Origin of the sequence: Mucilaginibacter flavidus (genome assembly GCF_024055575.1) — a bacterium.
Classification (GTDB): Bacteria; Bacteroidota; Bacteroidia; order Sphingobacteriales; family Sphingobacteriaceae; genus Mucilaginibacter; species Mucilaginibacter flavidus.
Genome location: NZ_JAMXOE010000001.1, coordinates 749727 through 806477, shown reverse-complemented (window position 1 = coordinate 806477; position 56751 = coordinate 749727). Strand labels below are relative to the sequence as shown.

The 56751-nt window shown below is 42.9% G+C and carries 61 protein-coding genes (2 of these 61 running past the window's edge); 34 read left to right on the top strand and 27 right to left on the bottom strand.

Annotation, left to right across the window (positions count from 1 at the left end; genetic code table 11):
• The 21 genes from rpmC to rplQ all read left to right on the top strand — a co-directional run.
• Positions 1-128, top strand: the 3' portion of a protein-coding gene (gene rpmC / locus NAF19_RS03605) for a 50S ribosomal protein L29 (protein ID WP_252788403.1). Its footprint begins 76 nt before the window's first position; only the last 128 of its 204 coding nucleotides appear in the window; the start codon falls outside the window, past its left edge; its stop codon occupies positions 126-128.
• Positions 129-145: 17 nt separating this feature from the next.
• Entirely contained in the window at positions 146-400 is a 255-nt protein-coding gene (rpsQ, locus tag NAF19_RS03600) for a 30S ribosomal protein S17 (RefSeq protein WP_129876199.1), read from the top strand.
• A gap of 1 nt (position 401) precedes the next feature.
• The gene (rplN, locus tag NAF19_RS03595) at positions 402-770 is read left to right on the top strand and encodes a 50S ribosomal protein L14 (protein WP_073405786.1); all 369 of its coding nucleotides are present in this window, start codon (positions 402-404) and stop codon (positions 768-770) included.
• 2 nt (positions 771-772) lie between these two features.
• Positions 773-1117 (top strand): 50S ribosomal protein L24, encoded by a 345-nt coding sequence (rplX, locus tag NAF19_RS03590; protein WP_252788402.1) that lies wholly within the window; start codon positions 773-775, stop codon positions 1115-1117.
• Positions 1117-1686, top strand: a complete 570-nt coding sequence (rplE, locus tag NAF19_RS03585) for a 50S ribosomal protein L5 (protein ID WP_252788400.1) — start codon at positions 1117-1119, stop codon at positions 1684-1686. Before rplX ends, rplE begins: the two co-directional genes overlap by 1 nt.
• The gene (gene rpsN, locus NAF19_RS03580; RefSeq protein WP_252788399.1) at positions 1679-1948 is read left to right on the top strand and encodes a 30S ribosomal protein S14; all 270 of its coding nucleotides are present in this window, start codon (positions 1679-1681) and stop codon (positions 1946-1948) included. Before rplE ends, rpsN begins: the two co-directional genes overlap by 8 nt.
• A gap of 172 nt (positions 1949-2120) precedes the next feature.
• Positions 2121-2519, top strand: a complete 399-nt coding sequence (gene rpsH / locus NAF19_RS03575) for a 30S ribosomal protein S8 (RefSeq protein ID WP_252788398.1) — start codon at positions 2121-2123, stop codon at positions 2517-2519.
• A gap of 17 nt (positions 2520-2536) precedes the next feature.
• Positions 2537-3094, top strand: coding sequence for a 50S ribosomal protein L6 (gene rplF / locus NAF19_RS03570; RefSeq protein ID WP_252788396.1), 558 nt, complete (start codon positions 2537-2539; stop codon positions 3092-3094).
• A 5-nt stretch (positions 3095-3099) separates the two neighbouring features.
• Positions 3100-3459, top strand: coding sequence for a 50S ribosomal protein L18 (rplR, locus tag NAF19_RS03565; protein ID WP_252788395.1), 360 nt, complete (start codon positions 3100-3102; stop codon positions 3457-3459).
• A 12-nt stretch (positions 3460-3471) separates the two neighbouring features.
• The gene (gene rpsE, locus NAF19_RS03560; RefSeq protein WP_094572244.1) at positions 3472-3990 is read left to right on the top strand and encodes a 30S ribosomal protein S5; all 519 of its coding nucleotides are present in this window, start codon (positions 3472-3474) and stop codon (positions 3988-3990) included.
• 6 nt (positions 3991-3996) lie between these two features.
• Positions 3997-4176: a 50S ribosomal protein L30 gene (rpmD, locus tag NAF19_RS03555; protein ID WP_073405778.1), complete on the top strand. Its 180-nt coding sequence runs from the start codon at positions 3997-3999 to the stop codon at positions 4174-4176.
• Positions 4177-4180: 4 nt separating this feature from the next.
• Positions 4181-4627 carry a 50S ribosomal protein L15 gene (gene rplO, locus NAF19_RS03550; RefSeq protein ID WP_252788393.1) on the top strand — a complete coding sequence of 149 codons (447 nt, stop codon included), beginning with the start codon at positions 4181-4183 and terminating at the stop codon, positions 4625-4627.
• 7 nt (positions 4628-4634) lie between these two features.
• Positions 4635-5978 carry a preprotein translocase subunit SecY gene (gene secY, locus NAF19_RS03545; protein WP_252788391.1) on the top strand — a complete coding sequence of 448 codons (1344 nt, stop codon included), beginning with the start codon at positions 4635-4637 and terminating at the stop codon, positions 5976-5978.
• Between the two features lie 7 nt (positions 5979-5985).
• Positions 5986-6777, top strand: a complete 792-nt coding sequence (gene map, locus NAF19_RS03540) for a type I methionyl aminopeptidase (RefSeq protein WP_252788390.1) — start codon at positions 5986-5988, stop codon at positions 6775-6777.
• A gap of 63 nt (positions 6778-6840) precedes the next feature.
• Entirely contained in the window at positions 6841-7059 is a 219-nt protein-coding gene (gene infA / locus NAF19_RS03535; RefSeq protein WP_022833270.1) for a translation initiation factor IF-1, read from the top strand.
• An 8-nt stretch (positions 7060-7067) separates the two neighbouring features.
• Positions 7068-7184, top strand: a complete 117-nt coding sequence (gene rpmJ, locus NAF19_RS03530; RefSeq protein ID WP_082855993.1) for a 50S ribosomal protein L36 — start codon at positions 7068-7070, stop codon at positions 7182-7184.
• Between the two features lie 88 nt (positions 7185-7272).
• A complete protein-coding gene (gene rpsM / locus NAF19_RS03525) occupies positions 7273-7650 on the top strand; it encodes a 30S ribosomal protein S13 (protein ID WP_252788389.1) in 378 nt (125 codons plus the stop codon).
• Between the two features lie 131 nt (positions 7651-7781).
• Entirely contained in the window at positions 7782-8171 is a 390-nt protein-coding gene (rpsK, locus tag NAF19_RS03520; protein ID WP_252788388.1) for a 30S ribosomal protein S11, read from the top strand.
• A 67-nt stretch (positions 8172-8238) separates the two neighbouring features.
• The gene (gene rpsD / locus NAF19_RS03515) at positions 8239-8847 is read left to right on the top strand and encodes a 30S ribosomal protein S4 (protein WP_252788386.1); all 609 of its coding nucleotides are present in this window, start codon (positions 8239-8241) and stop codon (positions 8845-8847) included.
• A gap of 94 nt (positions 8848-8941) precedes the next feature.
• The gene (locus NAF19_RS03510) at positions 8942-9934 is read left to right on the top strand and encodes a DNA-directed RNA polymerase subunit alpha (RefSeq protein ID WP_252788384.1); all 993 of its coding nucleotides are present in this window, start codon (positions 8942-8944) and stop codon (positions 9932-9934) included.
• Positions 9935-10131: 197 nt separating this feature from the next.
• Positions 10132-10746, top strand: coding sequence for a 50S ribosomal protein L17 (gene rplQ, locus NAF19_RS03505; protein ID WP_252788383.1), 615 nt, complete (start codon positions 10132-10134; stop codon positions 10744-10746).
• 106 nt (positions 10747-10852) lie between these two features.
• Here rplQ and NAF19_RS03500 read toward each other — a convergent pair whose 3' ends face one another.
• Both NAF19_RS03500 and NAF19_RS03495 read right to left on the bottom strand, forming a co-directional pair.
• Positions 10853-11110, bottom strand: coding sequence for a Txe/YoeB family addiction module toxin (locus NAF19_RS03500; protein ID WP_252788382.1), 258 nt, complete (start codon positions 11108-11110; stop codon positions 10853-10855).
• Positions 11101-11325, bottom strand: coding sequence for a DUF2683 family protein (locus tag NAF19_RS03495; RefSeq protein WP_252788381.1), 225 nt, complete (start codon positions 11323-11325; stop codon positions 11101-11103). Before NAF19_RS03495 ends, NAF19_RS03500 begins: the two co-directional genes overlap by 10 nt.
• A 53-nt stretch (positions 11326-11378) precedes the next feature.
• On the opposite strand from NAF19_RS03495, the gene NAF19_RS03490 reads away from it, so the two are divergent.
• Entirely contained in the window at positions 11379-11537 is a 159-nt protein-coding gene (locus NAF19_RS03490) for a type II toxin-antitoxin system HicB family antitoxin (RefSeq protein WP_252788380.1), read from the top strand.
• Positions 11538-11596: 59 nt separating this feature from the next.
• On the opposite strand, the gene NAF19_RS03485 is transcribed toward NAF19_RS03490, so the two are convergent.
• A complete protein-coding gene (locus tag NAF19_RS03485; RefSeq protein WP_252788379.1) occupies positions 11597-12139 on the bottom strand; it encodes a GNAT family N-acetyltransferase in 543 nt (180 codons plus the stop codon).
• 924 nt (positions 12140-13063) lie between these two features.
• On the opposite strand from NAF19_RS03485, the gene dnaK reads away from it, so the two are divergent.
• On the top strand, positions 13064-15028 hold the full coding sequence (gene dnaK, locus NAF19_RS03480; protein WP_370362842.1) for a molecular chaperone DnaK: 1965 nt from the start codon (positions 13064-13066) through the stop codon (positions 15026-15028).
• A 110-nt stretch (positions 15029-15138) separates the two neighbouring features.
• Here the strand turns inward: dnaK and NAF19_RS03475 are convergent, their stop codons facing one another.
• The 3 genes from NAF19_RS03475 to NAF19_RS03465 form a co-directional block, all read right to left on the bottom strand.
• Positions 15139-17421 carry a glycoside hydrolase family 31 protein gene (locus NAF19_RS03475; protein WP_252788377.1) on the bottom strand — a complete coding sequence of 761 codons (2283 nt, stop codon included), beginning with the start codon at positions 17419-17421 and terminating at the stop codon, positions 15139-15141.
• A gap of 124 nt (positions 17422-17545) precedes the next feature.
• Complete coding sequence (locus NAF19_RS03470) at positions 17546-18448, bottom strand: nucleotidyltransferase family protein (protein WP_252788376.1); 903 nt, start codon at positions 18446-18448, stop codon at positions 17546-17548.
• Positions 18449-18551: 103 nt separating this feature from the next.
• Entirely contained in the window at positions 18552-19676 is a 1125-nt protein-coding gene (locus tag NAF19_RS03465; RefSeq protein WP_252788375.1) for a M42 family metallopeptidase, read from the bottom strand.
• Positions 19677-19984: 308 nt separating this feature from the next.
• Between NAF19_RS03465 and NAF19_RS03460 the strand changes: the two genes are divergently transcribed.
• The gene (locus tag NAF19_RS03460) at positions 19985-20887 is read left to right on the top strand and encodes a DUF6340 family protein (protein ID WP_252788374.1); all 903 of its coding nucleotides are present in this window, start codon (positions 19985-19987) and stop codon (positions 20885-20887) included.
• A 290-nt stretch (positions 20888-21177) separates the two neighbouring features.
• On the opposite strand, the gene NAF19_RS03455 is transcribed toward NAF19_RS03460, so the two are convergent.
• From NAF19_RS03455 to NAF19_RS03425, 7 genes are all read right to left on the bottom strand, one after another.
• Entirely contained in the window at positions 21178-22281 is a 1104-nt protein-coding gene (locus tag NAF19_RS03455; protein ID WP_252788373.1) for a PAS domain-containing sensor histidine kinase, read from the bottom strand.
• A gap of 415 nt (positions 22282-22696) precedes the next feature.
• Positions 22697-23341, bottom strand: coding sequence for a hypothetical protein (locus NAF19_RS03450; RefSeq protein ID WP_252788372.1), 645 nt, complete (start codon positions 23339-23341; stop codon positions 22697-22699).
• Positions 23342-23648: 307 nt separating this feature from the next.
• Positions 23649-25934: a S9 family peptidase gene (locus NAF19_RS03445; protein WP_252788370.1), complete on the bottom strand. Its 2286-nt coding sequence runs from the start codon at positions 25932-25934 to the stop codon at positions 23649-23651.
• A gap of 134 nt (positions 25935-26068) precedes the next feature.
• Entirely contained in the window at positions 26069-27103 is a 1035-nt protein-coding gene (locus NAF19_RS03440; protein WP_252788369.1) for an alpha/beta fold hydrolase, read from the bottom strand.
• A 450-nt stretch (positions 27104-27553) separates the two neighbouring features.
• A complete protein-coding gene (locus tag NAF19_RS03435; protein WP_252788367.1) occupies positions 27554-28138 on the bottom strand; it encodes a dihydrofolate reductase family protein in 585 nt (194 codons plus the stop codon).
• Positions 28139-28566: 428 nt separating this feature from the next.
• Entirely contained in the window at positions 28567-29061 is a 495-nt protein-coding gene (locus tag NAF19_RS03430) for an SRPBCC domain-containing protein (protein WP_252788366.1), read from the bottom strand.
• 11 nt (positions 29062-29072) lie between these two features.
• The gene (locus tag NAF19_RS03425; RefSeq protein ID WP_252788365.1) at positions 29073-29384 is read right to left on the bottom strand and encodes an ArsR/SmtB family transcription factor; all 312 of its coding nucleotides are present in this window, start codon (positions 29382-29384) and stop codon (positions 29073-29075) included.
• A gap of 174 nt (positions 29385-29558) precedes the next feature.
• Between NAF19_RS03425 and NAF19_RS03420 the strand changes: the two genes are divergently transcribed.
• Positions 29559-30464 (top strand): DUF6340 family protein, encoded by a 906-nt coding sequence (locus NAF19_RS03420; RefSeq protein ID WP_252788364.1) that lies wholly within the window; start codon positions 29559-29561, stop codon positions 30462-30464.
• Here the strand turns inward: NAF19_RS03420 and NAF19_RS03415 are convergent.
• Positions 30436-30867, bottom strand: coding sequence for a GNAT family N-acetyltransferase (locus NAF19_RS03415; protein WP_252788363.1), 432 nt, complete (start codon positions 30865-30867; stop codon positions 30436-30438). The two genes, NAF19_RS03420 and NAF19_RS03415, sit on opposite strands and share 29 nt — an antisense overlap.
• Before the next feature lie 485 nt (positions 30868-31352).
• Positions 31353-32894, bottom strand: coding sequence for an acyl-CoA carboxylase subunit beta (locus tag NAF19_RS03410; RefSeq protein WP_252788362.1), 1542 nt, complete (start codon positions 32892-32894; stop codon positions 31353-31355).
• A 153-nt stretch (positions 32895-33047) separates the two neighbouring features.
• Here NAF19_RS03410 and NAF19_RS03405 point away from each other — a divergent pair, with 153 nt between their 5' ends.
• The gene (locus NAF19_RS03405; protein ID WP_252788360.1) at positions 33048-34283 is read left to right on the top strand and encodes a cation:proton antiporter; all 1236 of its coding nucleotides are present in this window, start codon (positions 33048-33050) and stop codon (positions 34281-34283) included.
• A gap of 129 nt (positions 34284-34412) precedes the next feature.
• On the opposite strand, the gene NAF19_RS03400 is transcribed toward NAF19_RS03405, so the two are convergent.
• The 3 genes from NAF19_RS03400 to NAF19_RS03390 all read right to left on the bottom strand — a co-directional run bounded on the left by NAF19_RS03400 (position 34413) and on the right by NAF19_RS03390 (position 37283).
• Positions 34413-35588, bottom strand: a complete 1176-nt coding sequence (locus NAF19_RS03400; RefSeq protein ID WP_252788359.1) for an MFS transporter — start codon at positions 35586-35588, stop codon at positions 34413-34415.
• 410 nt (positions 35589-35998) lie between these two features.
• Positions 35999-36496, bottom strand: coding sequence for a hypothetical protein (locus NAF19_RS03395; RefSeq protein ID WP_252788358.1), 498 nt, complete (start codon positions 36494-36496; stop codon positions 35999-36001).
• Between the two features lie 79 nt (positions 36497-36575).
• Entirely contained in the window at positions 36576-37283 is a 708-nt protein-coding gene (locus tag NAF19_RS03390) for a DsbA family oxidoreductase (RefSeq protein WP_252788354.1), read from the bottom strand.
• A gap of 86 nt (positions 37284-37369) precedes the next feature.
• Between NAF19_RS03390 and budA the strand changes: the two genes are divergently transcribed.
• A complete protein-coding gene (budA, locus tag NAF19_RS03385) occupies positions 37370-38173 on the top strand; it encodes an acetolactate decarboxylase (protein ID WP_252788353.1) in 804 nt (267 codons plus the stop codon).
• Between the two features lie 219 nt (positions 38174-38392).
• Here the strand turns inward: budA and NAF19_RS03380 are convergent, their stop codons facing one another.
• The 3 genes from NAF19_RS03380 to NAF19_RS03370 form a co-directional block, all read right to left on the bottom strand.
• Positions 38393-39586 carry a threonine aldolase family protein gene (locus NAF19_RS03380; RefSeq protein WP_252788352.1) on the bottom strand — a complete coding sequence of 398 codons (1194 nt, stop codon included), beginning with the start codon at positions 39584-39586 and terminating at the stop codon, positions 38393-38395.
• A gap of 150 nt (positions 39587-39736) precedes the next feature.
• On the bottom strand, positions 39737-41824 hold the full coding sequence (locus tag NAF19_RS03375) for a M16 family metallopeptidase (RefSeq protein WP_252788351.1): 2088 nt from the start codon (positions 41822-41824) through the stop codon (positions 39737-39739).
• 21 nt (positions 41825-41845) lie between these two features.
• Positions 41846-43177, bottom strand: a complete 1332-nt coding sequence (locus NAF19_RS03370; RefSeq protein ID WP_252788350.1) for a M16 family metallopeptidase — start codon at positions 43175-43177, stop codon at positions 41846-41848.
• A gap of 243 nt (positions 43178-43420) precedes the next feature.
• Between NAF19_RS03370 and NAF19_RS03365 the strand changes: the two genes are divergently transcribed.
• Positions 43421-44323, top strand: coding sequence for a hypothetical protein (locus tag NAF19_RS03365; RefSeq protein WP_252788349.1), 903 nt, complete (start codon positions 43421-43423; stop codon positions 44321-44323).
• A 101-nt stretch (positions 44324-44424) separates the two neighbouring features.
• Here NAF19_RS03365 and NAF19_RS03360 read toward each other — a convergent pair whose 3' ends face one another.
• Positions 44425-45303: an AraC family transcriptional regulator gene (locus tag NAF19_RS03360; protein ID WP_252788347.1), complete on the bottom strand. Its 879-nt coding sequence runs from the start codon at positions 45301-45303 to the stop codon at positions 44425-44427.
• Between the two features lie 183 nt (positions 45304-45486).
• Here NAF19_RS03360 and NAF19_RS03355 point away from each other — a divergent pair, with 183 nt between their 5' ends.
• The 3 genes from NAF19_RS03355 to NAF19_RS03345 all read left to right on the top strand — a co-directional run bounded on the left by NAF19_RS03355 (position 45487) and on the right by NAF19_RS03345 (position 47012).
• A complete protein-coding gene (locus NAF19_RS03355) occupies positions 45487-45753 on the top strand; it encodes a hypothetical protein (protein ID WP_252788346.1) in 267 nt (88 codons plus the stop codon).
• A gap of 388 nt (positions 45754-46141) precedes the next feature.
• Positions 46142-46474 (top strand): hypothetical protein, encoded by a 333-nt coding sequence (locus NAF19_RS03350; RefSeq protein ID WP_252788345.1) that lies wholly within the window; start codon positions 46142-46144, stop codon positions 46472-46474.
• Between the two features lies 1 nt (position 46475).
• A complete protein-coding gene (locus tag NAF19_RS03345) occupies positions 46476-47012 on the top strand; it encodes an O-acetyl-ADP-ribose deacetylase (protein WP_252788344.1) in 537 nt (178 codons plus the stop codon).
• Here the strand turns inward: NAF19_RS03345 and NAF19_RS03340 are convergent.
• The 5 genes from NAF19_RS03340 to NAF19_RS03320 form a co-directional block, all read right to left on the bottom strand.
• Complete coding sequence (locus NAF19_RS03340) at positions 46996-47367, bottom strand: hypothetical protein (RefSeq protein ID WP_252788343.1); 372 nt, start codon at positions 47365-47367, stop codon at positions 46996-46998. The two genes, NAF19_RS03345 and NAF19_RS03340, sit on opposite strands and share 17 nt — an antisense overlap.
• A 111-nt stretch (positions 47368-47478) precedes the next feature.
• Entirely contained in the window at positions 47479-47847 is a 369-nt protein-coding gene (locus NAF19_RS03335) for a hypothetical protein (protein ID WP_252788342.1), read from the bottom strand.
• Positions 47848-47872: 25 nt separating this feature from the next.
• Positions 47873-48226 carry a hypothetical protein gene (locus NAF19_RS03330; RefSeq protein ID WP_252788340.1) on the bottom strand — a complete coding sequence of 118 codons (354 nt, stop codon included), beginning with the start codon at positions 48224-48226 and terminating at the stop codon, positions 47873-47875.
• Between the two features lie 228 nt (positions 48227-48454).
• Positions 48455-48820, bottom strand: coding sequence for a hypothetical protein (locus NAF19_RS03325; RefSeq protein WP_252788339.1), 366 nt, complete (start codon positions 48818-48820; stop codon positions 48455-48457).
• A gap of 280 nt (positions 48821-49100) precedes the next feature.
• Entirely contained in the window at positions 49101-51683 is a 2583-nt protein-coding gene (locus tag NAF19_RS03320) for a peptidase associated domain and porin domain-containing protein (RefSeq protein ID WP_252788337.1), read from the bottom strand.
• A gap of 590 nt (positions 51684-52273) precedes the next feature.
• On the opposite strand from NAF19_RS03320, the gene NAF19_RS03315 reads away from it, so the two are divergent.
• The 3 genes from NAF19_RS03315 to NAF19_RS03305 form a co-directional block, all read left to right on the top strand.
• Positions 52274-53221: a DUF5977 domain-containing protein gene (locus NAF19_RS03315; RefSeq protein WP_252788335.1), complete on the top strand. Its 948-nt coding sequence runs from the start codon at positions 52274-52276 to the stop codon at positions 53219-53221.
• A gap of 244 nt (positions 53222-53465) precedes the next feature.
• On the top strand, positions 53466-55475 hold the full coding sequence (locus NAF19_RS03310; RefSeq protein ID WP_252788334.1) for a glycoside hydrolase family 127 protein: 2010 nt from the start codon (positions 53466-53468) through the stop codon (positions 55473-55475).
• 81 nt (positions 55476-55556) lie between these two features.
• Positions 55557-56751, top strand: partial view of a putative Ig domain-containing protein gene (locus NAF19_RS03305; protein WP_252788333.1) — the 5' portion only. 1028 nt of this gene lie beyond the right edge of the window; 1195 of the gene's 2223 nt are visible here — the first part of the coding sequence; the start codon lies at positions 55557-55559; the stop codon falls past the right edge of the window.

Sequence of the window (56751 nt, the reverse complement as noted above, 5' to 3'; positions counted from 1 at the left end):
CCAAACTGAAATTTGCACATGCGGTTTCTGCTATTGAAAACCCTACCCGTATCACAAAGGTACGTAAGGACATCGCCCGCTTAACTACGGAGTTAACAAAGCGCAAATCGGCGGCAGCTTCTGAATAAATTAAGCATCGGGAAAAATGGAAAGAAATTTAAGAAAAACTCGTACCGGCCTGGTAGTAAGCAACAAGATGGAAAAATCTATTGTGGTTGCCGTTGAGCGTAAAGTGAAACACCCTATCTACGGTAAATTCGTTAAGAAGACTACCAAATTTATGGCTCATGATGAAGCCAATACTTGTGGTGTAGGTGATACCGTATTGATTATGGAAACACGCCCGCTTAGCAAGAACAAAAACTGGAGATTAGTTCAAATTTTAGAAAGGGCTAAATAAGATGGTACAACAGGAATCAAGATTAAACGTAGCTGACAACAGCGGTGCTAAAGAAGTTTTAGTAATCCGTGTGTTGGGTGGTACCGGTAAAAGGTACGCATCAATCGGCGATAAGATAGTAGTTACCGTAAAAAGCGCCCTGCCATCAGGCAACGTTAAAAAAGGTACCGTTTCAAAAGCTGTAGTTGTAAGAACTAAGAAAGAGATCCGCCGCAAGGATGGTTCATATATCCGTTTTGACGACAATGCCGCGGTGTTATTAAACAACCAGGACGAGCCAAGAGGAACACGTATTTTTGGCCCGGTAGCAAGGGAATTGCGTGAAAAACAATTTATGAAAATTGTATCATTAGCACCGGAGGTATTGTAATAATGGAAAAGAAACAACACACACAACCAACCAAACTAAAGATCAAAAAAGGTGATCTGGTTAAGGTTATAGCCGGCGATTCAAAAGGATCGCAAGGTAAAATATTAGAAGTAATATTAGAAAAGGGCAGAGCTATTGTTGAAGGTGCTAATTTAGTATCAAAACACACTAAGCCAAATGCAGCAAAACCAAACGGTGGAATTGTTAAGCAGGAAGCTGCTATCGCAATCTCGAACCTGATGCTGGTTGATCCTAAAACAGGAAAAGCAACTCGCGTTGGCCGTAAAAAGAATGATGCAGGTAAATTAGTAAGGTTTGCAAAAATATCAGGAGAGGAAATTAAGTAATGGAATACGTACCAAGATTAAAAACGAAGTATAAGGACGAAATTCGTACTGCACTGAAAGACAAATTTCAGTACAAAAGCGTAATGCAGGTTCCTAAGCTTGAAAAAATCGCCATTAACCAGGGTGTTGGTGGTGCTACTACTGATAAAAAGCTTATTGAAAATACAATTACTGAGTTGACCACTATTACCGGTCAGCAGGCTGTATCTTCAAAATCTAAAAAGGATATCTCGAACTTTAAATTGCGTAAAAACATGCCTATCGGCGTACGTGTTACTTTGCGCGACAATACAATGTACGAGTTTCTTGACCGTTTAATTGCTGTTGCATTGCCACGTATACGTGACTTTAAAGGCATTAACGATAAAGGTTTTGACGGACGCGGAAACTATACTTTAGGTGTAACTGAGCAAATCATTTTTCCTGAAATCAATATCGATAAGATAAACAAGATACAGGGTATGGATATTACCTTTGTAACCTCGGCAACAAATGATGTTGAAGCATTAGAGTTACTGAAACAATTTGGTTTACCATTTAAAAATCAAACTCCAACTAACAATGGCTAAAGAAGGTGTAAAGGCACGTGAAGTTAAACGTGCTAAATTAGTAGCTAAATACGCTGAAAAAAGAGCGGCCCTTAAAGCTGAAGGTAACTTTGCAGCATTAGATGCATTGCCAAAAGGCTCGTCACCGGTTAAATTACATAACCGTTGCAAATTAACAGGCCGTCCGCGCGGATACATGCGTCAGTTTGGTATATCACGTGTTACATTCCGTGATATGGCCCTGGCCGGAAAGATCCCCGGAATAAAGAAAGCAAGCTGGTAAATTGATGTCAGATTTCGGAATTACGATTTCGGAATTTGAATATCAGCAGGAATAGGACAGCGCGAACGGTTAATCCGAAATCGAACATCCGAATTCCGAAATACAATGAATTAACCGATAGAAGGTCGCCCGGGACGTTACCGGAAGGAAACCACTATCATAACACAATAAAATGAATACAGATCCAATCGCAGATTATCTTACACGAGTAAGGAATGCTATTAAAGCCAACCACCGGGTTGTTGAAATTCCTGCATCAAATCTGAAGAAGGAAATCACTAAGGTGCTTTTCGACAAAGGTTACATTGCTAATTTTAAGTTTGAAGACAATGGTCCTCAAGGTACCATCAAGGTGGCTTTGAAATACCACCCGATAACTAAAATTTCTGCTATCCGCAGCATTGCACGCATCAGTAAACCAGGTTTGAGGAAATACGCAGGCATGGATAATATGCCAAGAGTATTAAATGGTTTAGGTATCGCCATCCTGTCGACTTCTAAAGGTGTAATGACCGATAAGGAAGCACGCGCACAGAATGTTGGCGGTGAGGTTTTATGCTACGTATATTAATAGGAGGAAATTAAGCAATGTCAAGAGTAGGAAAATCACCTATAGCACTACCTCAAGGGGTTACAATTTCGGTATCGGCAGATAATGTTGTTACTGTAAAAGGCCCAAAAGGGGAGTTGCAACAGGCTGTTGACAGTGATATCACTGTTGAACAGGAAGAAGGAAACCTGGTTGTAAAACGCCCTTCTGATCAAAAACGCCATAAAGCATTACATGGTTTATACCGTGCGCTTATAAACAACATGGTTGTTGGTGTAACCACCGGTTACAAAATTGAGCAGGAATTAGTGGGTGTGGGTTACCGCGCAACCAATACAGGTAACACATTAGATTTAGTGTTGGGATACTCTCACCACTACGTTTTTGAATTACCAAAAGAGATTAAAGTTTCAACAACTGCTGATAAGGGTAAAAACCCAACTATCATTTTAGAGTCAATTGATAAACAACTTATAGGCCAGGTAGCAGCTAAAATACGCTCGTTACGTGCACCGGAACCATACAAGGGTAAAGGTATCAAGTTTGTTGGCGAAGTATTGAGAAGAAAAGCAGGTAAATCAGCATCTAAAAAATAATCGTCATGGCAGCTAGAGCAAAATTATCAAGAAGAGACAGAATTAAGATGGGGATCAGGAAGCGCCTTTCAGGTTCTTCAACACGCCCTCGTTTGTCAGTATACAGGAGCAATAAAGGTATTTATGCACAGATCATTGATGATGTAAGCGGCAAGACATTAGTGTCGGCCTCATCGTTATCAAAAGATTTTACTGCAGCAGAAGGTACTAAAATTGATCAGTCGGTTGCCGTTGGCAAGTTGGTTGCTTCAAAAGCTATTGCAGCTGGTATAGTAGATGTGGTTTTCGACAGGAACGGTTATTTGTACCATGGTCGTGTTAAATCACTGGCTGAAGGTGCACGTGAGGGTGGTTTAAACTTTTAATCGAAAAGAGAAATGTCAACAATCAACATAAAAAGAGTAAAAACAAGCGAGATCGAATTAAAAGACCGCTTGGTGAGCATACAGCGTGTAGCCAAAGTAACTAAAGGCGGCCGTACTTTCAGCTTCAGTGCCATTGTGGTAGTGGGCGATGAGAATGGTGTTGTAGGTTATGGTTTAGGTAAAGCTAAAGAGGTTACTGAAGCTATTGCAAAAGGTATTGATGATGCTAAAAAGAACCTGGTAAAAGTTCCAATTATCAACAGCACTATACCTCACGAGCAAATTGGTAAATTTAGCGGTGGTTTTGTTTTCATAAAACCAGCAGCAAACGGTACCGGTGTAATTGCAGGTGGTGCAATGCGTGCAGTATTGGAAAGTGCCGGTATACACAACGTATTGGCAAAATCAAAAGGTTCATCAAACCCGCACAACGTGGTTAAGGCAACTGTATCGGCATTATCACAATTACGTGATGCTTATACTGTAGCCCAGCAACGCGGCGTTAGTTTAGGTAAAGTATTTAACGGATAATCTGTCATGGCAAAAATCAAAATAACCCAGATTAAAAGCGTGATCGATAGAAGTGAGCGCCAAAAACGTACGGTTGAGGCCCTGGGCTTAAGAAAGATCAACCACAGTGTAGAAGTTGAAGCTACTGCAGCTATCATCGGTATGGTTAAAAAAGTTAATCACCTGGTAGCGGTAGAAAATATTTAATATCATGAATTTAAGTAATCTGAAACCTGCAGAAGGTTCTACTAAAAATAGAAAAAGAATTGGCCGTGGTACAGGCTCTGGCCGTGGCGGAACATCAACCCGTGGCCATAAAGGCGCCGGTTCACGTTCAGGTACCAGCACAAAAGTTGGTTTTGAAGGTGGCCAGATGCCATTACAGCGTCGTGTGCCTAAGGTAGGATTTAAAAATCCTAACCGTACTGAGTACACAGGTGTAAACCTTGACGTGTTACAGGCATTAACTGAGAAATATTCGTTATCATCAGTTGATTTTGATACACTGAAAGAACACGGACTGGCATCACGCAACGACCTTGTTAAAATATTAGGCCGTGGCGAATTAAAAGCCAAATTAGAAGTTAAAGCCCATGCATTTACTGCTACAGCACAAAAAGCTATTGAAGCAGCAGGTGGTACCATAGTTAAGCTATAATTTTTCGATGAAGAAATTTTTCACCACATTATCCAATATTTGGAAAATCGATGATTTAAGAGTGCGTATTACTAACACACTCTTATTTCTTTTGATATACCGCGTAGGGTCATACGTGGTCCTGCCAGGCGTTAGTGCTGCTTCGCTGAACCATGATCAAAACAAAGAAGGCATAGCCGGGCTGCTCAACATGTTTGCCGGGGGCTCGTTTTCACGTGCGTCAATTTTTGCGTTAGGTGTAATGCCTTATATTTCGGCTTCCATTGTGGTGCAGTTATTGGGTATAGCGGTGCCTTATTTTGCCAAACTTCAAAAAGAAGGCGAAAGTGGTCGTAATAAAATTAATCAGTGGACACGCTATCTTACGATCGGTATTACTGCATTGCAGGCTATCGGTTACTTAAGGTCGCAGATATCTCCTGAGCAAATGGAGCTGGCAAACCCCTATTTCACTATTTTGAATATGTGCGTGTTAACTTCCGGTACTATGTTTGTGATGTGGCTTGGTGAGAAAATTACCGATAAAGGTATTGGCAATGGCATATCACTGATCATCATGGTAGGTATTATATCAGCTTTGCCGGGTGCATTTTTAACAGAGTTCCAGTCGCGCACTACCAGTGTTGCAGGTGGTTTGGTGGTGTTTATAGTTGAAATTGTAGCGCTAATTGCTGTGGTAATGTTTACTGTACTTATTGTGCAGGGTACCCGTAAAATTGCTGTTCAATATGCAAAACGTATTGTAGGTAACAAGCAATATGGTGGTGTTCGCCAGTACATACCGTTAAAAGTAAATGCTGCGGGTGTAATGCCTATTATATTTGCGCAGGCGTTAATGTTTATTCCTGCGACCGTTCAGCAATTTTTCCCGAATGCGGCACAAAATAAAGTGTTAATGGCATTGTCTGACTATACCTCGTGGGGACATAATGTGCTGTTTGCAATACTAATTATCCTGTTTACGTATTTCTATACTGCTATTACTGTTAATCCGAACCAAATGGCTGAGGATATGAAAAAGAACGGCGGTTTTATTCCCGGTATTAAACCAGGCAGAGATACAGGTAGCTTTATTGATGGTGTAATATCAAGAATTACTTTACCCGGCTCAATAGCCCTGGCTATCATAGCTGTCATTCCTCCTTTGGCCAGCATGGTAGGTATAACCAGTTCGTTTTCGCGTTTCTTCGGCGGTACTTCACTAATCATATTAGTGGGTGTTGTATTGGATACGTTGCAGCAAATTGAAAGCCACCTGTTAATGCGTCACTATGATGGCTTAATGAAAACAGGAAGAATTAAAGGGCGCACCGCTATCCCATCAGGCGATACCGGCCAGCCTGTTATCTAAATTAACAATGTCAAAGATCCATTATAAGTCTGTCGAGGAGATAGAGCTCATAAGAGAAAGTTCTTTACTTGTTTCCAAAACACTTGGGGAGATTGCGAAAGTTATTCGCCCCGGTATCAAAACTATCGAATTAAATAAGCTTGCAGAAACATTCATCCGTGACAACGGGGGTGTTCCTGCATTCTTAAACTATCACGGTTTTCCGTATTCACTATGCATTTCGCCTAATGACCAGGTGGTACACGGTTTCCCAAGCCAAAAAGAACTGGTTGAGGGTGACATGGTATCGGTTGATTGCGGCGTGGTGTTAAATAAATACATCGGCGATTCAGCATTTACATTTGCGATTGGCGAAGTTAGTGATACTGTAAAACAACTAATGCGCGTCACCCGCGAGTGCCTTGACCTTGGGGTTGAGAAAGCTGTTGCAGGTTTACGCATTGGCGACATAGGGTACGCAGTTCAGGAACATGCTGAAAAGCATGGTTATGGCGTAGTGAAGGAACTTGTAGGACATGGAGTGGGATTAGAGTTGCACGAAAAGCCCGAGGTACCTAACTACGGTAAACGTGGGTCGGGGGTAAAACTGGAAGAAGGAATGGTGATTGCAATTGAGCCTATGATTAACGCTGGCAAAGCCCGAGTTAAGTTTTGGGACGATGGGTGGACAGTATCAACCATTGATGGCAAGCCGTCGGCTCATTATGAGCATACAGTGGCCATCAGGAAGGGACAACCGGATATTCTTTCAACGTTTTCGTACGTAGATAATGTTTTAAAAGAAATTAATAATAATTAAAATATTTTTATTAATTTTGCATCCCGGTTTTAAGGCGGATAATTAAGTAATAATCAGTAAAATATGGCTAAACAATCATCGATTGAACAGGACGGAACAATTCGGGAAGCATTATCAAATGCTATGTTCAGGGTTGAACTGGAAAATGGTCATGAGATTATTGCGCATATTTCCGGAAAAATGCGGATGCACTACATCAAAATTTTACCTGGCGACAGGGTTAAACTGGAGATGAGTCCGTATGATTTAACAAAGGGTAGAATAACCTATAGATATAAATAATAACAGAGATGAAAGTTAGAGCATCCATTAAAAAACGCAGTGTTGATTGCAAAATCATACGCCGCAACGGGAAACTTTACGTTATAAACAAAAAGAACCCGAAGTTTAAGCAGCGTCAGGGATAATCCCGCAAGGGATAATTAAAGAAATTGTGATAGTCCGTACAACGGTGGCCCGCCGTTCGGTTATTACTTAAAAACACAAACAAAAAATATGGCAAGGATTTCAGGTATTGATTTACCAAAGAATAAAAGAGGCGAGATTGGCCTAACCTACATTTACGGCATTGGCCGCTCAACAGCTCAAAGAATTTTGACTGAAGCTGGTATTGATTTTGATACCAAAGTACAAGAATGGAATGATGAGCAATTAGCTACTATACGTGGTATAATTAATGATCAGATAAAAGTTGAAGGCTCTTTGCGTTCAGAAGTTCAGCTTAACATTAAGCGTTTAATGGATATAGGTTGCTACCGTGGTACCCGTCACCGTAAAGGTTTGCCTTTGCGTGGTCAGCGTACTAAAAACAACTCACGTACCCGTAAAGGTAAACGTAAGACAGTTGCTAACAAGAAAAAGGCTACTAAATAGTGATTAATGATTGAAGGGCAGAAATTAGTTTCCGCTCTTTCGTCGTTAGGATTACCTGATTAAATAACTTATCAATGGGTCCGGATTATTCGTTAATCCAGTAATTCATTGGTTCAAACATTAAAGAAAAAATGGCTAAAGCTAAAAAAGTAACCAAAAAGCGTATTGTAATTGTTGAGTCGGTTGGCGAAGCACACATCAACGCTACTTTTAACAACATCATCATCACCCTTACCAACAAATCAGGCCAGGCTATTTCATGGTCGTCTGCAGGTAAAATGGGTTTCAAAGGTTCAAAAAAGAACACCCCGTATGCTGCCGGTCAGGCTGCATCTGATTGCGGTAAAGTTGCTTATGATTTAGGCTTACGCAAGGTTGAAGTATTTGTGAAAGGCCCTGGCGCCGGTCGCGAATCAGCTATCCGTACTTTGCAAACTGCAGGCATCGAGGTAACTACAATAAAAGATATTACACCGCTTCCGCACAACGGTTGCCGCCCTTCAAAAAGGAGAAGAGTTTAATTAACAATTTTTTTAAAGCTAAGATTCGGCAGCTGCGGGCTGCTTGATACTTTAAAAACCACAAAAAATGGCTAGATATACAGGACCAAAATCCAAAATTGCGCGCCGTTTCCGTGAACCAATCTTTGGTCCGGATAAAGCGCTTGACAGAAAAAATTACCCACCGGGCATGCATGGTGCTTCCAAGAGAAGAGGAAAGCAATCAGAGTATTCAACCCAGTTGATGGAGAAACAAAAAGTTAAATACACTTATGGTGTGTTAGAGCGTCAGTTCGAAAACTTGTTTCACCGTGCTTCAGCTAAAGAAGGTATCACAGGCGAAAACCTGCTGAAATTTTTAGAAGCCCGTTTAGATAACGCCGTATACCGTTTAGGTATATCTCCAACCCGTTCAGGTGCACGCCAGTTAGTTGGCCACAAGCACATCACTGTTAACGGTGAGGTTGTAAACATTGCATCATATGCATTAAGAGCAGGTGACGTTATCGCGGTTCGCGAAAAATCAAAATCACTTGAGTCAATTACAAACTCGGTAGCCGGCCGCAGAATTAACAAGTACAGCTGGCTTGAGTGGGATTCTGCCAATTTAACAGGCAAATTCCTTAACTATCCAAACCGCGATGAGATTCCTGAAAACATTAAGGAAAACCTTATCGTCGAGTTGTACTCAAAATAATAACGATACTTATCCGCGTTATGATTGGCATATCCTGTCAATCATTTCGTGGTTTAAATCATTTCAATTAGTAAACAATAAATAAAGGATATAAATGGCAATTTTAGCATTTCAAAAACCAGACAAGGTTATCATGCAGAAATCAACTGATTTTGATGGCACGTTTGAGTTTCGTCCGTTAGAACCAGGTTTCGGTATAACCATTGGTAATGCTCTGCGTCGTATCTTACTTTCTTCGCTTGAAGGTTTTGCGATTACTTCAGTACGTTTTTCGGGAGTAATGCATGAGTTTTCAACCATTAAAGGCGTTGTAGAAGACGTTACCGAAATTATACTTAACCTTAAACAGGTTAGGTTTAAGAAAACCGGTGAATCTGGCGACAGCGAAAAGATATTTGTTATCATTAATGGCCAGGATGCTTTTAATGCAGGTGATATCACCAAGTTTTCAAACAACTTTGCGGTTTTAAATCCTGAGCTTGTTATTTGTAACATGGACTCGTCAGTAACGCTTGAAATTGAGCTTACTGTTAACAAGGGCCGCGGTTATGTTCCAAGTGAAGAAAATAAAAATCCTGACGCTAACGTAGGTGTAATAGCAATCGACTCGATTTACACACCTATCAAAAACGTTAAATATACCATCGAAAACTATCGTGTGGAACAAAAAACAGACTATGAAAAATTAGTTCTGGATATTACTACCGATGGCTCAATCCATCCTGAAGATGCACTTAAAGAGGCGGCTAAGATCCTTATCCAGCACTTTATGCTGTTCAGCGACGAGAACATGATGCTTGAAGCACAGGCTAAAGAAGAAACCAAAGAAGTTGACGAGGAAATTTTACATATGCGTAAAATCCTTAAAACCGAATTGGTTGATCTTGACCTTTCAGTACGCGCATTAAATTGCCTTAAAGCTGCCGATATCCGCAGCCTGGCCGATTTAGTATCATATGACGTTGCTGACATGCTTAAGTTCAGAAACTTTGGTAAAAAATCATTAACTGAAATCCAGGACCTGGTTAAATCAAAAGGCTTATCTTTTGGTATGAACCTGTCGAAATTTAAGTTAGACGAAGAATAATCAGTGAATGGTGATTAGAGAATAGAAATTAGTTTCGGTTCTTTAATCACCATTTTACATTTAATAACAACAGAGCAACGTACTGAGGCGATCTCACTACCCATCACTCAAATTTACAACTGAGTATTTGCATAATTCCAAGGACTTGACGGAAACGCCGTCCGACGGTATGCACGTGCCACAACAACAAAAAAACAATGAGACACGGTAAAAAATTAAACCACTTAGGCCGCACCAACAGTCACCGCAAGGCGATGATGAGCAACATGGCCACTTCGCTTATCTTACACAAGCGCATTACTACAACATTAGCAAAAGCAAAAGCTTTACGCGGTTATGTTGAGCCAATTCTTACAAAAGCAAAAAACGATACTACGCATTCACGCCGTACAGTATTTAGCTATCTGCAGGATAAAGATGCTGTGAGCATCCTGTTCCGCGAGATTGCTGAGAAAATAGCTACCCGTCCGGGCGGTTACACACGTATCATCAAAATGGAAAACCGTTTAGGTGACAACGCTGAAATGGCAATGATTGAGTTAGTTGATTACAACACTGTTTACGGTACCGACGTTGCTAAAACTGAAAAGAAATCAACCCGTCGTCGTGGAGGTTCTGCTAAAGCTAAAACTGCTGAGCCAGCTGCTAAAGCTGCTCCTGTAGCCGAAGCTGTTGAAGTTGCGCCGGTTGCTGAAACACCAGTTGCTGAAGCCCCTGTGGCAGAGGCACCGGTAGCTGAAGCTCCTGCTGCTGAACCAGAAGCTCCTGAGGCTCCCGCTGCAAATGAAGAAAATGCAGAAAAAGGCGAATAATTTTAAATCCAAATAAATCTAATTATTAAGGAAATGCCCCGCTTTTGGCGGGGCATTCTTTTTTATAAATTATTGGGTTAGAAAAGCCTTGTAAAGATTTTCGAATTTAATAATGCTCTTTTAAAGCATGAATTATAATTTTTCCTGATACGATCTCGTAAATGATCCTGTGCTCGCGATTAATTCGCCTCGACCACATTCCGGAGAAATTATGTTTCAAAGGTTCGGGTTTGCCTATACCTTGAAATGGAGTCGCTTGAATAGCCTTTACCAGGTCTTTTATCCTTGCAAGAATTTTATCGTTGTGCTTTTGTTTCCAATAGGCTAAATCTTCTAAAGCATCGGGAGTAAATATTACTTCCATATATCATCTAAAGAAACCTTCACGCCTCTACCATCAAGAAATTGCTGCCGGCTTTCTTCAAGGCGTTTTACCATTGCCGGGTTAGCTAAAATTCTTTCGGTTTCGTCCATTTTTTTTTCTGATTTCAAAATGGATTTAATTTTCTTAAGAACCTTTTCGCTTTCAATATCAGCTATTAGCTTAATTACTTCGATTTTTTCAGCTTGTATGTTCATATACAAAAATAGTATTTTTATATCATGGTTTTAAATTTCAAAAAATAGAGCTATTGAAAATATTTTGTTTCCCATTAGAAATTGAAATTGACGAAGACAATGTCTTCGTCGATTCCTGCCCGATGTTTAAAGGCTGCCACGCTGCCGGGAAAACAATAGATGAGGCATTGATGGATTTAGAAGAAGCTATTGAACTGTGCTTATTAGATTAATTAACGAATAAACCCTCACTGCCAATGGCAGGAAGGTTTTATTATATACCATTTGAATGCTAAACAATAGTGGATTTCGAAGGAACTAACCGAAAGGTCATCAGCCCATCTGCATCCATCCCAACTTCTTCAAATCCGGATTTTACCAGTATTCTTCTTGATGGCAGGTTATACTGGTAGGTATGCACAATAACAGATTCAACCCTTGCATCAGTAAAAGCCCAGTTGCTTAATAATTGCAGCGCCTCGGTTGCGTAGCCTTTGTTTTGGTGCTGCTCATCAATCATATAACCTGTTTCTGCCTCGCCGTTCTCGTTGGGTTCGCCATTAAATCCCATCCCACCGACAGACGTGTTGATACTTTTGAGCACTATTTCCCAATCCGTGTACCATTTGAAGGCATCGGGGTTGACAAGAGTTTTTGGCAGCCAAAAGTTTATCATCGCATCGTCTATCTCTTTTTGATAAAATTCGCTTACCTGGTAATTTGATGTCTTTAGGCCGAGCGCCTGCTCCATTGCGGCTCTACTGGTGTGTAATAACTGTAATAATTCATGTGTTAACGGTATCATCCGCAACCTTTCAGATTCGATAAAAAACATTTGATTTTTGAAATTAATAACAATAAAAAACTTTGTCCAATTTGATAATTGAAGTTTTAGCCGTGTGTATTTGGCTAATTGTTATACAATTCCAGGCAGTGTAGTCTGCCTTTTGAGTGTGTTGAGTTGCAGAGGCGTTTTATTTATACCCAAATATAAATATTTACAACTGCCAGCGTATTTTTTTGTGTAAAAGTAATTTTCGCACACTTTTATCAAATTAAATTGCTCAAAATATTTTGTTTTGTAGGATAAGTTTATGTAGTTTTATCTTAACCTAAACGCAATACAATGCCTCAACCGCTTTTTTGCCTTGGGCCATTTTCAATTTAATTTTTTATTGAATGATTTACTAAACTATATAAATCAGCCTCAAAAAGGTAGTGAGCCTTGTACCTTTTAAAAACCAGGGCCAAAAAATCAAACATCAAATTATGAATTCCAACTTAGGAAAACCCCTTTCTAAAAAAGAAATGAGAGAAGTTCAGGGCGGCAAATTACCAGGCTGCGCAATGCACGGACAAAACGGCGTATCGTACAGCCAGGGCTGCTGCACCGGATTATTCCAATGCGCTGCAACCAAAACCTGTTTGCTTCCAGGTGAATGCCCTTGTCCAACTTGCTAATTTAGTAATTACGACAGGCAATTGTTGTTGGGGACGCCCGGCAGCTATTGCCGCAAGCTGTTTTAAAACCTGTTATTTGTCAATAAGACTACTTTTAACGAGTATTCGTGTTTTAGCACTTTGTTTCGCGACCCATGAAGATATGGTATCAAACCATCATTGCAAAATGCCACCTCGCCTGCCAACCTGTCACCGTTTTTATACAATTAACTGACGGTTTTTAACCTTTCTCCTTCATCATTTCGTCATTCCCCGCCATTTTTCCTGCCAAAGTAATGATTGGCACATGCCTTGTTGAATAGCTGTAGTAAACAATAACAATAACAATCAATCAGGAAAATATAATCATATGTCTAAAATAATTGGAATCGACTTAGGAACAACTAACTCCTGCGTTGCAGTAATGGAGGGTAACGAGCCCGTAGTTATTGCCAACAGCGAGGGTAAACGTACTACGCCGTCTGTAGTAGCTTTTATCGACAACGGCGAACGTAAAGTAGGGGACCCTGCGAAACGCCAGGCTATTACAAATCCTACAAAAACTATTTCATCAATAAAACGCTTTATGGGAAACCAGTTTAACGAGGTTACCAAAGAGGCTGCGCGCATGCCATACAAAGTGGTTAAAGGCGATAACAATACCCCGCGTGTTGAAATTGGTGACCGCATGTACACCCCACAGGAAATCTCGGCCATGATACTTCAGAAAATGAAGAAAACAGCCGAAGACTTTTTGGGCCATGAAGTTACCGAAGCGGTTATTACCGTACCGGCTTATTTTAACGATGCACAGCGCCAGGCTACTAAAGAAGCAGGTGAAATTGCAGGCTTAAAAGTTCGCCGTATTATAAACGAACCTACTGCTGCTGCCCTGGCTTACGGCCTTGACAAAGCACACAAGGATATGAAGATTGCCGTATTTGACTGTGGTGGTGGTACACATGACGTTTCGATCCTTGAATTAGGTGATGGCGTGTTTGAAGTAAAATCAACCGATGGTGATACACACCTTGGTGGCGACGACTTTGACCAGGTAATCATTGACTGGATGGCTGACGAATTTAAAAGCGACGAAGGTGTTGACCTGCGTAAGGACCCAATGGCTTTACAACGCTTAAAAGAGTCTGCAGAAAAAGCTAAAATCGAGTTGTCGAGCTCGGCTCAAACCGAAATCAACTTACCATATGTAACTGCAACTGACGGCGTGCCTAAGCACCTTGTTAAAACTTTAACCCGTGCCAAATTTGAGCAACTGGCTGACAGTTTGATCAAACGTACTATCGAGCCTTGCAAAACTGCTTTGAAAAATGCAGGTTACAGTACCTCGGATATTGACGAAGTGATTTTGGTAGGCGGTTCAACCCGTATACCTGCGATACAGGAAGCTGTTGAGAAATTCTTTGGCAAAGCGCCTTCAAAAGGTGTTAACCCGGATGAAGTTGTTGCCATTGGTGCAGCTATACAAGGTGGTGTGTTAACCGGCGAAGTAAAAGACGTGTTATTGCTTGATGTTACCCCGCTTTCATTAGGTATTGAAACTATGGGTGGTGTAATGACCAAACTGATAGAATCAAACACTACTATCCCGACCAAAAAATCGGAAGTGTTCTCTACGGCGTCTGATAACCAGCCATCGGTTGAGATTCACATCCTGCAGGGTGAGCGCCCGATTGCTTCGGCTAACCGTACAATAGGCCGTTTCCACCTGGATGGTATTCCACCAGCACCTCGTGGCGTGCCACAGGTTGAGGTAACTTTTGATATTGATGCTAATGGTATACTACACGTATCCGCAAAAGATAAAGCAACAGGTAAAGAACAAAAAATCCGTATCGAAGCATCTTCAGGCTTAACTGATGCCGAGATCAAAAAGATGAAGGACGAAGCTGAAGCAAATGCTGATGCTGACAAAAAGGCAAAGGAAGAAGTTGAAAAACTTAACGGTGCCGATGGCCTGATCTTCTCGACTGAAAAGCAGCTGAAAGAATACGGTGATAAAATTTCTGCAGATAAAAAAGCTCCGATTGAAGAAGGTTTGAAAAAACTGAAAGAAGCTTATGCAGCTAAAAACTTCAGCGACATTGATGCAGCCCAGGCTGAATTAAGCAACGCATGGAATGCAGCATCTGAAGAGATGTACAAAGCAACAGGTGATGCAGGCCAGCAAGGCGGCGCACCAGGTGCTGACGGTGGCGCAGGCGCACCTCACGCGGAAGGCAACGCTGACACTGTTACAGATGTTGACTTCGAAGAAGTAAAATAATCCCAATCTCCTAAGAGATTTATAAACTATAAAACCCCGGCTAAATAAATAGCCAGGGTTTTTTGTTGGTACAAGTAAGCTGTAAATAAGCTCTTGAATTTAGTCGAAAACTAAAATTCAATTGTAAAGGAGGCACTCAAATTTTTAACCGGTTTAAGCCTTTTTGCCTGTTTCTTTAGGCTTGTCAAATTCCCAAATCCGTGCAACACCAATTGAATTTTGCCAAACCTTGATTTGAATGAGCCCTCAACTTCTGAAAATGTAACCGTTCTTTTAGCCGGGTCAAAAGTTATTTCCCGTTTGTAGTAATCTCCGCTTTCATAATCGTAGGATGTTCCGTCATCCTCATAGTAAACAAAACTACTAACCTGGGTACCATACCAAACGTTAAGTTCCAATATGCCATCGCCATTTTCATTGGTGCTTTGCACTCCGTTTTGCATGGGGATAATTGCGCCGGCATTAATAAAAACAGGCAGGTCGGTTAAGGGTGCATCAACATTGTAGACTTGTCCACCGGGATACTTTTCCCCACTGCTTAAGCGGTGCCATTCACCTGCTGGCAAGTAAACATCGGCAGTAAGTTGCATGCTTTCAACCGGTGCCACCAAAATGTTATCTCCGAATAAAAATTGGTTGTGGTATTTTACGTCATATACGTTTTCGTCATAGGTATAATCAATAGCAAGCGTTCGGCTAAGCGGCATGCCGTTTTTGTGCGATTGGTAAAATCCTGAATAGATATAAGGCAGCAACCTATAGCGCAGCTCAATATCCTTTTTGATAATGGCCATGTTCTTTTTGCCCCATTGCCATGGTTCGCGCCTAATGGTGCCCTGCATGGCATGGTTGCGGAACATTGGCGTAAAGACACCTAATGAGTTCCAGCGTACCATCAATTCGGGTGTCGGGTTGCCGGTAAAGCCGCCGATATCCACGCCGACGAAAGACATGCCTGTAATACCCAAACTGCTCACCATGCGCTGGCCCATCAGCATGTGCTCATCGTAAGCAGAGTTATCACCCGTCCACACCGCCGAATAGCGCTGTGTGCCGGCATAAGCTGCTCGTGTAAGTACGAATGGTCGCTTGTTTTCCAAAAGCTTCCTGGTGCCTTCGTATGTGGCGCGCGCCATTTGCATGCCGTACGCGTTCCGTACCTCGGGCATAAATTTATCGCCAAATTTTACCAGCCAGGGTATGTTTTGGCCCCAGGCGGCAGGTTCATTCATATCGTTCCAAAAGCCTTCGACGCCGGGTTCGGTTAATGCAGTAAAAGCTGCGCCCCACCATTCGCGCACATCGTCCCTAAAGAAATCAGGAAAATGGCAGCGGCCGGGCCACACATCGGCAGTATAATTTTCACCGTTGGGATATTTGGCAAAGTAATCTTTATCGACCCCTTCATCATATTGCTTGTAACCATCTTCAATTTTGATCCCGGGATCTACAATAATAACCAGGCGAAAATTAATAGCTTTTAGCTTAGCAATAAATGCTTTCGGGTTGGGGAAAGTCTCCTTATTCCACGTGAATATTTTAAATCCGTGCATGTAATCTATGTCGCAATACATCACATCGGCCGGGATTTTTTCTTTGCGGAAACGTTGTGCAATATCCAATACCTCGGCAGCGCTCATATAACTCCAGCGGCACTGCTGGTAGCCCAGGCTCCACAACGGCGGCATTTCCATTCGACCGGTTAGCCAGGTATAGTCTTCAATTATTTTTGCGACGCTTTGTGCCCCGAAAAAGTAATAGTTCATATCGCCGCCATCGGCGCCAAACCAGCTCATTTGTTCGTCGGTAGTAGCGCCAAAATCGAAATAGCTTTTATGCGTGTTATCAAAAAATAGCCCATAGGTAAGTCCGCTATGGATGCCGATAAAAAACGGGAAGGTTTTGTACAGCCGGTCGGTTTTGGTATCATGCAGGGCTGCATCAGTGTTCCAGTTGGTAAAGCTGCTGCCGCGCTTGTTGAGGTTGCCGGTTTTTTCGCCCAGGCCGATAAACTTTTCATCGGCGTACAGCTTTCGGTAGTTGATTACCCGCTCGCCCTGCCAGTTGATGCCGAAGCGCTCATCATCTTTGCTTAGTTCTTTGTCATTGGCAGTATAAAAATTGAAACGGAGTGGAGATTTGTTGATACGGAGTTTTAATAGCGACGTAGTTATAACGATTTCATCTGTGGTTTCCGAATATTCAAGTTGGTCCGCCGGTTTTTGTATAACTGCGAAAGAATGGTCTGTTTCATCGAATGCTTTACTGACGTTAACCCGGATAATAGAATCGCTGTAAACCCAGATGCGGGCGGTTGCTTCCCGCGTTTTAATGATGAGAACATCGGGTTGCCCGGTGACCCTTTCGGTATTTCCTACTATTTCAAATCGCATAATTTAACCCAATTACTATATTAAGTAACGGCTAAATTGAAATAACGTTTTGGGGATTAGGATATATTAAAAACAAAAAATCCCGCCATACAGCGGGATTTTAATATCAAGGGAAGGGCTTTCCTTACGCCCACAAATTAGCGGGGTAAGTACCGTTTTCCACCAATTCCGAAATGCATTTTTGTACAATCGGTTTATCCTCTTTATAAGTAACACCAAACCATTTTGATGCGGTTGGGATAACTTTAAAAGATGCCTCGCCGCTTTTAATCAAATTGTCGGCAACTATCGGAATAAAAAATTCTGATTTTGGGTTGTTTTCATTTGCTGCCACAAAATCCCTGAACATTGGCTCGCTTTGTTTGAACACAGCAGGAGTAAATCCCCAGAAGTTCATCGAAACGCGGGTATCGCTGCTTAAATCGTGCTCGCCGGTTGCGTCCCGGTAAGCTACACCGCCATCGGGCTTAAAGTAAACTTCGGTACGCTCGTTAATTTCAACCATGTTACCGGCGTCGTCAACTTTACACACACCGCGAGATACGGTTCCATAATCAGATAAAGTCCTGTCAATCTGGTAGCCGATTAATGAATAAGTATCGTCGGTTACTTCGGTGGTTAAAAACTTAGCCATTTTTTCGAACGAATCGTAGCCGTAAAAGTCATCAGCATTAATAACGCAAAAAGGCTCGTGTACCTGGTTGCGGGCGGCTAACACCGCATGGGCGGTTCCCCATGGTTTGGTGCGCTCAATTTCTTTGTCGATACCAAAAGGCTTCAGATCGAAGCTCTGGAACACATAGTCAGTTTCTATACGGCCTTTTAATTTCGGCTCAAAAATCGCTTTGAAATTCTCCTGGAATTCTTCTTTAATAATAAAGCTAACTTTTCCGAAGCCGGCTTTTATTGCATCATAAATTGAATAGTCAATTATAGTTTCGCCATTGGGGCCAAAGCCGTCAACTTGTTTCATGCTGCCGTAGCGGCTGGCCATACCGGCGGCCAATATTAATAATGTAGGTTTCATAGTTTATTACTGGGCACAATAAATAAATGTAAATATGACGGTTTTATTTTAAATATCCTGTTAAATAATGGTTATCAACAATAATTGTTTTGCCGAAGCCGATTTATTTGATGTACCTGAAATCTTGTCCTGCCTTAATATTCAAGAGCGTTTCGTATATCAAACGGATAACGTTATCTACATCCTCTTTGTGAATCATTTCGACCGTAGTGTGCATATAACGCAACGGCAGAGAGATCAATGCTGATGGCACGCCATCGTTTGAATAGGCAAAAGCATCGGTATCAGTACCTGTTGAACGTGATGACGCCTGGCGCTGAAAAAGGATCCCCGCTTTATTGGCCGATTCGATCAACAGCTTGTTTAAATTATTTTGCACTGCAGGCGCATACGATACCACCGGACCACGACCGCAAGCCAAATCTCCCTGGGTTATCTTATTTATCATTGGCGTCTGGGTGTCGTGCGTAACATCGGTAACAATGGCAACATTTGGTTTAATGTGGTGTGCAATCATTTCTGCGCCACGAAGGCCGATTTCTTCCTGTACGGCATTTACAATGTATAAGCCAAATGGCAGGGTTACTTTGTTTTCTTTCAGCAAACGGGCAACCTCGGCAATCATAAAGCCACCGGCGCGGTTATCAAGCGCCCGACCCACATAATAGCGGTTGTTGAGTATCATAAACTCGTCCTCGTAGGTTATTACGCAACCTACGTGAATACCCAGTTTTTCAACTTCTTCTTTAGTGGTGCAGCCGCAATCTAAAAAGATGTTTTTAAGGGTAGGGGCTTCTTCCTTTTCGCCCGCGCTGCGGGTGTGGATAGCCGGCCAGCCAAATACTGCTTTTACTATACCGTTATCGGTATGGATATCAACCCTTTTTGAGGGTGCAATCTGGTGGTCGGAGCCGCCGTTGCGGATAACGTATATCAAACCATCGCTGGTAATGTAATTTACAAACCACGATATTTCATCGGCGTGAGCCTCAATAACAACTTTGTACGGCGCATCTTTATTGATGATACCTACAGCAGTGCCATAGTTATCTACATAATGGTCATCAATATAAGGTTTTAAATATTCGAGCCATAATTCCTGACCTTTCCATTCAAAACCGGTAGGCGAGGGGTTATTAATATATTTTTCGAAAAATGCGAGGGAAGCATCGGTTACAACAGCAATGTGCTTTGGGGCTTCGGGTGTTTCGGATTGTTTTTTAGCCATATTTTTAATAACTGCTCCTGGTAGAAGAGGCAGGCAAATATAGTAAATGGTTGATTAAGTTGAATAAGTGAGTAGTTGTAATTTAGCTGATTGATTCATTTATAGAACCGATGCCGGTTAATATTAATTGTGCTAATATTTATCTCATTCTTAACACCGACTTTACATAACAACTGTTCCTTTGCGGCGAGTAAATTTTTTAATAATAAGGTCAGTTTAGTTAGTTAAGTAAGCCTGGTGCAAGACCGGGCTTACTTTTTTCACAACAGTTTCATGTTAAAAGTTTACATTTAGGCGTTTATAGAGCAATGAAACTATTGAAGCCCGTTTTTGTCGCTATTTTTGCGTTTGTAACCACCTGTGCCACTGCGCAAAGCGTTGATGTGTCGGTGAATTATGCAGCAAAATATTTCCTGAAACCCGATACCAATACGGTAGTGGTAATAAACCAGTTTAACCCCGCGCAATTAAGCGGGAATAAAAAGACCGTAGGCGTACTTAAAGAGGCGGTTTACGCAGCCATTAGTCACGCTGCCTTTCAACTTGGCGCGCTGCCGCATACTAAGATTATAAATATTGTTGATTCAGTTGCGTTGGCCCCAAACACCGACTCGATAAAACAAATAGCAGCAAAATACCACGCTAATTACGTTTTAGCATTGAAAAACTTTTCTGCAAAAATTACCCTGTTTGAGATAGGTAGTAATGAAACAACATATAACACCAATTCGACCGCTGATTTTATGCTGTACGAGGACAACGGCATTTTTTACCGCAAGTTAAGCGGAAAAGCCGAAGACCCGTTGGAGCAGACCGTAAACGCTGGTATAATAGCTTCCCTGATTTTTCAGCCGACCATAAAAGGGCATAAGAGCGAAGTGAAGGCCGCAGCACAACACGCAGCAGAAAACGCCCTGCAGGATTTCTTTCCGTTTTACATCACCCATACCCGGCCATTGTTCGACGATAAATTTTTGAGGCCGATAAACCAGGAAATAATTGCCGGCAACTTTGACAAGGCCGATAGCCTGCTGCAACCCTATTTGGTAGACCCTGATGTAAAAATTGCCTCAAAAGCTGCCTATACCCTTGCCATCATATATGAATCGGAGAATAACCTGGAAGATGCTACCGATATGGCAGAAGAATCGAACAGTAAAAATAAGAATAGCTATGCCACGGCTATGCTGGCCGATTTGAAAGAGGAGTAAGCATGGTATTGCGGGCTAAGCGTTCCATTTTTGCACGCGGAACACCCCGAACGCTGTGAAACACGCTGATTATCAGGTGTTCCATTTTTCAGCAGGACGGATTTTTAGATAATTTGTTCGTTTTAGCCGGTTCACGCGTGTCGTGCCTGTGGTGCTTCGGTACTTGCAACAATCACAAAAACATTTGCGGCGACTTCGATATTTTAAATGCGGGCTCTTTTTAAAAAGCAGAATAAACTCTTTAAGATCTTAGCCGGGTCAGAATTGCTGTCCGAAGGGGATAATATTAATTAATTTATCGGCAGTGTAAATTTGAAGGTGCTTCCAAGGCCGGGTTCGCTTTCCACCCAGATCTTGCCCCCATGTCGCTTAATGATCTCCGAACACAGGTAAAGGCCAATTCCAAACCCGGTTATTTTTTCCATCTCTTTGCTTTCCGCGCGATAATGCGGCAGGAAGAGTTTTTCAATATCATTCGCAGAGATGCCCATGCCATGGTCGTGAATGCTTACTGTAAGCGTGTGCTCATGCTTTGTACAGGAGACCTCGATAGGGTCATCCTTACCAGAATACTTAGCCGCATTGCTCAACAGGTTGACTATCACCTGCTCTATCTTATCACGGTCGGCGTTTACGCTTACGCTGGCACCCGGAAGCACTGTAATGTTGTGGGAGGAGGTAATGAACATCGTTTCTTCAATAACCTCAGTGATCAGGTCGCCCATATCAAACTCCCGCTTTGTTAAATTGATCTTGCCAGCCTCCGCGCCCGAAAGGTTAAGCAGGCTGTTGATCATCTGCAGCATTTTTTTAACCTGCTTTTCAACTTTAGACAACGCGCCTATTGTAAAATTGTCTTTTTGTTTTTTAGCCCAATTGTTGAGCATTTGAATATAGGCCTTCAAAGCGGTCAGCGGCGTTTTTAGTTCATGACTCACCATGCCGATAAATTTGCTCCGCCTTAAATCATTTTGCTTTTGTTCGGTAATATCCAACACAATACCCGAAAAATAGTCGTTGCTGACATCGGTGGCGCTAAATCCCCCGGTAATGCTCAACCAGCGTTGCTTTTTTTCAGGTGGAAGTATAACCGGGCATTCGATGTATATATTGCTATGGGTTTTTATGGCCTGCTCCACGGCTGATATAACAGTTTTGCGATGCCTGTCTGCCACTTTTACCAAGGCATCCTCCAGCGACATCTTCTCTTCCGGCAAGAAACCAAACAAGGCTTTAGTACGGTCTGATGGCAGAAACTCCCGCGATCTGGCATCCAATATCCACACACCTACATTGGCTGAATCAAGCGCGAGCCTCGCGATATCTACCGCTCTGAAGGATTGGTTCTCAGGACTTACACTCATCTTTAACTGCACAAATTCGTTTAGCTGCAAAAATACATTATTTTCCTTTGCTTTAATTGTTCAACAAATTTGATCTGGCCATCACTTTAGACTGGCCGAACAGTTCACCGGTCAGGTTCATAATGAAAACGAATTATTTTAATTAGCAGGGGAAGTAAAGAAGTTAAGAAGGAACAGGTTATTTCTAACTTGTTGGATATTATACGCTATGAAACACGCTTATTAACAGATGTTTGCACTTATCAATAGTACGAATTTTTTGATAATTTTTTCGTTTTAGCTCCGGCTAAGCGTTCCATTTTTACACGCGGAACACCCCGAACGCTATGAAACATGCTGATTATCAGGTGTTCCATTTTTAGCCAGGATAATTTTTTTTGATAATTTTTCCGTTTTAGCCCTATTGCCGCTGCTTCCCGCCATTCTCGGCCAGATTCGGGGAAAACTAATAGTCTTTCTGAATCTTTTCCACCATAAAAATGCTGTCTGCTTGAGTACGCGAGATCGTTTTATTGTTCATTCCCGCTTCGTACCTATAACTGGTTGAATCGACGCTTCCGGATTTAGAAAAATATGTTGTGATGTTGACGTCCCGGTCAACACTGCCGGCATGCTTAAGGCTATAGCCATCGTCTTCGAATTTAAGTCGGTGCAACGAGTCGAGAAATACAAGTTTACTTCGATGACCAATTGTGCTATCTTTTTTACGCCATTCAGCACCCCAATCGCCCAAGTATTGTGGCTGCCAGTTAACCGGGATAACCGGTATGCCTAATTTAGCACGCTTCGCGTTTAACACGAGCCCATATTTGTCGAGCAGCAATTTGTTTTGATGTTTGTTGTAATCTCTGCGCAGATTAAAAAAGGAAAGCCATCCTATCCAAACTACCAGGAAAGCTAGCCGGCCCCAATCGGGTCTGCGCCATTTTTTTATCGCCTGCCAGGTAAAGAACAAAGCGAATAATGAAAGAAATATCGCCTCGAACTTATTATCAATTCCATACTCCCATATCGCTGCGGCCAGCAACCAAATAATAACTACGCCCATACAGATGCGGTAGAGAATTATTTTAAGCTTAGTCGTATCCATTGCTGCAAAATGGTTTGGTTATACAATGATAATAAAAACGTTGGGCATTTTCAGTTCAGGGGAGAGTCTTGTTCGACGTCCAGATCTGTTGGGGGGCTGAAAGGTAATAACTGTGCTTGTGCTATTGATTGGGAAAAATATCACTTAGTTAACCTATCTAATGATTACTTAGCATGCAGGCCACAAGCCGGAATGCTTGCGGCTACTAACAGGGAAGCTAATCAACTAATTGCCGGCCCAGCAAAAGGATAAACAATTTTTACGCAACACAGCATAAATTTAGATATTCTGATGTTTAAACCCGTTTCTAATGCTCCCCAATCTCTCTCCCCGGTGCATCCACGTTGAGCAACTGCTTAACAAAAAAATCCCTTTTCTTCCTGCGGCCATAAGGTCCGCCATCCGTATGGTTTGAACCCGGGATAACAACCAGGTCGAAGTTTTTATTACTCTTTTCCAGCGCGTCTGCAAAACGAAAAGTAGACTCAGGTGGCACGTTTTCATCTGCCTCGCCGACGATAAGCAAGAGGGCTCCGCCCAATTTACCCGCATTGGTGATGTTTGATTGTTCATCATAATGCGGTCCTACCGGGTAGCCCATCCACTGTTCATTCCACCATTGCTTATCTATACGGTTATCATGGCAGCCGCAGGACGAAACTGCGGCCTTATAGAAATCGGCATGGAACAATACGGCCTGCGCCGAATTCTGGCCGCCGGCAGATGTCCCATAGATACCCACCCGTGTTGTATCGGCCTGCGGATATTTTTTAGCCAGTGCTTTTATCCATAAGATACGGTCGGGGAATCCGCCGTCTACTATATTTTTCCAGCACACGTCGTGAAAAGCTTTGGACCGGTTTGCTGTTCCCATACAGTCAACCTGTACCACAATAAAACCAAGCTGGGCAATGCTTTGCATTTCGTTAGCCGGACTAAAGTTTTTGGGCACAAACGAATCCTGGGGGCCGGCGTATATATTTTCAATTATGGGGTAGCTTTTCGTGCTGTCAAAATTAGCGGGGCGGTAAACAACACCCCAAATGTCAGTTTTGCCATCCCTTGCCTTAGCTACAAATACCTCGGGTAATTTAATCCCGGTAGTTAACAATGCCTGTGTATCAGTTTTTTCTACGTCCAGGATTTTTTCAGCGCTAGTAGTTTTACACAGTATGGTTACAGGCGGAACATTCACTTGCGAATACGTATCGAGATAATAAGTCCTGTCCGGCGAAAATACGACAATATGGTTGCCCTTTGCAGGTGTCAGGTCGATCATGTTTTTGCCGTCAAATCCTATGCGATAATAGTGGATGAAATACGGGTCCTCACCTGGATTCACACCGCTGGCGGTAAACCATATCTGCCTTTTCTGGGTGTCAACACTATCGATATCGCGCACAACCCAGTTGCCTTTTGTAACCAGCTTTTGGTCGCCGGTTATATCATTTACCAAATAAATATGCCGCCAGCCGTCCTGCTCCGTTATCCAGACTATTTCATGGGTATCAGGTAAATAACGGGTGTACAAACGCTGTTCATAAATAAACGTATTTGTTTTTTCATCAATAACATTCCGGGTTTTGCCGTTGGTAACATCAACTTCAATTACGCGAAAGCGCTGGTGCCCCCTGTCAACCCTTTCATACGTATAAAACCTGTCGCTGCCTTTTCGCCAATGCGCCTGGGGGGCGCCAAAAAAATCGATTTTGTCCGCATCTACTTTGATTTTGCTCTTATCGTCGATGTTAAATATAAAGGGCGTATAAGTAGTAAACGGGTCCCCCGGCTGGTCATACTCATGCGACTTTAGCTGCCCCCGACTGGTGCCCGCAACCGAACTCAACACATAGTAAACTTTTTTCGATTCGACCGGATCGCTCAAATACCCGGTAATATGCCTGCCATCCGGAGACCAGGAGAAATCGCCATAAGGCTTATCCAAACTTCCGTCGCGGGTTAACTGCACCTCTTTGCCAGCTTCAAGTTCCTTTATAAAAAGATTGCCCCCTTTGCTGTAAGCGCGCCACTTTTTATCTGGCGAGATAGAATCCCTTCGCGCAGCTTCCCACCGGTAAGTACGTGATTGCAATGGCTTTGAACTGTCATAGCGGTAAAATGAGGTATCGGTGGCCTTTACACAATGGTAGGTATTTAAATTACATTGTATCCAGTCGGCTTCCTTTTTTAAAGTGATAGTCTTGGCATCTGCACCGAAAAATATTTTCGATATATTCAATTTCAGCGGTGATACATTTTTGCCTGTCACAGCCTTTATCCCTTCCGCCAAACGCTGCTGATCAAACGCTTTCTCCTTGCTGCCTTTAGCCGCATTAACGAAATAATATTCCTGGCCGTCGGCTGGTAAATGTTTCACGTACCAAAAGGAATTATCCTGTTGCCAGTTAGCCTGTATGCGGGCGTTGAGCGGGATTGTTTTAAGCAGCGAATCGAGCCTCGCCTGCTTTATGTACGATTCCACAACCTCCTGTTTAGAGGGATAATATGGCGCAAGTTTTTGCTGAGCATAAACCTGTTGTAAACAAACTATGCTCAGCGCACCCGGCAGTAACCACTTTGATAAAAAAGGCATTCGATTTGATATTTAATAAGGTACAACGAAGATGTGAGATTTGTCACTCATTTTGCCCTATAAATTACCAAATCTTAGCTATATTTTAGCTTAATCTTTTGAAACCTTTAGCCTGTAGTTTCCCCAGCCAAAACTCATTCACCCAAAAACTTCCCCGTCGCCTCAATTACAGCTTTCTCATTAAAAATCAAATGCCCTAAATCGCTGTCCATAACAATTAATTGGGCGTTTGTCATCCCGGCGAATTTTATGGTATTGGTTTGGTTAATAATATGGTCCTGTTTATTGGCAATGATCAGCAGCTTTGCTTTAATTAGTTTAGCGGCATTTTCCAGTGATCCCCCGGCTTTAGCAGTAATATCCTGCTTCATCACCGCATCTGTCTGCCACAGAAAATTATTGGCATCAACTTTAAATGGATTTTTTTCGAGCGATGCAAGGTACGCGGACAAACTATCCGCAGGCACGGCATTGTTCAAATATGCAGGTGTAGCAAGTATTAGTTGCATCATGTGCGTCGCCAACCGCGAATCGGGATTTACGGTATAATTGCCGGCATGATAAGCAATGTCGCTTTTTACCGCCTCTTTATAAGTGTTCATCCACAATAAGTCGTAGGTTGAAAGTTTGGGTGTGCCTTCAATTGCGACTACTTTGTCCATAAAATCGGGATAACTTACCGCCCATTGTAAGGCCTGGCATGCACCCATTGAACCGCCCACCACAGCAGCTAAATGATGAATGTTCATTTTACCGGTAAGCATTTTATATTGGGTGTTTACCATGTCGCTTATAGTAAATTGCGGAAACGACGTTTTTGGCTGACTAACACTGTTACTTGGCGACGATGAAACGCCATTACCTAAAGCATCTATCAATATGAGGTAAAACCTGGTGGTATCCACCTCGGTACCTGCACCAAAAAGTTCCATCATAGCCGTTGTACTACCACCGGATGTTGGATATATTAATGCGTTAGACCGGGTGGCATTTAGTTTCCCAAATGTGCGGTACCCAATTTTACAATCAACAATATGCTGACCGTTTTCCAAAGTAAAATCACCAAGAGCTGCATACTGTTGCCTGCTGCCGGTTGTAGTTTGTGAGTGTGCAATTTGTCTTGCGGCCAGTAACAAAATGAGCGCTAAGAAAAGTATAGGCTGTTTCATATGGATATAGTTTTTGTTTATGATTTGTTTTAGCAGGGTCTTTCAAAGAGGATCCTGCGTTGTGGTTTGCAGATTTTTTTGGAGGGGGATAAATTTTCTATCGCATACCTGGCAGGCGGCGCAGGGGCCCTTTCATGAGACCCTGCGGGGACGAAAAACTTTAAAAGCCGTGGCCCGTGCGATTATGAATAGAGTTTTTTGTTTTTTAAGGCATTCATGAGCTCCTAAAGTCGGTTCCCGCCTTGGGGCGGTGCAGGGTGGGGTTTCTCGAACTACGATGCCGCTGACAATCAACGCGAAAGCATGGTGTAGAAACCCCTCCCTCCGCCCTCCCTTGGGAGGGAATCGCACATACCTGCGCTTTTTTAATCTTCCTTCCCAGCAAGGTCGTATCGGAGACCCTACCGAGACGACCAACAGATAGCCGGACAGGCTGCAAACTGCCAACTCCTAACTGCCAACTGGAATATATTTATTAACTATTTTCCCGCTTTTAAAAGCGACTGAACTTTGTAATTCCAGCACCTTTCGCTCTTTAAAAATGGACAAGCCTGCACCGATGGCAATTGGGTTAACGATAAGATGATATTCATCGATAAGGTTGAGGCTAACCAGCGAGCTGACAAAATCGACGCCGCCGTAAACGATGATGTCCTTGCCTGGTTGATTTTTAAGGGCCTTTACCGTTGTTTCCAGGTCGCCGTTTTCTACTTCTATGTTGGGGTCGGGCACGCTTGTTTCGGTGTGGCTAAATGCTATTTTGCGGTGGTCGGCCATAAGCTGTCCAAAAGGCTGCCAGGGGTTTTCAGGCTGCTTGGCCACACCTTCCCAGTAACCCACAAATCCGGCGGCGCCAAGTTTTCGGCCCAGCAGAATGGTATCGCAGCCGGCGGCCAGCTCCACGCCGAACGTGATAACCTGTTGTAAAGCCTCCGGGTCCTGTTTGCCGGGTATAAACACCCAGTCGTTCTCACCGTTCGGACCGGCCACGAAGCCGTCGAGGGTGGTTTGCATTTGTAATTTTAATTTTCGCATTGTGATTTATTTTTTAATTGATTGTATTTTCTGTCTCAGCTGGGTCTCTCGCAGAGGACCCTGCGTTGTCCCAGGGCATATTGCTGCGCAGGGTCCCTTGCCGGTTTAAGTTAACCCACAAAAACTCTTCAAATATTTAAAGTGCCATCGGCCCGGAACATATTGTAGCCACGGGTTTCAACCCGTGATAGATTGATAAAAAACAAAGAGTGCCGTCGGCACGAGCCATATTGACGTGTAAATATTCAACAATATTGGTCGAACCTACGGTTCTGAATCCATTTCGTCTTTATTTCACGGGTTAAAACCCGTGGCTACAATAGCTGGCCGAGGCTACGCCTCTTTAATTCACCTAACCATATGCTGCAAAATCCGCATATTTTTTATGAGTTAATGTAAACTTGCCTGAGACCCTGCGGAAACCGTATTTATTCCGCAGCCAGCAATTCATCCAGGTTATTAAAGCTCGCGCCGGTACCCTGTTTGAAGCCCCCATCCATGAACATTTTTATGGTAGATTCTTCTTCAAAGGTTATCACCGAAGCCACTTTTGACCTGTTACCGTCAATAGATAGAAATTTAGTATCGCGGTATGATTTTGGCCCGCCAGCAACCGGGTTGCCATCCCCGTCGCAAAACATACCTGTCGTTGAAATAGCGCTGCCATTTTCTATCGCGGTAAATACGGCATAAACCCAGAACCGCTGCCCGTCAGTGCCCACCATGGCGTAAAGCCATACGCCGCCAACGGTAAAATCCCATGTTTTGGTTTCGGCCGTCCATGGCTTTGGCGCGATCCATTTTTCAATCAAGGCAGGCTCCGTCCAGGCCCGCCATACTTTTTCAACCGGCGCGTTAAATTCGCGTGTTATGTAGATCTTTTTAGCGGCAAGATCTGGTTCAAATACAAAATTATTTGTCATAATTGTTTGGTTTATAGGTCTTTTAATACGTCATCTAACTGGTTAAAACGGGTCTCCCATAATTTGCGGAAGGATTCCATCCAATGGTCTATCTCTTTCATTTTATTAATATTTAGCTGGTAATAAATCTCGCGGCCGCGCTGATCCTGGTCAACCGCGCCGCATTCGGCCAGTATCTGTATGTGTTTTGATACCGCTTGCCTGCTACTGCCAAAATGCCCGGCAATGGCATTGGGCGTCATGGCGCCTACGGTGAGCAGGGTGAGTATGGCCCTGCGGGTCGGGTCGGCTATGGCCTGGTAAATATCTCGTCTGATGTCCATTTGCAATTATTTGATTGCAAATGTATCTGCAATTATATGGTTGCGCAAATTTTTTTGAAAATATTTTGAAGAATGTGAGTTTTAGCTGATGATGAAGTGGGGAGTTGCAAAAAATTAATCCATTTACTTACAATGCCTTAAACCCTCAACCGGGTTTGCTGTCAAACGGATATCATGAAGCTTTTATCACCGATACTTATCCTTTTCGTTTTTCTATTTGCATCGTGCGGGGCTCCGCTATACGTTTCTGTTCCGGTTGAATATACGCCGCATTCCTATTTTCGCAAAGACACTACAACCATAGTAGTAATCAACCGGTTTGATGCGGATGCACTAAAAATAGGCAACAAAAAAAAGCTCGCCGTTTTTAAAGCGGGAGCTTTTACAGCCATCAAATCGGCTGCCAAACAATTGGGACAATTACAGCATGTAAAGACAATTAACCTTGCCGACTCCACAGATTTTAAGGTGAATACTGATTCGATAAAGCTGATTGCAAGGAATTATAATGCCGATTATGTACTGGCGCTAACGAATTTCAACGCCGGTATTGAGATGAACGAATTCGATGGCTCTGCGAGTTTTTACAGTTCCAATGTGGCGGTTAATTTCCTGTTATACGAGCACAACGGAATTTATTCCAAAAAACTCGATGGCATAGCCAGCGACCCAATGGCCGACAAGCTATCCAACAACCTGCTGGCAGTAATAGCCCTGGAGCCTGCCGTGGGCCGTAACCAGGCGACAGTAAACAGCTCCGCCGAGCATGCAGCGCAAAATGCCCTTCGCGAGTATCTTCCTTACACTATAACCCATAACAGGCCACTTTATAACGATGACTTTTTGATGCCCGCCGTGAAGGAAATAGTAGCACGTAACTTTGAAAAAGCCGATAGCCTGCTGCAGCCTTTTTTACAGGATAAAGTTAAGGAGCGTGCAAGCAAAGCCGCTTATAATCTGTCGGTGGTATATGAGGCGGAGGGCGATATAGGTGCAGCCATTAACGCGGCACAGCAGTCGTCTGATTTATTTTTTAACGAGTACGCGACTGCTATTTTGTATGATTTGAAACAGGAGTAATTGGCTTTTCCATTACTTCGTAGTCGATCCCTTTTTTTGTAAAGAACCTGCCGGTTTGGGCAAAACCCAGCTTAAGATAAAATGCAACCGCATCAACCCGTGCGTTACACCAGGTTAGCGTGCCGCTGTTTTCTTCGGCATATTGGGTTATGTAATTTACCAATAATGTGCCGAGGCCTTTGTGTTGAAACGATGCATCGACTGCCAGCTTACGGAACTGGAATGAAGTGCCGTTCTGAAACAGCGAAACCACCCCCGCCAGTTTATTTTCTGTAAAAAGCCCGAAATGGATACCATCAGCATCTTCCTCCATTTCCATCTCGTGCTTCATCATACCGGGGTACAAAATATCCCGGCGTAATTGCCAGGTATGCTCGGGGCGGATTTGCTCAATACTGATCATTAACGATGTGGTATGGTTTGATTGCTTTTTTTACGCCAATTCATGATGACGAATACTACTAACGATATTGCGAGGCTGGTTATAAATATCGTGTCATAAGGAATTTCCGCATATCGTAACGTCCGGATACCTTTACAGGCGGTGCATCCTATTACAGCAACGGTCCCTAAATAATCGCATGCACACACCAGTGAAAAAAAGAAGGTAAAAATGCTTACTATTATCTTAACAAGCACCTTCCTGATTCCAACTTTACAAATTTTATAAACTAAAACAGCACAATAAACTCCAAAAGAAACTAATAGACCCGCTCCGGAAAAGAAAAGGAAGTTTTTACCAACAAAACGGATTTTGCCATTTGTACTCCATAAATAAAGCCTGATAACAATCTGCCTGAAATAAAAATCAAAGTAGGATGCCAATAAACAACCCCCTATGAAACTTATAAAACACAAAAGATATATTTTTCGATTGGTCATTTTTCGTTACAACGGAATGTTTCCATGCTTTTTCCTTGGGTTATTTACAACTTTATTTTCCAGCATTTTAAAGGCATGGATAAGCTTGAGGCGGGTTTCGGCCGGCTCAATTACTTCGTCGATAAAGCCGCGTTCGGCAGCGCGGTAGGGGTTAGCAAATATCTCGGCATACTGTTGTTCTTTTTCACGCCATTTGGCTTCCGGGTCTGCCGCCGAAGTTATTTCCCTTTTAAAGATGATCTCTGCCGCGCCTTTCGCGCCCATTACAGCAATTTCGGCAGTTGGCCAGGCGTAGTTCATATCGGCGCCTATGTGTTTGGAGTTCATCACGTCGTACGCGCCGCCGTAGGCCTTGCGGGTAATAACCGTAATACGCGGCACAGTTGCCTCGCAAAACGAGTAAAGCAGCTTGGCACCGTTGGTGATAATGGCGTTCCACTCCTGGTCGGTGCCCGGTAAAAAGCCCGGTACATCTTCAAACACCAGCAGCGGGATGTTAAAGCTATCGCAAAAACGCACAAAGCGGGCACCCTTTGTTGATGAATGAATATCAAGCACCCCGGCTAAAAACGCGGGCTGATTGGCGACAATACCAATACTGCGGCCAGCCAAACGGGCAAAGCCAACAACTATGTTTTCGGCAAAGTCTTTATGCACTTCTAAAAACGAACCCTCATCAATCACATGGTCAATGACTTCCCTTACGTCATAAGGTTGTGAAGCGTTTTCGGGCATTATGGTATTCAGTTCCTCCCGCAATTCGTTCTTTATTTCGTAGGGGATATTCGGTGCAACATCCTCACAGTTTTGCGGCATATAGCTCAATAACTTCTTAATGTTCTGGATGGCCTCGATCTCGTTGGCACAGGCAAAATGCGTTACCCCCGATTTGGTGGCGTGGGTAGTTGCACCGCCCAGTTCTTCGGATGTCACCACTTCATGCGTAACAGTTTTTACCACGTTGGGACCGGTAACAAACATGTAGCTGGTGTTTTCAACCATCAATATAAAATCGGTAATGGCAGGCGAGTAAACCGCACCGCCGGCACAGGGGCCCAAAATGGCCGATATTTGAGGCACAACGCCCGATGCCATGGTGTTTTTGTAAAATATATCGGCATAACCGCCTAACGATACCACACCTTCCTGTATACGCGCACCGCCGGAATCATTAAGGCCCACAACGGGTGCCCCGTTCTTCATGGCAAGGTCCATTATTTTGCAGATTTTCTCGGCATGGGTTTCCGACAGCGAACCACCAAAAACGGTAAAATCCTGCGAGAAAACGTAAACCAGCCTGCCGTTTACCGTGCCGTAACCGGTTACCACGCCATCGCCGGGGTATTTTTCTTTCTCCATCCCAAAATCGGTTGAGCGGTGCGATACCAGCATGCCGATTTCCTGGAATGAGCCCTCATCCAATAAAAAATGTAAACGCTCGCGTGCAGTAAGCTTGCCTTTTTTATGCTGACTTTCAATACGCGCCTGGCCACCGCCTAAAAGGGCCTCTTCGCGCTTTTTGTTCAATAATTTTATCCTGTTATCCACAACATCGGTTTAAATAAGTCCGGATTCCGAAAAAGACCGGAAGTCCGAAAGATAGAAATTAGTCTACGTAAATAATAATTGATGCCAAAATTAATAGGAATACGCTAACCAGCAAGTAAACGAATGGCCGAAAAAGGTTAAATTCGTCGGGCGATGACTACTTACCATATCATATCTATCCTTATACTGCTGACGGCAATTTTTGCCTATGGGAACGACCGGTGGATAAAATGGCCGCCTACCATAGGCATTATGGTGATAGCGCTGCTGTCGTCGATCCTTATAGCCATTTTCGGCAGTTTAATCCCGGGGTTTTCGTCGAAAGCGCTGCTGTTGGTATCAAATATCAATTTTGAGCAGGTGCTGATGAAAATAATGCTGGCATTTTTACTATTTGCCGGCGCCCTGCATGTTGATGCCAGCGAACTGAAAAAAGAATTCTGGCCGGTTATGCTGATGGCTACCATCGGCACTTTTATATCTACTTTTTTGGTAAGCGTAATGGCTTATTACCTGTTTGCTGCCTTTGGCCTGCAGATACCTTACATCTATTGCCTGTTGTTCGGTGCATTAATTTCACCAACAGACCCCATAGCCGTTATGGGCATATTAAAACAGGCGGGCATACCAAAAACGCTGGAAGTAAAAATAACCGGCGAATCACTTTTTAATGATGGGGTGGGGGTAGTTGTTTTTTTAACCATTTTTGAAGTCGCTGTAAGCGGAACTACCAAATTTTCGATAGGTAATACCGCACTGCTTTTTTTAAAAGAGGCAGGAGGCGGTTTATTATTTGGGGCGATACTGGGCTACCTGGCGTACCTGCTCATCAAATCAATTGATAATTATCGTGTAGAGGTTTTGATAACCCTTACCGTTGTAATGTGCGGGTATTCGCTGGCCGATTATCTTCATCTGTCGGGGCCGCTGGCAATTATCATAGCAGGTATCATAATGGGCACTAAGGGCAAAGGCGAAGGGCTTTCTGAAATATCGCGTGATTACCTTGGCAAATTCTGGGACCTTACCGATGAAATATTTAACGCCATACTTTTCCTGCTGATCGGTTTGGAAATGCTGGTGATAAAAGTTAACCCCACCATAATGATAATCGGCGGTATAATGGTTGGGGTAGTTCTATTTGCCCGCCTGTTATGTGTTGCTGTGCCGGTTTTATTTTTAAAGATCTGGATAAAATTTGAAAAAAATGCCATCCTGATGCTTACCTGGGGCGGCCTGCGCGGCGGCCTGTCAGTAGCTATGGCGCTTTCAATACCCGAAGCCATGCACCGCGATGAATTTGTTTTGATAACCTACGTAATTGTGGTGTTCTCTATCGTAGTGCAGGGATTGACGATTGGGAAACTGGCGAAGAGGTCTGAAGTCTGAAGTCTGAAGTCTGAAGTCTAAAGTCTAAAGTCTAAAGTCTAAAGTCTAAAGTCTAAAGAGACATTATGTTAAGTCGCCACGGGAATCGGTGAAATCATCCCCCAATCGGTGAAATCAAAAAAATAGAAATCACAGCTTAGCTCGTGTAGACAACACTACTACGCTCATGCCCATTATGGCTATAAAAACAAATGACGCCCGCAGTGTGGCAAGCCCGGCAATAAAGCCTATAACTGGCGGACCAATCAAAAAGCCAATAAAGCCGATGGTTGAAACTGCTGCCAGCGCAACCCCTGCCGACATGGTTTTTGATTTTCCGGCTGCGCTGTAAACCATAGGCACTACGGATGACACGCCGACACCTACCAGCATAAAACCGGCCATAGCTGTATAAAGATGCGGAAATATAACAGCCGTAAGTAAGCCGGTAACCGTTAATGAGCCGCTAACCTGCAGCGTACGCTTTAACCCGAACCTGGCGGCAAACAAATCGGCGACGAACCTGCCGCCTGCCATGGTGAGCATAAAGGCAGTAAAACCGGCTCCCTGTAGAGCAATAGGTGCATCCACCACTTTTTTAAAGTAAATAACACTCCAGTCGAACATGGCGCCTTCGCATATCATGGAACAGAAAGCAATGCTGCCTAACGTTAACAGGGGGAGCATTAAACGTAACCGCTCCAGCAGTTTAATTTTAACTGCAGAATCTATTTTCGGGGCACCAACATCATCATATAAATAGCGCGATGCTATGGTTACACCCAAAGCAAGTATTGCAAGCACAATTATAAAATGGTGAAAAGGATTAATGTGGTTTGCTATCATTATTGTGCCGATACCAGCCCCGGCGAAACCTGCCAGGCTCCACAAACCGTGGAACGAGGCCATAATAGGCCGCTCGTACATGCGTTCGGCAACAACGGCCTGCGTGTTAACAGAAATATTTACCGCATTACTCGAAAAGCCAAAGCAAACCAGGCCGACAATTAGCTGGAGGGTAGTTTGTGCCAATCCCAGCGATATCAAACAAATACCGTAAACGAGGATAGCACCAAGCAACACTTTTTTACTGCCCACTTTTGTGATGGCCCAGCCAGAGAAAGGAAGTGATAACATTAAACCAACCGGCAACGAGAATAAAACCGCACCCAAAGCCGCATCTGTTAAGCCCAGGTTTTGCTGAACCGTTGCTATACGCGATGCCCAGCTGGAAAAGCATAACCCGGCCATAAAAAATAAAACGCCAACAGCAATTCGAAGCGTTTTACGGGTATTTGTTGCCTGGATTATAGTAGTATCTGCCATTAAAAACGAAACAACTAAGTGTATTTTTTACACTTAGTATTCTTAACGCAAATGTAACTGATTTATAGCAGAATTTGAAGGATAGTTTCAATTTTTTACTGTAAGATTAAACAACGGGCCTCAAGCATTTTGTTTAATCTTACGCCTGGTTAACATAATAAATGAAAAGCCCGCGGCACAACCGGCTGCAATTCCAATCCACACATATTGGTTGCCGGTTTCGTTAAAAATGTATTTCATTATTACAATGAAAATGGCAGTGCTGAAAATGGCTGACAAAAAGAAGGACTTTAAAAGAGGCATAGTGGCAAGTTTAAGCTTTAATAAGTTTGCTGTCAAATTACTTCTTTAAGTTGAATGAACCAAAGCAATGCCTTGTAAACTTTTCTAACATCGTCTTGATACCCGGTTTATTTGCTGATTGAAAACGAGCCCGGGCAATTCCTGTAAATTTTTGTATTGTCGTTAGCGTCGGCCATATCTGCTGTAAATGTGCCTTCTATTTTTTTGGCGGTAAATATGGTGACATTGATCTGTGCAGAAGGAGACGGCGCAAGCACAAAATTACCGGCTATTACATCAGGCAGATCGAATGTGCCGGTGGTTGCATTTCTGAATACCAGCGCTATCACATCGGTTTGTGTATTCCCAACGGCGCCTAAGCTAGTCTGCCCGTCAGTAGCGCCTGCAGCCTGCGCCTCGGATGAACCAGCTGGGTAAGAAGTAAACGATGCGCTATTGCTGAAGGTGTAGTTGATGTCGCCTATTTTAATTTTGATGTAGCCAGAAGCTGGCAAGCCGGTGCCAGGAGCTGTTCCGGCAGGGTAAATAGGCGGATCCAGTTTACAGCCGGCAAGGCTGCCAATAAAAAACAGGGCAATAAAGATTTTGTAGTAAAGTTTTTTCATACGGACTTGTATACGTTGCAAATTAAGCGTCGGTTAATATGATACGTAATTACAAGCCACCGGGTTACATTATAATTAATTAGTTACAATCGCCGTCCGGGGTGCATGATTCGCCTTCAACAGTTTCAAATTTTGGCTTGGGATTTTCTTTTTGCCAATCGGTATAGGCTTTCTGAAGCGTTTGTTCAAATACAGGCACAGCCTGTGCGCCGGATACCGCGTATTTATTATTCAGCACAAAAAACGGTACGCCCTGTATGCCAAGGTCCTGCGCTATTTCAATGTCGTGCTTTACATCTGCGGCGTAGGCGTTGCTTTCCAGCACTTGCTTTACTTCGGCAGCATCAAGGCCAATTTGATTGCCTAACTCAATAAGTGTGTTATTATCATCAATGTTTTTGCTGTCGGTAAAATAGGCTTTAAATAAAACTTCCTCGGCGGCAACGCCAAGGCCGTGGCTTTTTGCCAGGTGGCTAAACCGGTGCGCCTTAAAACTATTCGCAACTACAGCTTTATCCAGGTTGTAGGTTAAGCCTGCATCAGCTGCCATTTTGGTGACATGGTCGTTCATTTGCTGTGCGTGGTCAATCGTCCAGCCTTTTTTATCCGCCAGGTATTGGTTTATATTGATGGTTGGGTCGGTCTCCAAATGGGGATTGAGCTGAAAACTTTTCCATTCAATTTCTATAGTATCTTTGTGTTCAAACTGCTGTAAAGCATCTTCAAACCTGCGCTTGCCGATGTAGCAAAACGGGCACATTACATCGCTCCAAATTTCAACTTTCATAACGTTCACCTTTTAATACAAAGTTAATTTACTACCTTAACATCCCCGTAAGGGCAAAGTAAAATTTACTGCATCGCAAATTCTTTATGAAATCATTACTTAAATATTTTTTTGTTGTAATTTTAATAACGCCGGGTTTTAAATCTGTCGCCCAGCGAAAGGCACCTGTTGCCGGCGGCAATCTGTATAGCGCAGGCTATGCCTCTGCGTTTATTAGCGGATTATATGATGCCTGGTATCCATATAAAAAGCTGCATCAGCATGGCAATTTTGGCCTTGGCGCACCTGCTAAGCTTGATGGCGAGTTAATGATGTTGAACGGTAAGCTTTTTAAAACCGAGTACACCGGTAAAACAGTTCCGATTGATGACACCGGCGCAACGCCTTATGCCGTGGTATGCTTTTTTTATGCAACCAAGGTTTTTAAACCAGCCGGGGAACTAAATAAAGCCGCACTTTTTAAATTTATGGATAGCGTGCTGGTCAATCAAAATGGCATTTATGCCATACATGTTACCGGTAAGTTTAAATATGTTAAAACCCGTGCTTTTGAACCGGTGCAGCAAAAGCCATACGTGCCGCTTGCCGCAATGCTTAACAAGCAGCATTTTTTTGAATTTCGTACGATAAAAGGGGATATGATAGGGTACAAGTTACCAATTTACATGGATGGTGCCCACATTACCGGGTATCATTTTCATTTCTTGTCTGACGATAAAACCTCGGGCGGGCATATCATCGATGTAATAGGCGACGATGTTACCATTGAAGTCGACATGCTGAACAGCTATACCATGGAATTGCCGCCAACAGCCGATTTTAAAAACTTCGACTTTAAGAAAGACCGGAAAGAAGAAATTAAAAGTGTTGAGAACGGGAAGAAACAATAACGCGATGAAGGTGTGAAAAACTTTGTCATTGCGAGCGAGGAACGAGCGCGGCAACCTCGTCGCCATAGATATTGAAGACGCATGGCGACGAGATTGCTTCGTACCTCGCAATGACAAATTTGCTAGTGATTATTGAGCGTAAGAATGCAGCCGCTAAGCAGATTACGTATAAGAAAACTATTGTCCTCGAAATGACGAAAACAGAGGCTGCTCCTCTCATCACGCTTTCGCCACCGACAGCGAATCACTAAAAGCTTTAACCAAAAACTGGTTATCCGTCCTTAGCAACGTTTCGTTTACCTGCAGCTTGATGACGCCATCCGGTCCTGCACCGCGAATAACTACCTTATGGTTTTCATAAAGCGCCTTCTTGAATTTTTTAACGTCGGTGCCGGCTGTTAACTTAAAGTCGAATATGTTACTGCCGCACTTTAGTGCTGTAACGCTTAACCCCGGTACTTTATTCAGCTTTTCAAAAAGGTCGGTGGCTTGTGTTGCGGTTTTCTTTAGCCGGTCTTCCAATCCGTCAAGATGATACAGGGCCATTGCCGCTTTGCTCCAGTTACTGAAGATGGTGCCGCCATAGATTTTTATCAAATGCTCCATTTTGTCGATCACCGCTTTTTCACCGCAAAGGATAGCTCCGCCATCAGCTCCCAGGTATTTGTAAAGGGAAATGTAAACGGTATCGAAATTGGCAGCGTACTCGGCAATGGACGCCCCGCCAAAAGCCGACGCGAGGTAAAGCCGCGCGCCATCCAGATGAAGTTTATAACCCTTGCTGCGGCAAAACTCCGATATCTTTTTTATCTCCTCAAGCGGTACCTGCCTGCCATCGCAACGCCTTACCGGGTTCTCTATTGCTACGGCCCCGATCCCGCTTTTAAAAACCTCGCCGTCGTTGGTATAGTTGATGCCCGCCTTAAGGTCATCCAACGTAAAATAGGGCTCATTAGGCGCTAAGGGCATTAACCTTTTATTATGGACGGATTGTGCGGCATCTGCCTCGTCGCGATAAATATGGCTGGTGTCCTGCACAAATATCTTTGTGTTTTCGCCGCTAAGCACCGATATGGCCAGTTGATTGGCCATAGTGCCTGTGGGCATATAAACAGCGGCTTCTTTTCCTGTTATCTCGGCAAATTTTTTCTGAAGCGCCGCCAGTGTGCCACCACCGCCGTATACATCGGCTTTTATCGGGTCTTTTTTGCTTATTTCCTGCAGTTTGGCTACATATTCGTCAGGTGGATAATGGATGCCATCGTCGGTAAATGAAATTAGGGGGCTTGGAGGCGCGTCGTTTTTTATTGAAGCCTCCGGCGGTTTTGCATTCACCGCAAAGGCAGGTAACAAAGCGGGCACCATAGCCAGGCCCGATAGTTTCAGGAAGTTTCTTCTTTTAAGCTCTTTCATACCGATAATGTTTAACTGTGCAGGGAATAGTATTCAATATTAAATATTTCATTGGGTTCACCCAAGTATAGTCGTTTCAACCCGTTATAATGTTACAAAAAAGGAGCTGCTTTTTGGCAACTCCTTCAAGATTGATATTTTGGTGAATTTTTATTTAAAATCGTCAGCGGTTACACCGGTGTTTATTTTTACATCGGTAATAGTCATTTCAAATGTTTGGTCCTGTCCGCCGGCCGATTGGGTTATCGTTTGTTTGTAAGGGAACATCAGGTTGCCCACTTTACGGTAATCGGCAAAATCAACTGTGGCGTTTACGCTGGTGCCATTGGTTACAGTGGTACTTTCGTTTTTTACCAGCAGTTTGCTTTTTACATCATAATATTCGGTCGATGTTTTGCCCGTTGGGTCAGTAACACTAAGCTGGTAAGCATCTGAGCCGTTAATTTTTTGGATACCCTTAACCGCCAGCTTAAATGCAGGGTTGGTTAAGTAATCAAGTTGTTCGGTTAATGAAGTAAACACTTTTTTCTGAGCCACTTCGTCAGCGCCAAGATCCTTCTTGTTGGGACCTTGTTGCTGGTACCCGGCAGCTCCGTCGAATACTTCTTTCATTACGGTATTGCCACCCATGGTGATATTCATCATCTCTTTATTAGGCGCCATTTTTTTCTGCGTTACTGCAAGCTTCATACCCTGCATGCTCATATCCATGGTAACCGTATATGATGTTAGTTTTTTTAGCTCAGCCTCACCGCCGAGGGCGTCGATGTACCCTTTAATCACATCAGCCGGCTTAACATCAGCTGTCGAAGCTGCCGCTGCGCCTTCAACTACAGGATTGGCAAATTTATCGTACAGTTTAACCGGGTAGCCGCTTTTCTTTAAGCCTTCAAGCATCTGTGCGGCACCACCTACAACCACTACACGGGTGTTATCGTAGTTAAAATACTTTTGTGCAACGCGCAAAATATCATCTGCAGTTACAGCATTCACTTTTTGCAGGTAGGTTTTGTAAAAATCGGCCGGCAAATTGTTTATCAAAATATTGCTGGCGAAAGTTGCAGTACGTGCAGGATCCTCCAGGCCTAAGGCGAAAGAACCGTTGTAAAGCGCTTTGGCGTTAGTCAGTTCTTCGTCAGACACCTTTTCTGTGCGGATTTTTTTAATCTCGTTCAGCATTTCGGTAACTGCGCTGTCAACCTTGGCATTCCTTACCGAAGCCGATGCATCAAAAGTTTGCTGAAAACGGCCCGTGCCTAATTGCGCGTATGAACCATAGGTAAAGGCATGTTTTTCGCGCAGGTTCATAAACAACCTGCTTTCGGCGCCGCCACCTAAAATATAGCTGGCCAATATAGCAGGGAAATAATCCGGGTTGTTTTTCTTCAGGTCGACCAGGTTAATTATATTGATTTCGGATTGAACGGCGGTAGGCACGTCAACCACATCAATTTCGGTTTTACCAGGGTTAGGAACTTCGGGGAGTTTTGGTAAAGCAAGCGTTGCGCCTTTCCAGTTACCTAATACTACGGTAGCCAAAGCCTTGGCATCGGCTGGTGTTATATCGCCAATAATGGTTAGATACCCCCTTGATGGTGTTATATATTTACTGTATGCATCTTTAACATCCTGCAAAGTAAGCGCCTGTATACCTTCTTCGGTTTCAAATTCACCATAAGGATGGTTTTTGCCGTAAGCCAATGCTGAGTTTACGCGGCTTGCAATTGCGGGTGCACTTTTGGCAGATGATTTTAATCCGGTAATGGTTTGGCTTTTCAATTTATCGAATGACTCCTGGGTAAATGCAGGTTCCTTCAAAGCAGTCCCCATCAACGTAAAAGCTTCTTTAAAATAACGAGTAAGCGCCGAGGCATACCCACCGCTGGAACTAAGGCTTATGTTAGCACCGAGTTTCTCACCAGCCTCGTCAAATACAGCCTTTGGCATCGTTTTGGTGCCTTCATTCAGCATTTGGCCCATAAGGTCTGCTAAGCCGGCTTTGGTGCCCTCCGTTACAAGGCCAATGTCAATTAAATAGTTGGCGTTTACTTTTGGCAGGCTGTGATTTTCAACAACCAAAAGCGTAATGCCGTTTGGCAGTATGTATTTAACCGGGTCTTTTATGGTTAAAACAGGCGCTGGACCCGGTTTGGGTTGTTTGGTACGGTCAATAGTTTGCGCCTGTGCATATTGCATCAATAATGCCCCGGCAGCTATCAGTATATATTTTTTCATCATCTTTTTAGTGCTAAAAATTAATTATTGAGCTTTTCCTTTTCCGGGCAAATAATACAAAATAAGGCGCTGGTTAGGGTTAAGGTATTTCCTTGCGGCGTCCCTTATTTCTTCCCTTGTTATTGTGCGTATTTCGGTAAGTTCCTTATTAACGTGGCCGGTATCTTTATGGTAAAAAGTGTAACCGTTGCTCAGGTTTTCAGCAAGGCCCAGCATGCGGGTGTTAGCGCTTACAAAGTTGTTTTCAAACTGGTTCTGTAATTTCTGGTATTCCTCGGGGCTTATTAAATCAGCCTGCAACTTTTTAATCTCCTCGTCCATATCGGGCAATAAAGATGCAGGATCGGCGCCACCGTTTGGCAGCGCGCCCACAATGTACATGCCGTAGTCTTCAAGGGCATAGTTAAAGGCAACCACCTGTAATGCATTTTTCTTTTCGTCAACCATCTTTTTGTACATGCGCGAGCTTGCACCGCCCGAAAGCAGGGTAGATATCATCTGCATCACTTTCGAATCATGGCTGTCACGCCCGGGCACACGGTAGGCCTCTATCATAAATGGCAATTGGATGTTGGCATCGTAAGCGGTATCAACAATTTGTTTGGTGATTGGAGCCTCGTCAACTTTTTTGTAAACCACATCGGCCCCTTTAGGTATGTCGGCAAAATATGACTGCACCAATTGTTTGGTTTTAGCAATATCAATATCGCCCGCAATGGTTAATACGGCGTTGTTAGGTACATAATATTTCTTAAAAAAGTCTTTAAATTCGTCCAGTTTGGCCGCGTCCAAATCTTTCATCGAACCTATTACACCGTTATGGTAAGGGTGTGTGGGGAACAGTCCTTCGCTTATGTAAGTAATCAAATTGCCATAAGGGCGGTTATCCAGGCTCTGGCGTTTTTCTTCTTTTACTACTTCGTTTTGGGTTTTTACACCAATTTCGTTAATTACCGGGTGCAGCATGCGCTCGCTCTCCAGCCACATACCTGTTTCCAATTGGTTTGAGGGGAACACCTCATAATAAAAGGTACGGTCCTGCGTGGTATTGGCATTATTTTGCCCGCCGTTGGCCGATACTATTTTAAAAAACTGGCCGCGTTTGATGTTATCGCTACCCTCAAAAAGCAGGTGCTCGAAAAAGTGTGCAAAACCGGTACGCCCTGCAGCCTCATTTTTCGACCCTACGTGGTACATAACACTCACTACAGCTACCGGCGCTTTGCTATCCTGGTGCAGAACTACGTGCAGTCCATTAGGAAGATCGTATTCTGTAAATTCTACCTTTTGCGCTTTAGCTTGTAAGCCTAAAAAGGCTACTGCGAGGGCGCAAAAAACGTTTTTATTTAATTGCATATTTAGTTATTGATTTATGGCTAATGTATTAATTTCTTTTAAATATTGGGACGGATACTAATTGATTTGTTGCTTTGCAGTCCATGTTTTAAGGTTTTTAGATTGTAAATCTACCAATCATCTTTTATACTTCCGAACTTTTTAACTAAAAATATAGTATTCAGCATTTCTTAATCAACCCTTCACACTAAATGTGTTTATTTGCGTTATTATATGTTTTATAGTTTCAATATCGAGTTTTAAATGAGCCGCTCCGCCAAAATAAGAATAATTGTGCCGCTGGTAATCGTCCTTTTTGTGGGCGCTTATGGCCGGCACAGGCAGCTTAACCGCGAAACGGATATAGCAGGCAAGCTCGAAAGCAAACAAATGAACGAGATTTCGGGCATTGCTGCTTCGGGCATCAGTAGCGATATTTATTATGTGCACAACGATAGTGGCGATACCAGTCGTTTTTTTGCGATAACGCCTGACGGGAAACTAAAATCGACCATTTATTTTAAAGGAGATTTAAAAGCCAAACAGGGCGTTTATGATTGCGAAGACATTGCCGTTGGCCCGGGTCCCGCAAAGGGCAAGAGCTATGTTTATTTAGGCGATATCGGCGACAATCTTGCAAAGCGTCCTTACTTAACAATTTATCGGTTTGCTGAAAAGGCTGATTGGCTGCAAAATGAAATTACCGCGGATGAGCCGGTGCGCGTTAATTTAAAATACCCTGACGGGCCAAAGGATGCAGAAACGCTGATGATTGATCCCGTTGAAAAACTGATGTACATCGTTTCCAAACGGCAGGACTCGGTAACCGTTTACACAGCCCCGTTAAAATATAAGGACAACGATACCATTACCCTAACCAAACGCTGTAAGCTTTTTTTTGCAGGGCTGAAATTATTTAAGTGGATAACCGCCGGCGACATTTCAAAAAATGGTTCGCAGGTAGTATTGAAAAGTTACGAAAAGGTTTATTACTGGAAACGCAATGGCAATGAGCCTGTTTGGAAAACCATGCAAGGCAAACCCGTGATACCATTTTACGTGCCCGAAAAACAGGGTGAAGCAATAGGCTTTACAGCTGACGGGAAAGGATATTATACCACCAGCGAAGGGGTTTATTCGCCTATTTATTATTATAAAACACCTTGATAATGTAGAGACGCAATATTTTGCGTCTCCTGCAGACAGGTAATAACTATATTTTTCCGTGCATTGTTTCTAGACGCAAAATATTGCGTCTCTACCTGGAATCACTCTACCGCACTTGCGTAACTATTCACATAATCCCTTGGCGATACACCAGTAATGCTTTTAAACACGTAGTTAAAATTGGTAATGCTGTTAAAGCCACAAGTGTAAGCAATGGTGGCAATGCTTTTGGCGGAACCGTTTGCCAGCATCTTACAGGCCTCGTTCACCCTTACTTTGTTTATAAAATTTACCAGCGTGTGGCGGGTATGCTTTTTAAAATAGCGGCAAAACGCAGTGGGGGTAAGGTGGGCCTGCATGGCCACATCCTCAAGCGTTAAGGCGCTGCTGTAGTTTTGCATAATGTAATTGTATACCGATGCAATGCGCATACCCTCGGGATCGGTCATTGAAAATGCGTAGCTGCCTGATGATAACGGCTGCAGGCGAGGCTTTGTGCTTAAAACATTAAGGAGGCTTATAAAGCTATACAACTGCTCGGCACCGCTGGTTTGTTGAATTGACAGTATACGGTTTACCATATCGGGGTACATGGCATCAGGTACTTTAAAGCCGCTTGGATTTTGGGTAATAAACGCCTCGACAGATTTCATCTCGGGCAAACCAAATAAAGCAGACAGGTTACCCGACGGGTTAAAAAATATAGTAACAGTCCGAACCTCTTTATCGCTATCAGGTTGAAAGTATGCCGGATCGCTTTTAAACAAATGGGGCAGGTTGGCACCAATCATATAAACTTCACCCTCCCCGAACACGTGCATGTTGTTACCGGCCAGCAGGGTGCCTTCGCCGCTGATTATCCAGGTAATTTGTATTTCGGCATGGCGGTGCAGGTAAGTATAAAAATGCGGCAATACTTCTTCCTGCACGATGATGGAGTGGTCGTGCGGAACAGGGATGGTAAAAGGTAGCACTTTCATGGTTTTAAATTTAGTGATTAAGTTGATTAGGTGAGTGGTTGATTAAGTTGATTAGGGTGAGAACAAAAACAGATTTTCTTTAGTTTATCATAAAATCTCAACTTATTTTGTGTGTTTTTCGTTAATCGGTATTTCAATAAACGTTTTTAGCGATTAGATTTCGAAGAAATTAATTAAAATAATATGAAGAAAAAAGTCGCGTATGTTACTGAAAAGCAGTATATTAATATTGTACATTCTCACATAAACGCTATTAAATACATGCATGACTTGACGGTAAATTTCCAAAAAATGCTTCAGATTACCAACTCGGTGCTCAAACAAGACATAAATCAGGACGGAAATCTGCATTTTTATCCACGCAAGCCAAGCTTTCAGATACTGAAATCATTGCACTTTCACTTTGCCAGGAATGCTTGGGTGGCGATAGCGAGAATTGGGTTCTATTGAAGTTAAAAAGCGGCTATTGCAATGATTTTCCACACTGAATACACATTACCAACTATAATAGGCGGCGCAAAAGACTGGCTCCATGGACCGAGCCGGCTAACCTCCGGCTGGCCAAAATACTTAATGACGGAGAGGGTGTATTTATGATAGACAGTGTGCCTGTTCCTGTATGTGAACTTGCAAAGAGAACAACAGCTTAAAGTTTGCAGGCACAATTTTGAAACAGCACCGGATAAAGGGGTACAGTGCTGTTTATAAGCAATATTATATGGGCTATAAACTCATTTGACGATTGGCATGAATGGGGTTTACCAGGGAATGGAGCAAAAAAAGCCAGCGTACATCATGTACATCACCTTAACGAAATTAGATATAGTGGATTAAAGGCATGTGTATTACTAGGCGTTACGATATATCAGACAATCTCATTTGTATCCAGAACTATGAAGTTAAGACTGGTTTGCTCAAAAATTCAGGTACCGACAAAAGCTATTATGACGAATTCGGCACAGAAATTTATGCTTTCGTTTTTAATGAAGATGGTCAATGTTTTTCTATAAATCGGGTTCAGATAATAGATACTGACACTGAATTTTTGGCACGGGAAATCGGGGTAAATCCCGAGATAGATTTTACTTTGGCAGGATTTGAATGTGATCAAAATGCAGAGCCACTGATACCTATTAGTTCGAAACAATTGGAATTGTATCAATTTAAATAATATGGAGGCAAACAACAAAATAGAACTGCAACAAGGCGACATCACCAAAATAATTGTTGATGCCATAGTAAACGCCGCCAATAGCTCATTATTAGGCGGCGGCGGTGTCGACGGTGCCATACACCGTGCCGGTGGCCCGGCAATTTTAGGCGAATGCCGCGCCATAGTTGCCCGGCAGGGCGGTTGTAAAACGGGTGAAGCGGTGATAACCACCGCCGGGCGTATGCTTTCAAAATACGTTATCCACACGGTCGGCCCGGTTTGGAACGGAGGCAAATATCACGAAGACGAAAAGCTGGCTAATTGTTACAGGAATTCACTGCAACTGGCAATCGATAACAATTGCAGAACTATCGCCTTCCCTAATATCAGCACAGGCGTTTACAGGTTCCCGAAAGATGCTGCCGCGAAAATTGCTGTTGACACGGTTAACTACGTTCTTTCGGGAACCGACAAAATTGAGAAAGTAGTTTTTGTCTGCTTTGACGAAGAGAATTACAAGCTTTATGAAAACTTGCTGACTACTTATCGCGCTTAAGCTTGCAGTGAAATTTAATACCGGTAAAATCGATATCCATGCCAATAGAATCGCCCTGGGCATAATACGTGCCTTTATGTGGTATATCCTGGCCATCGATACTGGTGATTTTAAAAGTGAATTCGTTTCCGGTCATTTTGCCGTCATCAATATTTGCAATGTTTCCCTGCGATGCCTCTGCTGTGCCAGTTATTTTGTCGCCCTCAACTTTAATATTGTAGGTAAGAGTAACTTCCTTACCGTCGGGCGCGGTAATATTTCCAGACCATTTTCCCGATAGATCGGTAATGATAGCGGCCACGCAAATCATAAAGCAGCAAGCAAGGGTTGCGGTAATGCCTAATTTTTTGTTCATATTTTTAAGTTTGATAATTTATATTTTACAATACCTAACAAAATTACAGAAGCTGGATGCGAAAAAAGCCCTGCTGTTTAGCAAGGCTTCTTAATATAAAGGCTTTTAGTTTTATTTATCAGTGCTGCGTTTTAAGGTAGCATGCATTTTAAAACCCTGGTAGTCAATATCCATTCCGCATGAATCGGCTTCCGGGTAAAATTTACAGGTGTTTTTTACATCAACACCGTTTACTTCGATATTAAACGAAAAGTCGTTACCGGTAATTTTTCCATTCGTAATATCTACGCTGCCTTGTTGCCCGGTGCTGCTACCGGTAAGCTTGTCGCCATCAACTTTAAATGTATAATTTAAAGGATAATCGTTACCATCCGGAGCGTGCAATGAGCCGGTCCATTTACCGGTTAGGTCGGCGAAAAAAGCAAAGCAAACCATCACGCAACAAACCAGCGCCACGGTTGTGAAAATCTTTCTTTTCATAAAGTTTGGGTTTTAATGGTGGTACTTAGTTGGCTTTTTTAACAATAAAGTGTGCTTTCTGGCCGCCAAAGTCGATGTCCATAGCGAGCGAATCGGCATAAATTTTACCGGTATGCGGGTAATCGGTGCCTGATACATTCACTTTAAACGAAAAAGCATCGGCGCTGATTTTGCCGTCATCTATTGTTACCGAGCCTTGAGGAGAATCGGCAGTGCCGGTTAATTTATCGCCATCAACTTTAAAATTGTAAGTAACCGCAATGTCTGAGCCATCAGGCGCTACGATAGTACCGCTCCATTTTCCTGAAATGTCTGCTATTATTGCGAAGCAAACGATAAAGCAGCATAATAATGCTGTAGTTGTAAAGAATTTTTTCATGTCAGTTTGGTTTTTTGTAAGATGCTTTAGGCGTTATAAATGTTACAATAAAGATATAATTAATAACGCTCATAGCGGCTCAACTATATTTCAATAAAAATAAAATTTTTGTCAATTAAATGGATGGAATAAGAGAAATATTTTTACCGATGGCAAAAACTGAAGATATTAAACCATCTAAATCGTGCTGGGGGGCAATATTTATTCTTTTATCCCCCCTTTAGGGGGTTAGGGGGTCACTGCCTTGATCAATGTTGCGTGCGATTTTGCATCGCCCAAACTAATGTCAACCCCTACCGAATCGCCGTAAAATTTGCCAGTATGGTCAATTTCCATATTGTTAACCATTACATTAAAGGTAAAAGTATTGCCGGTTATTTTTCCATCATTGATGGGCACATCGCCTTTGGGGGTTTTGGCAGTGCCGGTTAACTGGTCGCCGTCAATTTTAAAATTATAAAGCAGTGGGTACTCATCGCCGTGATCGGTTTTTAAAAGACCCTGCCATTTGCCGTTTAAGCTCTCAATAGTTGCAAAGCCTGTAAAAAAGCAACATATTAACAAAAAGGTAAAAATGATTTTAGGAGTTTTCATGTTTATTGATTTTGTTTGATTTGATGATGTTTTTTTAATGTTGATCGCGCTTTAGTCGGTTAGTTTTACATCAGCGAAAGTAAGATTGGCATTAGATGTTATCATGAATAATAAGTTAAGTTTTCATGCAGTGGTTAACGGGTATTTGCTGATTTTTTAACGCTTAGCGATGATTGAATTAACAAAAAATTAATAAAGCGAAAGCCATTAGCGAAGCGGCTAAAAAAAACGCGGTCGACGCGAATGAAAAGATGAAGTAGCTTTGCGCTGTAAGCAGCGATTACTTAAAATTATTAAACTTGTAACTCACCCCCAAAAACACATACCGCTGAATATTTGAATAGCTGATAGTTTGCGTATAAGTAGGCCCCACGTAATTGTTATAGAATTTAAACGAATTGAATATATCATAAGCCTGCAGCCAGGCCGACACATAGTTTTTAAAGAAACTCCTTTTAATTTCACCGTTCATTGAAAATGAGTGGTTGTTATTGATATTATGGCTATAAGTAAAAAGTGGGAACAGTGAGACTTCCGATTTTAGAGCGGTTAATGAAATTCTGTCAGAATAAGTAAACGTAATTACATTACTGCTGCCGGTGCCAAAGTTAAATTTACTGTATGATGCGGCTAACAGCGGGGTTAGCGTAACCAGTGATTTTACAATTGGCAGCGTGGTTGATACCGATTGATTAAACAATATACCGCTGTTTAATACGCGCTGGCCGCTCACAAATGAAGGGTTTTCCTGGTAGCTTAACGAGCTGGTTGAATTAATATAGCGCTGATTGGCAAAGTTTTTATTAAACGAAAAAGAAAGCGCGCCCGATTTGGCATTGCCCACATTGGTGGTAACACTGCTTAAAAATGTGCCCGCAGATACAATTGCATAGCCAAATTTAGAGGTATAATAGTTGAATTCGCCGCTGAATAAAAGCGATTCGGTATCAGAACTTTTTAAGTCATACGCAGCTTTAATGCTGTAATTGTCCTGGGGCTTAAGGTTGGGGTTGCCGCTCAATTGCGACACAAGGTCGAAATTACTGTTGAGGCTGCTGAGCTGGTGTATATCCGGATATGTGGTAACTAAAGAGTACGTGAGCAGCAGGTTTTTGCGCGGGTCGACTTTATAATCAGTTTTTAAGTCGAAGTTCACTTTAAAGGAGTTATTTGCAGTCCCGTCGGCCGTGTGTATATCTTTCGAATTGAATATCCCGGTAATGTTGCCATCAAATGAAACTTTAGAAAAAGTGTGTTGAAATTTTAGCCCGGTCTCCAGGTATTGGTTATAAATGCCGGCAGGGGTGAGGTAGCTTACAACGGCATCGCTTTTTATATCGTCGCTTTCAACAATATCGTCCTTTTTGTAATTGGCAAAAATGGTGATATAGCTGTTTTCGCCCAAAGGTTCGGTATAGCTGTTGTTTATCAGCAATTGCCGGTTTGTTACCAGGCGTTTACCATCAATAAAATAGGTTTTTGTTATGTTGTGGTTCAGGTTATAAATATTGTTGCTCTCGTTTATGTGATAGCTATTATCGTTATAAATAGCGCTCACATTTAGCAGCCGCCCTTTTTTTGAAGCAAACCGGTGCAGGTAGAGTACTCTGCTCGATGAATTTTCGGTTAACGTGTTGTTTAGTCTGCCAACCTTCGATATCGTGTTGGTACTGTCTGATTTTATTATATAATTTAACGAGTCGCGCACCCGGGTATTAACAGAGCCAAACGATTGCGAGATATTGAAGCTGTTGAGCGGGTCAGTGCGGTAGTTAATATTGAAATTTGCGTTGTCGATGCCCCAGGTTTTTATGTTTGAGGCATTGGTGGTTTTCGAAAACTGGCGGATATCCAAATCATTCCGCTCTGAAAGCGAGGTGTAAAGCTTATTGTCCAGCCTGCCCTTGATCTCAAAATTAACATCTAATTTTTTAGCAACAACATTACGATAGGTAAACCTGGCGCCGCGCGCATTTAAGCTATTTCCCGTGGCCGAAAAGCTTATGGATGGTGGCTTTATCAGGTTATCGCCGGCGTTTACGTTGTTTAGATTCAAGTCAAGCGATAGCTGTTGTTTGTTCCGATATGCATACAGATCGGTATTTGCCAGGTAGCGCGTTGAAGTACCACCGCCCGCATTGGCGTTGCCAAACTTGCCTTTGTTGTACTGGGGTTTTAGCGTTAGGTTCACTTTTACTACAGGTCGTAATTTGGTGGTATTGGTAGTACTATCGATATTGGTTTCAACCACCTGTATGTTCTCCATGGTTAGGGCAGGCAGCAAATGATAAATGTCGAAGTTGTTTTTGCCAAAAAAATCACCGCCATCAACCAGGATATTCGATACCAGGTTGCCCTTGTAATAAATGCGGCCGTTTTTGTCTTTTGTAAAACCGTAGTTTCCCGAAAACAGGTCGTCCATCATTATTGAGCGTTCAAATTTATTTTTCGAAAGGTTAATGTTGGTGGTATCGCTGTACCGCCTTTTGGCATTAACTTTTACTTCCTGCAGTTCAATTTTGCCTGGTTTAAGCGCGAATGTACCTAAAAGGTAATTTTTGTTTTGCAACTGTTCAGCACTGAATTTCTTATCGATTTTTAAATCCTGGTAATTAATGCTGGTTATTCTCAAAACCGTCATCTGTAAATACAAACTCTGTGGAATTTTAAAACGACCCCGGCTATCGGTTGCGGTGCGGTAGGTAACATCGCTGCCTTGCAACAGCATAATATTAGCGCCTTCAACCGGCAAATCACTGTCTTTATTTACAATCTTCCCGGTTACAAAAGCCGTTTGCGCGTAAGCGCGCCCTGTAGATATAGCCAACAGGAGCATCAGAAACAGGCCCGGAATTTTTATCATTAAATTATAAAAAGGTTTATGGTACAAGTATAAGGTATTAAGGCTGGTAATAAAAAATATGTTTAATTTACAGTTAATGGATTAATTGAAATAAATTGCTCAAAAGTTAATCACTCGCCATTATCAAAGCTCCGCCCAATATTAAATATTAAGCATAAGTGGCTTTATACGCTTCCATTTATGCGATGTGCTCCTTTAAAATAAACGGACTGGTGTTGGCAATAACTGTCTATATAACAGCATATCGCATTTTTTTCCGTGTTAAAATAACGATAGTTAGCAGGTTTATATCTAATGGATGCTGGGATCAGGCACGATAAAAATAGCCAAAAAAACTATTTGAAAAAATAGTTTAGGATTTAAATAATAATATAATATATTTGGGTACCAATTAACCTAAACGATTAACCAACACGAAGATTTTGTGGCAACTGGCGGTGGAGTTACCCGCTGTTTACCAGTTTCGGCATGCTTCGGAAATCCAACAATTAAACAATTTTTTTACTCAAAAACCTGAGCCTTTAAACAATTTGAACTGACCGAAAACCTAATAAATTATTTAGTATCTATTAACCTTTAAAAAAACCTTTATGAAAAGAATTTTTCTGCTATGCAGCATATTATGCTGCGCGGCACTGTCGTGCTTTGCCACAATTACATTCAACCATCCAAACGTTACTTCCGGCGGCACCATTGTGTGGACCGCAGTTGGTGAAACCCCTTCTAATCACATTGATGCCGCCAGTTTAAGCTCGCCAATGTATGTTATTACCTGCCCGGGCATATCGCAAGACAACCCGCCGCCTTACGGCACAGGCGATGGAAATTTCTCTGACTATTTCCATATGGGAATATTGAGCGTGCAAGCCTACAACTGTACTACATTTGCACCAACAACTATTTCAATAACATGTACAAGCACCGGTCTGGTTCCTGTAAACATCGATATTAACCTGCATTTTATGATGAAGTTTGATGTTTGCGGCGGCGCCAATGGGACAACCACAACCGATATAGCGCCGGGGGCAACCTTGTTCCCTGTCGGGCAATTTGGCAACTCGCAGCGGTCGCAAGTTTTTACCCGAAATAATTGCGGAACAGGTTCAACGGGGTCAAGCGTAACGTATACGGTAATACAAAACACTTACGCGGGCAGCACACAGGCGGCAGCCGATGCCCAGGCACAAACCGATATTAACAACAATGGCCAAAACTATGCAAACTCGCACGGCACCTGTACAGTAAACCCGCCAACCATCAGCTTCGCGGTTACAAACAACAGTGGCAACGGTTTATCAATTACTTTTGTACGCACAGGGCAGTCTAATATTTCGGTAAACTCCCCGGCCCATTCGGGTACCCAGCATGTAACCCTGCCACAAGGTAGCGGATATTATATTGGCTACAACCCATCGGGTACGCCGGTTAATTGCACCGTATCGTTAAGTAATGGTGAGTCGCACCCCAATGCACCGGGTGGCAACTTCAGCCCCGAAACCATTGGTACCGGCGCGGTGGTATCAATGACGGCTAACTAAATAAACTAATTGGGAGTAAAATAATAATTGCAGGTCCCCCGGGGTTAAATCCGGGGGATTTTGTTTTTTACTGACTCTATTTTACGCTATTCTATCCCTATAATTAAGCAAAAGTATGTCAACAAGGTAAAATGCAGTTATAATCTGGTAAAAATCCTTTGAATATAAATTTGCAAACTGCGTACTTTTGGATTCGTTAATTTGGTATGATTAATTCCGGTTTAACGTACTAATTCAAAAGGCTATGATAAAGAAGATTTGCTTATTGGCCCTTGTATCTTGCTGGTTTGCGGCAAACGCCCAAAAGCAGGATTATCCTATACAGCCCGTGCCTTTTACCAGCGTAAAGCTAACCGACCATTTCTGGTCGTCGCGCATCGAAACCAATCGTACTGTCACCATCCCGGCATCGTTTAAGCGTTGCGATAGCACCGGCCGTATCAAAAACTTTGTAATGGCTGCCGAGCACAAAGGCAAGTTTTGCACCGTTTATCCTTTTGACGATACCGACATTTATAAAACCATCGAGGGCGCCTCGTACTCATTAGCTGTTCACCCCGACGCTGCATTGGCAAAGTATGTTGATTCATTAATTGCCATAGTTGGCCGCGCGCAGGAACCCGATGGCTATTTGTATACCGCCCGTAGTATAAACCCGGTACACCCGCTGTCAGCAGCCGGGCCGGAGCGGTGGATAAATGAAGGAAAGCTGAGCCACGAATTATACAATTGCGGCCATATGTTTGAAGCTGCCGCTGCCCATTTCATGGCGACAGGCCAACGCAACTTTTTAAATATCGCCCTAAAAAACGCGGATCTTTTAGTTAAGACTTTCGGTCCTGGTAAAAAGCACGTTGCCCCCGGCCACGAGATTGTGGAAATGGGCCTGGTGCGGCTATACCGCATTACCGGAAAAACTGATTATTTAAACCTGGCCAAGTTTTTTATTGACCAGCGCGGGATAAAACAATACGACAAGAACAGCAAAAACCCTTACGAAAACGGTGTTTATTTCCAGGATAATGAACCGGTTGTTGACCAGGACGAAGCCGCAGGCCATGCGGTGCGTGCTATGTACCTGTACTCAGGCATGACGGATGTGGCCGCTTTAACCGGCGATACCGCTTACATTAAAGCCATCGACAAAATCTGGAATAACATGGTCACCAAAAAAATGTATGTGCAGGGCAGTATTGGGGCCGTTGGCGATGGCGAGCGTTTTGGCGATAATTACGAGTTGCCTAACGCCACCGCTTATAACGAAACCTGTGCAGCAATAGGCAGCGTATTTTGGAACCAGCGCATGTTTTTGCTGCATGGCGATTCGAAATATATTGACGTGATGGAGAAGACGCTTTATAACGGGTTGATTTCCGGGGTGGGATTGGATGGCAAATCGTTTTTTTATACCAACGCCATGCAGGTTACCGACAGCTTTAATCATCCTGATTTGGAAAGGGAGCGCTCTGGCTGGTTTGTTTGCTCGTGCTGCCCCACCAATGTTGTGCGGTTAATTCCGTCTATCCCCGGTTATATTTATGCCCAAAATGGTAACGATGTGTATGTAAACCTTTTCATTAGTGGTACTGGCAATTTAAAGGTGAACAGTAAAGAGTTGAAGATTACCCAGCAAAATAACTACCCATGGGATGGAGGCCTGGCTTTTACTATCGACCCATCGTCAGCCATGGAGATGACCCTGAAAATACGCATACCAGGCTGGGTACAAAACCAGGCTATACCATCAACACTTTATAGCTATCAGCAGTTATCGGCACAAAAAATAGAAATAAAGGTCAATGGCAAGCTGGTTGATTACCAAATGAAAAACGGCTACGCAGTTATCAGCAAAAAATGGAAAAAGAACGATAAAGTTGAGCTAACTTTACCCATGGATGTACAACGGGTAGCGGCTAACATGGCTCTTGTTGATGATATTGGCAAGGTGGCATTACAACGCGGCCCGCTAATGTATTGCGCTGAGTGGAAAGATAATAGTGGTAAGGCAAGCAACCTGGTTGTTCCGAAAAATACTGTTTTTGAAACGGCCTATGAGCCATCGTTATTAAATGGCGTAACCGTATTAAAAGCGACAGTAAAAAGTGTTAATGTTGATGAAGCAGCGCAAACGGTAACTACCGAAAATATGACTATGACCGCCATTCCATATTACTCATGGGCCAACCGGGGTAAGGGCGAAATGACGGTGTGGTTTCCTGAAAAAGTAAAATATATTGAATTGATAACAAAATAATTTATAAACCGTAGTTTTGACAGTATTAAACCAAAAAACCACCGTTTCTACGGTTGAACCAATTATCAAATCAATATTAAAATGATGAGAAAACTATTTTTGTTGACGTGCATGGTCGCCGCCCTTACATTTAGGGCTGCCGCACAGGAAATGTCAATCGACAAGGGATGGAAATTTGCGATCGGTGATTCCACCCAATGGGCATTGCCTGCTTATAACGATAGCGGCTGGAAAGCAGCTGATTTAAGCAAGCCGTGGGAAGAACAAGGTTATAAAGGCGTTAACGGCTTTGGCTGGTACCGGCTTCATCTGGTGATTCCATCATCGATAAAAGAGAAATCGTTTTTAAAAGATAGTTTGCGCATCGTCCTTAATGATGTTGATGATAACGACGAGGTTTACTTAAACGGTAAACTGGTAGCGAAATACGGCGGCCAAAAAGGCACGATAAAAGATGGTAACTACGGACCGCGCAGTTACACCATTGCAGCCAATAATCCTGCGTTGTTGTGGGATAAAGAAAATGTGCTGGCCGTACGCATTTTTGATACCGGCGGTGAAGGCGGTTTATACGGCAATAAATTTACTATGGCAATGGCCGGCATAATGGACCCGGTAACCATAAATACCGATGGTGAGTTCAGCTTTGGCGAAAACAACAGCCTTGATAAAGCCATTAAGCTAACCACCACCAGTAATTACCTTTATAAAGGCAAACTGGCCTTTAAAGTAACCGACCCTGAAAACAGCACCGTACTTTATGATAAAACAAACGATGCCAATTTTACTGCCGGCAAACCGTTTACCTATAAGTTTAACATCGCCAGGCTCGAGAAAAAATCATACCTGGTAACCTATACTTTTACTGAAGAAAAATCCGGCGAGACAGTTACAAAAACTGATGGTACGCCGTATGTACTAACCCCTTACCCAAGTGCTAAACCGATGATCAACGGGCCCGATGTATATGGGGCGCGTCCCGGTAACCCGTTTTTGTACCTGGTGCCTGCGTCGGGTAAAAAGCCTTTGATTTATGAAGTAACCGGTTTGCCCGAAGGGTTAAAGCTGGATGCCAATACGGGCATAATTACAGGTGTAGTTAGCCAAAAAGGAGACTACGCCGTTACTTTAACCGTGCACAATAGCCTCGGCACCAAATCAAAGAAATTCAGCATAAAAATTGGTGGCCTGATAGGCCTTACACCCGCATTAGGATGGAACAGCTGGAACGCGTTTGGCCTTTCTGTTAACGACCAAAAAGTACGTGTGGCTGCCA

Coding starts and splice junctions, on each gene's coding strand:
- rpsH (WP_252788398.1), top strand. CDS start 2,121: ATGAATACAGATCCAATCGCAGATTATCTTACACGAGTAAGGAATGCT.
- rpsM (WP_252788389.1), top strand. CDS start 7,273: ATGGCAAGGATTTCAGGTATTGATTTACCAAAGAATAAAAGAGGCGAG.
- NAF19_RS03425 (WP_252788365.1), bottom strand. CDS start 29,384: ATGGACATCAGACGAGATATTTACCAGGCCATAGCCGACCCGACCCGC.
- NAF19_RS03415 (WP_252788363.1), bottom strand. CDS start 30,867: ATGATCAGTATTGAGCAAATCCGCCCCGAGCATACCTGGCAATTACGC.
- NAF19_RS03370 (WP_252788350.1), bottom strand. CDS start 43,177: ATGCAATTAAATAAAAACGTTTTTTGCGCCCTCGCAGTAGCCTTTTTA.
- rplQ (WP_252788383.1), top strand. CDS start 10,132: ATGAGACACGGTAAAAAATTAAACCACTTAGGCCGCACCAACAGTCAC.
- NAF19_RS03445 (WP_252788370.1), bottom strand. CDS start 25,934: ATGCCTTTTTTATCAAAGTGGTTACTGCCGGGTGCGCTGAGCATAGTT.
- NAF19_RS03430 (WP_252788366.1), bottom strand. CDS start 29,061: ATGACAAATAATTTTGTATTTGAACCAGATCTTGCCGCTAAAAAGATC.
- rpsN (WP_252788399.1), top strand. CDS start 1,679: ATGGCTAAAGAAGGTGTAAAGGCACGTGAAGTTAAACGTGCTAAATTA.
- NAF19_RS03435 (WP_252788367.1), bottom strand. CDS start 28,138: ATGCGAAAATTAAAATTACAAATGCAAACCACCCTCGACGGCTTCGTG.
- NAF19_RS03400 (WP_252788359.1), bottom strand. CDS start 35,588: ATGGCAGATACTACTATAATCCAGGCAACAAATACCCGTAAAACGCTT.
- budA (WP_252788353.1), top strand. CDS start 37,370: ATGAAATCATTACTTAAATATTTTTTTGTTGTAATTTTAATAACGCCG.
- NAF19_RS03440 (WP_252788369.1), bottom strand. CDS start 27,103: ATGAAACAGCCTATACTTTTCTTAGCGCTCATTTTGTTACTGGCCGCA.
- NAF19_RS03450 (WP_252788372.1), bottom strand. CDS start 23,341: ATGGATACGACTAAGCTTAAAATAATTCTCTACCGCATCTGTATGGGC.
- NAF19_RS03365 (WP_252788349.1), top strand. CDS start 43,421: ATGAGCCGCTCCGCCAAAATAAGAATAATTGTGCCGCTGGTAATCGTC.
- NAF19_RS03475 (WP_252788377.1), bottom strand. CDS start 17,421: ATGCGATTTGAAATAGTAGGAAATACCGAAAGGGTCACCGGGCAACCC.
- NAF19_RS03310 (WP_252788334.1), top strand. CDS start 53,466: ATGATAAAGAAGATTTGCTTATTGGCCCTTGTATCTTGCTGGTTTGCG.
- NAF19_RS03510 (WP_252788384.1), top strand. CDS start 8,942: ATGGCAATTTTAGCATTTCAAAAACCAGACAAGGTTATCATGCAGAAA.
- NAF19_RS03420 (WP_252788364.1), top strand. CDS start 29,559: ATGAAGCTTTTATCACCGATACTTATCCTTTTCGTTTTTCTATTTGCA.
- rpsE (WP_094572244.1), top strand. CDS start 3,472: ATGTCAACAATCAACATAAAAAGAGTAAAAACAAGCGAGATCGAATTA.
- NAF19_RS03360 (WP_252788347.1), bottom strand. CDS start 45,303: ATGAAAGTGCTACCTTTTACCATCCCTGTTCCGCACGACCACTCCATC.
- secY (WP_252788391.1), top strand. CDS start 4,635: ATGAAGAAATTTTTCACCACATTATCCAATATTTGGAAAATCGATGAT.
- rpsK (WP_252788388.1), top strand. CDS start 7,782: ATGGCTAAAGCTAAAAAAGTAACCAAAAAGCGTATTGTAATTGTTGAG.
- NAF19_RS03315 (WP_252788335.1), top strand. CDS start 52,274: ATGAAAAGAATTTTTCTGCTATGCAGCATATTATGCTGCGCGGCACTG.
- NAF19_RS03390 (WP_252788354.1), bottom strand. CDS start 37,283: ATGAAAGTTGAAATTTGGAGCGATGTAATGTGCCCGTTTTGCTACATC.
- rplO (WP_252788393.1), top strand. CDS start 4,181: ATGAATTTAAGTAATCTGAAACCTGCAGAAGGTTCTACTAAAAATAGA.
- rplR (WP_252788395.1), top strand. CDS start 3,100: ATGGCAGCTAGAGCAAAATTATCAAGAAGAGACAGAATTAAGATGGGG.
- NAF19_RS03345 (WP_252788344.1), top strand. CDS start 46,476: ATGGAGGCAAACAACAAAATAGAACTGCAACAAGGCGACATCACCAAA.
- rpmJ (WP_082855993.1), top strand. CDS start 7,068: ATGAAAGTTAGAGCATCCATTAAAAAACGCAGTGTTGATTGCAAAATC.
- NAF19_RS03495 (WP_252788381.1), bottom strand. CDS start 11,325: ATGAACATACAAGCTGAAAAAATCGAAGTAATTAAGCTAATAGCTGAT.
- rplN (WP_073405786.1), top strand. CDS start 402: ATGGTACAACAGGAATCAAGATTAAACGTAGCTGACAACAGCGGTGCT.
- NAF19_RS03465 (WP_252788375.1), bottom strand. CDS start 19,676: ATGGCTAAAAAACAATCCGAAACACCCGAAGCCCCAAAGCACATTGCT.
- NAF19_RS03340 (WP_252788343.1), bottom strand. CDS start 47,367: ATGAACAAAAAATTAGGCATTACCGCAACCCTTGCTTGCTGCTTTATG.
- NAF19_RS03355 (WP_252788346.1), top strand. CDS start 45,487: ATGAAGAAAAAAGTCGCGTATGTTACTGAAAAGCAGTATATTAATATT.
- rplE (WP_252788400.1), top strand. CDS start 1,117: ATGGAATACGTACCAAGATTAAAAACGAAGTATAAGGACGAAATTCGT.
- NAF19_RS03405 (WP_252788360.1), top strand. CDS start 33,048: ATGACTACTTACCATATCATATCTATCCTTATACTGCTGACGGCAATT.
- rpsD (WP_252788386.1), top strand. CDS start 8,239: ATGGCTAGATATACAGGACCAAAATCCAAAATTGCGCGCCGTTTCCGT.
- map (WP_252788390.1), top strand. CDS start 5,986: ATGTCAAAGATCCATTATAAGTCTGTCGAGGAGATAGAGCTCATAAGA.
- NAF19_RS03395 (WP_252788358.1), bottom strand. CDS start 36,496: ATGAAAAAACTTTACTACAAAATCTTTATTGCCCTGTTTTTTATTGGC.
- NAF19_RS03485 (WP_252788379.1), bottom strand. CDS start 12,139: ATGTTTTTTATCGAATCTGAAAGGTTGCGGATGATACCGTTAACACAT.
- infA (WP_022833270.1), top strand. CDS start 6,841: ATGGCTAAACAATCATCGATTGAACAGGACGGAACAATTCGGGAAGCA.
- NAF19_RS03350 (WP_252788345.1), top strand. CDS start 46,142: ATGTGTATTACTAGGCGTTACGATATATCAGACAATCTCATTTGTATC.
- NAF19_RS03470 (WP_252788376.1), bottom strand. CDS start 18,448: ATGAAACCTACATTATTAATATTGGCCGCCGGTATGGCCAGCCGCTAC.
- NAF19_RS03500 (WP_252788382.1), bottom strand. CDS start 11,110: ATGGAAGTAATATTTACTCCCGATGCTTTAGAAGATTTAGCCTATTGG.
- rpmD (WP_073405778.1), top strand. CDS start 3,997: ATGGCAAAAATCAAAATAACCCAGATTAAAAGCGTGATCGATAGAAGT.
- NAF19_RS03375 (WP_252788351.1), bottom strand. CDS start 41,824: ATGATGAAAAAATATATACTGATAGCTGCCGGGGCATTATTGATGCAA.
- NAF19_RS03330 (WP_252788340.1), bottom strand. CDS start 48,226: ATGAAAAAATTCTTTACAACTACAGCATTATTATGCTGCTTTATCGTT.
- rpsQ (WP_129876199.1), top strand. CDS start 146: ATGGAAAGAAATTTAAGAAAAACTCGTACCGGCCTGGTAGTAAGCAAC.
- NAF19_RS03335 (WP_252788342.1), bottom strand. CDS start 47,847: ATGAAAAGAAAGATTTTCACAACCGTGGCGCTGGTTTGTTGCGTGATG.
- NAF19_RS03325 (WP_252788339.1), bottom strand. CDS start 48,820: ATGAAAACTCCTAAAATCATTTTTACCTTTTTGTTAATATGTTGCTTT.
- NAF19_RS03320 (WP_252788337.1), bottom strand. CDS start 51,683: ATGATAAAAATTCCGGGCCTGTTTCTGATGCTCCTGTTGGCTATATCT.
- rplF (WP_252788396.1), top strand. CDS start 2,537: ATGTCAAGAGTAGGAAAATCACCTATAGCACTACCTCAAGGGGTTACA.
- NAF19_RS03380 (WP_252788352.1), bottom strand. CDS start 39,586: ATGAAAGAGCTTAAAAGAAGAAACTTCCTGAAACTATCGGGCCTGGCT.
- rplX (WP_252788402.1), top strand. CDS start 773: ATGGAAAAGAAACAACACACACAACCAACCAAACTAAAGATCAAAAAA.
- NAF19_RS03460 (WP_252788374.1), top strand. CDS start 19,985: ATGAAACTATTGAAGCCCGTTTTTGTCGCTATTTTTGCGTTTGTAACC.